At 53.6% G+C, this 57,671-nt stretch carries 46 protein-coding genes, 1 tRNA gene and 1 pseudogene (1 of these 48 running past the window's edge); 21 read left to right on the forward strand and 27 right to left on the reverse strand.

Features of this window, described 5'->3' with window-relative positions:
• Nucleotides 1–229: 229 nt before the first annotated feature.
• The 3 genes from AVO44_RS18640 to AVO44_RS18650 all read right to left on the reverse strand — a co-directional run bounded on the left by AVO44_RS18640 (nt 230) and on the right by AVO44_RS18650 (nt 6,056).
• Nucleotides 230–2,362 (reverse strand): adenylate/guanylate cyclase domain-containing protein, encoded by a 2,133-nt coding sequence (locus AVO44_RS18640; RefSeq protein ID WP_082677571.1) that lies wholly within the window; start codon nt 2,360–2,362, stop codon nt 230–232.
• Between the two features lie 103 nt (nt 2,363–2,465).
• Nucleotides 2,466–2,939 carry a phosphate-starvation-inducible PsiE family protein gene (locus AVO44_RS18645; RefSeq protein WP_068340474.1) on the reverse strand — a complete coding sequence of 158 codons (474 nt, stop codon included), beginning with the start codon at nt 2,937–2,939 and terminating at the stop codon, nt 2,466–2,468.
• A gap of 435 nt (nt 2,940–3,374) precedes the next feature.
• Entirely contained in the window at nt 3,375–6,056 is a 2,682-nt protein-coding gene (locus AVO44_RS18650) for a cation-translocating P-type ATPase (RefSeq protein WP_233422030.1), read from the reverse strand.
• Nucleotides 6,057–6,299: 243 nt separating this feature from the next.
• Here AVO44_RS18650 and AVO44_RS18655 point away from each other — a divergent pair, with 243 nt between their 5' ends.
• From AVO44_RS18655 to arcC, 5 genes are read left to right on the forward strand one after another with little or no spacing between them, the layout of a single operon-like run.
• Nucleotides 6,300–7,787 (forward strand): YfcC family protein, encoded by a 1,488-nt coding sequence (locus tag AVO44_RS18655; protein WP_068340635.1) that lies wholly within the window; start codon nt 6,300–6,302, stop codon nt 7,785–7,787.
• A 9-nt stretch (nt 7,788–7,796) separates the two neighbouring features.
• Nucleotides 7,797–9,176 carry an amino acid permease gene (locus tag AVO44_RS18660; RefSeq protein ID WP_082677572.1) on the forward strand — a complete coding sequence of 460 codons (1,380 nt, stop codon included), beginning with the start codon at nt 7,797–7,799 and terminating at the stop codon, nt 9,174–9,176.
• Nucleotides 9,173–10,396 carry an arginine deiminase gene (locus AVO44_RS18665; protein ID WP_068340479.1) on the forward strand — a complete coding sequence of 408 codons (1,224 nt, stop codon included), beginning with the start codon at nt 9,173–9,175 and terminating at the stop codon, nt 10,394–10,396. The genes AVO44_RS18660 and AVO44_RS18665 overlap by 4 nt, the downstream gene beginning before the upstream one ends.
• Nucleotides 10,397–10,451: 55 nt before the next feature.
• Nucleotides 10,452–11,450 carry an ornithine carbamoyltransferase gene (gene argF / locus AVO44_RS18670; RefSeq protein WP_068340483.1) on the forward strand — a complete coding sequence of 333 codons (999 nt, stop codon included), beginning with the start codon at nt 10,452–10,454 and terminating at the stop codon, nt 11,448–11,450.
• Between the two features lie 3 nt (nt 11,451–11,453).
• Complete coding sequence (arcC, locus tag AVO44_RS18675; RefSeq protein WP_068340487.1) at nt 11,454–12,392, forward strand: carbamate kinase; 939 nt, start codon at nt 11,454–11,456, stop codon at nt 12,390–12,392.
• Between the two features lie 355 nt (nt 12,393–12,747).
• On the opposite strand, the gene AVO44_RS18680 is transcribed toward arcC, so the two are convergent.
• Nucleotides 12,748–14,220 (reverse strand): BamA/TamA family outer membrane protein, encoded by a 1,473-nt coding sequence (locus AVO44_RS18680; protein ID WP_157770042.1) that lies wholly within the window; start codon nt 14,218–14,220, stop codon nt 12,748–12,750.
• Nucleotides 14,221–14,365: 145 nt separating this feature from the next.
• On the opposite strand from AVO44_RS18680, the gene AVO44_RS18685 reads away from it, so the two are divergent.
• Nucleotides 14,366–14,803, forward strand: a complete 438-nt coding sequence (locus tag AVO44_RS18685) for an ion channel (protein WP_068340492.1) — start codon at nt 14,366–14,368, stop codon at nt 14,801–14,803.
• A 438-nt stretch (nt 14,804–15,241) separates the two neighbouring features.
• Here AVO44_RS18685 and gltS read toward each other — a convergent pair whose 3' ends face one another.
• A complete protein-coding gene (gene gltS / locus AVO44_RS18690) occupies nt 15,242–16,477 on the reverse strand; it encodes a sodium/glutamate symporter (RefSeq protein ID WP_068340494.1) in 1,236 nt (411 codons plus the stop codon).
• A gap of 184 nt (nt 16,478–16,661) precedes the next feature.
• Between gltS and AVO44_RS21160 the strand changes: the two genes are divergently transcribed.
• Complete coding sequence (locus AVO44_RS21160) at nt 16,662–17,006, forward strand: hypothetical protein (protein WP_157770043.1); 345 nt, start codon at nt 16,662–16,664, stop codon at nt 17,004–17,006.
• Between the two features lie 225 nt (nt 17,007–17,231).
• On the forward strand, nt 17,232–19,016 hold the full coding sequence (locus AVO44_RS18700; RefSeq protein WP_068340497.1) for a Na/Pi cotransporter family protein: 1,785 nt from the start codon (nt 17,232–17,234) through the stop codon (nt 19,014–19,016).
• Between the two features lie 107 nt (nt 19,017–19,123).
• Here AVO44_RS18700 and ppk2 read toward each other — a convergent pair whose 3' ends face one another.
• The 4 genes from ppk2 to AVO44_RS18720 all read right to left on the reverse strand — a co-directional run bounded on the left by ppk2 (nt 19,124) and on the right by AVO44_RS18720 (nt 23,135).
• Nucleotides 19,124–20,020 carry a polyphosphate kinase 2 gene (gene ppk2, locus AVO44_RS20815; protein ID WP_205626560.1) on the reverse strand — a complete coding sequence of 299 codons (897 nt, stop codon included), beginning with the start codon at nt 20,018–20,020 and terminating at the stop codon, nt 19,124–19,126.
• A 56-nt stretch (nt 20,021–20,076) separates the two neighbouring features.
• A complete protein-coding gene (locus tag AVO44_RS21370; RefSeq protein WP_169794881.1) occupies nt 20,077–20,310 on the reverse strand; it encodes a hypothetical protein in 234 nt (77 codons plus the stop codon).
• A gap of 295 nt (nt 20,311–20,605) precedes the next feature.
• Nucleotides 20,606–21,664 carry a patatin-like phospholipase family protein gene (locus AVO44_RS18715; RefSeq protein ID WP_157770044.1) on the reverse strand — a complete coding sequence of 353 codons (1,059 nt, stop codon included), beginning with the start codon at nt 21,662–21,664 and terminating at the stop codon, nt 20,606–20,608.
• A 253-nt stretch (nt 21,665–21,917) separates the two neighbouring features.
• Nucleotides 21,918–23,135 carry an MFS transporter gene (locus AVO44_RS18720; RefSeq protein ID WP_068340505.1) on the reverse strand — a complete coding sequence of 406 codons (1,218 nt, stop codon included), beginning with the start codon at nt 23,133–23,135 and terminating at the stop codon, nt 21,918–21,920.
• A gap of 444 nt (nt 23,136–23,579) precedes the next feature.
• Between AVO44_RS18720 and AVO44_RS18725 the strand changes: the two genes are divergently transcribed.
• Entirely contained in the window at nt 23,580–24,839 is a 1,260-nt protein-coding gene (locus AVO44_RS18725; protein ID WP_082677573.1) for an efflux RND transporter periplasmic adaptor subunit, read from the forward strand.
• Between the two features lie 3 nt (nt 24,840–24,842).
• A complete protein-coding gene (locus AVO44_RS18730) occupies nt 24,843–27,887 on the forward strand; it encodes an efflux RND transporter permease subunit (protein ID WP_068340507.1) in 3,045 nt (1,014 codons plus the stop codon).
• A gap of 270 nt (nt 27,888–28,157) precedes the next feature.
• Here the strand turns inward: AVO44_RS18730 and AVO44_RS21165 are convergent, their stop codons facing one another.
• Nucleotides 28,158–28,535 (reverse strand): hypothetical protein, encoded by a 378-nt coding sequence (locus AVO44_RS21165; RefSeq protein ID WP_068340508.1) that lies wholly within the window; start codon nt 28,533–28,535, stop codon nt 28,158–28,160.
• 137 nt (nt 28,536–28,672) lie between these two features.
• The gene (locus AVO44_RS18740) at nt 28,673–29,143 is read right to left on the reverse strand and encodes a hypothetical protein (RefSeq protein ID WP_068340509.1); all 471 of its coding nucleotides are present in this window, start codon (nt 29,141–29,143) and stop codon (nt 28,673–28,675) included.
• Nucleotides 29,144–29,499: 356 nt separating this feature from the next.
• Between AVO44_RS18740 and AVO44_RS18745 the strand changes: the two genes are divergently transcribed.
• On the forward strand, nt 29,500–29,943 hold the full coding sequence (locus AVO44_RS18745; protein WP_169794882.1) for a hypothetical protein: 444 nt from the start codon (nt 29,500–29,502) through the stop codon (nt 29,941–29,943).
• Between the two features lie 101 nt (nt 29,944–30,044).
• Here the strand turns inward: AVO44_RS18745 and AVO44_RS21740 are convergent, their stop codons facing one another.
• The 4 genes from AVO44_RS21740 to AVO44_RS18760 all read right to left on the reverse strand — a co-directional run bounded on the left by AVO44_RS21740 (nt 30,045) and on the right by AVO44_RS18760 (nt 32,192).
• Nucleotides 30,045–30,458 (reverse strand): HGGxSTG domain-containing protein, encoded by a 414-nt coding sequence (locus AVO44_RS21740; protein WP_338057459.1) that lies wholly within the window; start codon nt 30,456–30,458, stop codon nt 30,045–30,047.
• Nucleotides 30,459–30,528: 70 nt separating this feature from the next.
• Nucleotides 30,529–31,137 carry a hypothetical protein gene (locus AVO44_RS18750; protein WP_068340516.1) on the reverse strand — a complete coding sequence of 203 codons (609 nt, stop codon included), beginning with the start codon at nt 31,135–31,137 and terminating at the stop codon, nt 30,529–30,531.
• Nucleotides 31,134–31,868: a DUF1376 domain-containing protein gene (locus AVO44_RS18755; protein ID WP_068340517.1), complete on the reverse strand. Its 735-nt coding sequence runs from the start codon at nt 31,866–31,868 to the stop codon at nt 31,134–31,136. The genes AVO44_RS18750 and AVO44_RS18755 overlap by 4 nt, the downstream gene beginning before the upstream one ends.
• Before the next feature lie 117 nt (nt 31,869–31,985).
• Nucleotides 31,986–32,192, reverse strand: a complete 207-nt coding sequence (locus AVO44_RS18760) for a helix-turn-helix transcriptional regulator (protein WP_068340518.1) — start codon at nt 32,190–32,192, stop codon at nt 31,986–31,988.
• Nucleotides 32,193–32,724: 532 nt separating this feature from the next.
• On the opposite strand from AVO44_RS18760, the pseudogene AVO44_RS20820 reads away from it, so the two are divergent.
• Nucleotides 32,725–32,925, forward strand: a pseudogene (locus AVO44_RS20820) (transposase); the annotation flags it as partial.
• A gap of 87 nt (nt 32,926–33,012) precedes the next feature.
• Here AVO44_RS20820 and AVO44_RS18765 read toward each other — a convergent pair.
• Nucleotides 33,013–33,990 (reverse strand): helix-turn-helix domain-containing protein, encoded by a 978-nt coding sequence (locus AVO44_RS18765; RefSeq protein ID WP_068340519.1) that lies wholly within the window; start codon nt 33,988–33,990, stop codon nt 33,013–33,015.
• 250 nt (nt 33,991–34,240) lie between these two features.
• Between AVO44_RS18765 and AVO44_RS18770 the strand changes: the two genes are divergently transcribed.
• The 6 genes from AVO44_RS18770 (at nt 34,241) to AVO44_RS18795 (ending at nt 42,259) form a co-directional block, all read left to right on the forward strand.
• Nucleotides 34,241–35,647 carry a metal-dependent hydrolase family protein gene (locus AVO44_RS18770; protein WP_082677575.1) on the forward strand — a complete coding sequence of 469 codons (1,407 nt, stop codon included), beginning with the start codon at nt 34,241–34,243 and terminating at the stop codon, nt 35,645–35,647.
• A gap of 262 nt (nt 35,648–35,909) precedes the next feature.
• Nucleotides 35,910–37,202 carry a metal-dependent hydrolase family protein gene (locus tag AVO44_RS18775; protein ID WP_068340520.1) on the forward strand — a complete coding sequence of 431 codons (1,293 nt, stop codon included), beginning with the start codon at nt 35,910–35,912 and terminating at the stop codon, nt 37,200–37,202.
• 62 nt (nt 37,203–37,264) lie between these two features.
• Nucleotides 37,265–37,945 carry a DUF3299 domain-containing protein gene (locus AVO44_RS18780; protein WP_068340525.1) on the forward strand — a complete coding sequence of 227 codons (681 nt, stop codon included), beginning with the start codon at nt 37,265–37,267 and terminating at the stop codon, nt 37,943–37,945.
• A 125-nt stretch (nt 37,946–38,070) separates the two neighbouring features.
• A complete protein-coding gene (locus AVO44_RS18785) occupies nt 38,071–39,384 on the forward strand; it encodes an amidohydrolase family protein (protein ID WP_205626561.1) in 1,314 nt (437 codons plus the stop codon).
• Nucleotides 39,381–40,583, forward strand: coding sequence for a carbohydrate porin (locus tag AVO44_RS18790; RefSeq protein ID WP_082677578.1), 1,203 nt, complete (start codon nt 39,381–39,383; stop codon nt 40,581–40,583). Before AVO44_RS18785 ends, AVO44_RS18790 begins: the two co-directional genes overlap by 4 nt.
• 170 nt (nt 40,584–40,753) lie before the next feature.
• Nucleotides 40,754–42,259: a HoxN/HupN/NixA family nickel/cobalt transporter gene (locus AVO44_RS18795; protein WP_233422031.1), complete on the forward strand. Its 1,506-nt coding sequence runs from the start codon at nt 40,754–40,756 to the stop codon at nt 42,257–42,259.
• A gap of 384 nt (nt 42,260–42,643) precedes the next feature.
• Here AVO44_RS18795 and AVO44_RS18800 read toward each other — a convergent pair whose 3' ends face one another.
• From AVO44_RS18800 to AVO44_RS18830, 7 genes are all read right to left on the reverse strand, one after another.
• Nucleotides 42,644–43,837: a tyrosine-type recombinase/integrase gene (locus tag AVO44_RS18800; RefSeq protein WP_082677580.1), complete on the reverse strand. Its 1,194-nt coding sequence runs from the start codon at nt 43,835–43,837 to the stop codon at nt 42,644–42,646.
• A gap of 454 nt (nt 43,838–44,291) precedes the next feature.
• Nucleotides 44,292–44,368, reverse strand: a tRNA-Met gene (locus tag AVO44_RS18805).
• Between the two features lie 82 nt (nt 44,369–44,450).
• Nucleotides 44,451–45,425 (reverse strand): alpha/beta fold hydrolase, encoded by a 975-nt coding sequence (locus AVO44_RS18810; protein WP_068340535.1) that lies wholly within the window; start codon nt 45,423–45,425, stop codon nt 44,451–44,453.
• Nucleotide 45,426: 1 nt separating this feature from the next.
• Nucleotides 45,427–46,899 carry a flavin-containing monooxygenase gene (locus AVO44_RS18815; RefSeq protein WP_068340537.1) on the reverse strand — a complete coding sequence of 491 codons (1,473 nt, stop codon included), beginning with the start codon at nt 46,897–46,899 and terminating at the stop codon, nt 45,427–45,429.
• Between the two features lie 238 nt (nt 46,900–47,137).
• Nucleotides 47,138–47,377: a hypothetical protein gene (locus AVO44_RS18820; protein ID WP_068340639.1), complete on the reverse strand. Its 240-nt coding sequence runs from the start codon at nt 47,375–47,377 to the stop codon at nt 47,138–47,140.
• Between the two features lie 27 nt (nt 47,378–47,404).
• Nucleotides 47,405–48,565, reverse strand: coding sequence for an aromatic ring-hydroxylating oxygenase subunit alpha (locus tag AVO44_RS18825; protein WP_068340539.1), 1,161 nt, complete (start codon nt 48,563–48,565; stop codon nt 47,405–47,407).
• 99 nt (nt 48,566–48,664) lie between these two features.
• On the reverse strand, nt 48,665–49,570 hold the full coding sequence (locus AVO44_RS18830; protein ID WP_068340541.1) for a LysR substrate-binding domain-containing protein: 906 nt from the start codon (nt 49,568–49,570) through the stop codon (nt 48,665–48,667).
• 213 nt (nt 49,571–49,783) lie between these two features.
• Here AVO44_RS18830 and AVO44_RS18835 point away from each other — a divergent pair, with 213 nt between their 5' ends.
• Entirely contained in the window at nt 49,784–51,331 is a 1,548-nt protein-coding gene (locus AVO44_RS18835; RefSeq protein WP_068340543.1) for a trimethylamine methyltransferase family protein, read from the forward strand.
• An 86-nt stretch (nt 51,332–51,417) separates the two neighbouring features.
• Here AVO44_RS18835 and AVO44_RS18840 read toward each other — a convergent pair whose 3' ends face one another.
• The 4 genes from AVO44_RS18840 to AVO44_RS18855 are packed head-to-tail and all read right to left on the reverse strand — an operon-like array spanning nt 51,418 to nt 55,890.
• On the reverse strand, nt 51,418–52,758 hold the full coding sequence (locus tag AVO44_RS18840) for an NAD(P)/FAD-dependent oxidoreductase (protein ID WP_068340545.1): 1,341 nt from the start codon (nt 52,756–52,758) through the stop codon (nt 51,418–51,420).
• Entirely contained in the window at nt 52,755–54,251 is a 1,497-nt protein-coding gene (locus AVO44_RS18845; protein ID WP_068340547.1) for an aldehyde dehydrogenase, read from the reverse strand. Before AVO44_RS18845 ends, AVO44_RS18840 begins: the two co-directional genes overlap by 4 nt.
• A 3-nt stretch (nt 54,252–54,254) precedes the next feature.
• Nucleotides 54,255–55,172, reverse strand: coding sequence for a dihydrodipicolinate synthase family protein (locus AVO44_RS18850; protein ID WP_068340548.1), 918 nt, complete (start codon nt 55,170–55,172; stop codon nt 54,255–54,257).
• Nucleotides 55,173–55,179: 7 nt separating this feature from the next.
• Complete coding sequence (locus AVO44_RS18855; RefSeq protein WP_068340550.1) at nt 55,180–55,890, reverse strand: GntR family transcriptional regulator; 711 nt, start codon at nt 55,888–55,890, stop codon at nt 55,180–55,182.
• A gap of 132 nt (nt 55,891–56,022) precedes the next feature.
• Here AVO44_RS18855 and AVO44_RS18860 point away from each other — a divergent pair, with 132 nt between their 5' ends.
• Together AVO44_RS18860 and AVO44_RS18865 are read left to right on the forward strand one after the other, a co-directional pair.
• Entirely contained in the window at nt 56,023–56,973 is a 951-nt protein-coding gene (locus tag AVO44_RS18860; protein ID WP_068340643.1) for a GlxA family transcriptional regulator, read from the forward strand.
• Between the two features lie 408 nt (nt 56,974–57,381).
• Nucleotides 57,382–57,671, forward strand: the 5' portion of a protein-coding gene (locus AVO44_RS18865; protein WP_068340553.1) for a hypothetical protein. It continues 217 nt past the right edge of the window; the window shows 290 of its 507 coding nt (coding positions 1–290); its start codon is at nt 57,382–57,384; its stop codon lies off the right edge, out of view.

Consider the following 57,671-nt stretch of genomic DNA (forward strand, 5'->3'; position numbering starts at 1 on the left):
AGGGCGCCAATGTCGCCCATAAACCGAGGCTGGCCGACGTAGACGGCAGAAAACCTTCAGCAAGGAGAAATTACGCGAGTTTCCACACACCCTCGGCTCATAGCCGACAAACGCCGCTATCTGAAGCAATACCCGTTTTTTGGTTGGCCTGAATTGACCGGCCCATTTTGATTGTAAGCGCATTATTGGCCTGAAACCCATCGGGATGATCGTTTGCTGCGCTTCTCATTCATTTCTTCTCGAAACGGTAAACGCCATCCCAAGTGGCCGGTGGTTTAAACGCGAAACGGCTGCAACGTTCGATAAAGACATCTACAAGAAGCTTGTTAGTTGCGATTTCTCGATGCGTCTGGAGGGCTTCCAATGCATCAGACCATTTTCCAGACTGATACAAATCATAGCATACACGCCATTCTTCGAGCTCGCGTTTCTTGGCTACGCTTGCCAGAAAGCCACTCTCATCATCTTTTTCCGCGATTAGTTCAAAGATACGACTAGGAAAACTAGTTCCGGCAGGCACAACATGGTCAACTTCGCGCAGCAAAAACATGCTCTCGACATGAACAGCGACATCTGACGACACGAGAATCCTTGTACCGTAAACTTTGTTCAACCCTTCCAGTCTGGAAGCAAAATTTACGGCAGCACCCAGTGCTGTGTATTGCAATCTCGAAAGAGACCCAACGTTACCGACCACTACGCGACCGGTGTGTAGGCCGAAACGTGTGTGCAACGGACGTAATGGTAACGCTTCCTCATCAGAATTGAGTTTCGCCTCAGCCTGCAAACAAGCCAAAGCTGCTCTGCAAGCATGAACAGGGTGATCAGTATCATCGAGCGGAGCATTCCACAGAGCCATAATGGCATCGCCGATGTACTTATCCACGGTACCCTGATTGCCGGATATCTCTTTTTCCATTGCTTCGAAATACTCGGACAAAGCAGGCATCAGAACTTCGGGTTCAAGCCCCTCGGTTTGGCGCGTAAAGCCTTTGAGGTCGGCGAACATAAGGGTCACGTCGCGCGACTCTCCCCCAACGCTAATTCTCTCTGCTTTCGAAAGGATAGAGCGCACCAGCTCCTTCGGTACGAACGCACCGAAACTCGACAATCCAGCTTTCATACTTGCAATGGCTGCTCCGAGTTCGGCGACTTCCTGAATATTTGACTTCAGATTCAAGTTTTCACTCAATTCGAAGTTACTGACTTTTCTGGCTTCCTTTGCCACGCGCACGAGATTTTTGCTCAACAGACGGGCGACAACAAAGGTAAATGAGACAGCCAGAACCAAAGCAAGTACGCCGATTTGCATGGCGCGAGTCGTGTTTCTTTTTATTTCTCCTATAAACTCATCTTCCGGCACTATGAGCCCGAGCGTGGGTTGGGCACCGAAGACTTCAGGGATAGGCATCACAGATGCGATATAGTTTCTTGCATCGGATGCTGGAGCTATGCGGAGAAAGCCCTGCTGACTGGTTCGCCATTTATCAATGACACTTTCAATAATTTGGCTACGACCTTCAATTAGCTCGTTCGTATTTGTACTCACGAAGCGCGGCTCTCCACCTTCGGATCGCGTGCTGGTGTAGGAAAGCAGGCGACCTTCGCGATCTAGCATGAAAACCAAACCATGATCGCCGATCCTTATATCATCTAGGATTTGCGAAAGTGCCGATATTGTTATGTCGAGCGCAACGACGCCAAGCAATTTACCTTCGTCGTCGACTACGGCTTTTGAGAACGTTGCACCCAGACGTCCTGTGCTCTCAAACTGATAAAGCGGCGAAACGTAAACGCCGCTTTGCTCTAACGCCCCGCGATACCAAGGGCGTGTTCGAGGATCGTAGACAGTAGTGCCACTAAGAAATGGCGTCGCCAACGAACTGCCATTCGACCAAAAGTAAGTTTCGACACGGTCGCCAGATTGTTCTGAAATTATCCGTTGGACGCGATTCACTCCTTCCGGCACTGGCAAGGCGCTCTGTCCAAAAGTTTTCCAGTGTTTTGGAAGGTTTATATTTTGGAAAAAGTCGCCGGATTTTTCCTCTCCAAAATACAAGCCATAGTAGTGCTCATTACCTTGCATCTGCGAATAGAGCACGTCCAAACCTGCACTTGAGCCAGCATACTCCTTAAACTTAGAAAGAAAGACCGACGCAGAAGATACGACACTTCCCGCTCCGCGTATTACGGTTAGCATCTCATCTACTGACTGATTTCTTGCCTCGGCCATCCGCTCTTTCGCGGTACGAATGGCGAGTTCTTTGTTGCCAAAATAAAGAATGGCAACAAGCATTGTTGTTACGGCTAACGTGAGAAACGTGAATAACGTCGCAACACCGATATGGAGACGTACTTTCATACCCTTAATTAGTCAAAATGTAGCAATAGAAGTCCAGTCGCGCGTTGCCTCACAAATAAGTATCTTGAGTGCATTGTTCCCTGAGGACAGAAAAATATTGGCACTATTGTTCTTCCTTGGCTTCTTCAGCGCTCTTGGTTCGCCCAAACCGAACGCTAAAGGACGGCATATCGTGAACCAGCCAATAGGCGAGTGAACAAGCAATCACTAGAAGTGCAAGGCCGACCAGATCCAGTCCGCTGGTTTTTTCCGTATCGAGTATAATGACCTTTCGTGCGACGGCCATGAGCGCCGTCGCAACCACTATCTTCACATGGATTACGTCGTCGCGGAGATAGATTGTGATGTTTACGAATATTTCGATAGCGATTAGCACCGCCATGAAGGCGCCAAAAGTAGCCAATATTTCAGAGATTGTCAGTATGAATACAGGCTGATTGATTAGTTTCTGATAGAGGGTCCAGGCCACATCCAAGACGCCAAGTAGAATAACCAGAACCATCATTACGGCCAAAATACGGACGGCAAATCGAATTACGACCTGAAGTTTTTCTACAAATGGATCCTTGTGTTCCATTTATCACTTCCCCTTCCTTGCTACGTCAGGACGCCAAATGGGCATTCTCTGCGCCACCATCGCTTGCTATCCAACGGAAATGTCCTGTACCATCAGCGTTTCGCTTCGGCTGAGCTTACCTCGACGATTTTTGGCATCACTCTAACGCCAGATGTCTTTTGTCCTACAGGACTGGCTCGCTAGCTCCGTTAAAAAAAAATTCCGAAATCCACATGGCCAACCACAAAAGAAACTACGATCTGCGTATGCCGCTACTTGCCGATCGGCAGAAGCCGATGACTATTCTTGAGTTCGCTTCAAAACGCGCCGCAAACTACTCCTAGAGGCCAAAAAGGTTAGATTACTCCGTCGATAAACTTGGCAAGATCCTCCTTTCCACACAAAACAAGTGACCACCATTTTAGGGTTAACACTTTGAAACTACACTCTTTACACTCAAACGAATTTAAGATTAAACATCTCCTTCAGGCCGGAAAGCACGAGTGTTGGAAGCGCCGCGACAAAGAACGTTCCCAACAGATGTGAAAGAGGCAACGGAACCGTGCCCAGAACGAAATGGCCCGGAGCAGAATAAATTGCCAACAACGATAAAACGATTGAAATGCCGACTGCGCCTAGCAGCACGGTGTTACCAAGCGGCGACTTTCGGTAAAGCGTCGTTGTAGTTCGCGCGTCAAAGACATGCCAGATTTGCGCAAATATGAGGGTCATGAATGCAGCTGTTTGCGCGTGCTCCAGAGAGGCGCCGCGTTCGAGAAACTCCTGAAACACATAGTAGGTCAGAAAACCCAATGCGCTCCCCCTAATCAGAATCCGCTCTTTCATTCCGCCACCAAACATGTCCTCGTCGCGCGGGCGTGGCGGGCGTCTCATTAGATCCGGCTCGCTTTTTTCAAATCCCAGCGCCAGTGCTGGTAAGCCATCTGAAACTAGGTTCACCCACAGGATCATAAGCGGTGTGATCGGAAGGAGGGGGTCTGCGCCCATTAGCAGGAAAGCGAAAAGTATAGTGGTAACTTCCGCAACGTTGGCGGTCAGAGCTTGCCGGACGAATTTCAGTAGGTTGTCAAAGATTCTCCGGCCCTCACGAACAGCCGTGACAATAGTCGTGAAGTTATCATCCAGAAGGATCAACGCGGCGCTGTCCTTGGCAACCTGTGTCCCGGTTATCCCCATGGCGACACCTATGTCAGCAGCGCGAAGCGCAGGCGCATCGTTGACGCCATCTCCTGTCATCGCGGCCACTTCACCGTTGGTCTGAAGTGCCTTGACGATGCGAAGTTTGTGCTCGGGCGTCACGCGCGCAAACACAGCTGCGTTCTTCACAGCGCTATTTAGATCTTCGTCTTTCATTTGGTCGAGCTCGGCACCCGTGAATACGGCTTGCTGTGAACCCGAAATTACACCGATTCGCTCGGCTATCGCCTTGGCGGTGACTGCGTGATCCCCAGTAATCATAACAGTACGAATTCCGGCACTGGTGGCTTCTGCTACGGCATGCGGGACTTCTTGTCGGGGGGGATCCATAATACCATGTATACCAGCGAGCACGATTTCCTGTTCGGGGTTGTCGTGATCCAGTTCGTCTGGGGAAACTTCGCGATACGCCACTGCCAAAGTTCTAAGAGCGCGCTCGCCAAAACTGTCAATGACATCTTCTACATCAGCTCGTAGTTCAGGCGTTATATGGCGCTCCTCCTCGCCGATGCGGACCTTAACTGCTCGCGACAAAATTACGTCAGGAGCTCCTTTTGCAACCAAAACAGTTCGCCCGTCGGGGAGCTGTGCGAAGACAGACATCATTTTTCGTGTTGAATCGAATGGGAAGGATTGAAGAGCCTCGCTCCGACGAGCACTCAATTCTTCGACATCAATTCCAGCCTTTGCCGCAGCGACCAGAAGCGCACCTTCAGTCGGGTTACCTTGCACCGAGGTCTCAGCACCTTCACCAATCAGCCGGGCATCATTGCAAAAAGCAGAGATCATCAGCACAGGCCACAACGCTGTCCCCTCTTCGACCTTTGTGGCTTGGTTTTTCGAGTCCAGAAATTCCCCTGACGTGTCAAAGCCCGCGCCACTTACCTCCCAGGTTTCGCCCCTAGCCCAAATGCGCATTACTTGCATTTGGTTTTGTGTAAGAGTTCCAGTCTTGTCAGAACAGATAACAGACGTGGCGCCTAACGTTTCCACTGAAGACAGTTTTCGAGCCAGAGCGTTATTCGAAGCCATGTTCTGAGATCCGAGCGTCAAAAGTATTGTGACGACAGTTGGTAGGCCTTCTGGAATGGCTGCTACTGACAGGGAAATGGCTGTATTCAGCATTTCAGCGAGGTCCATGCCGTTTATTACGCCGATGCCAATGACGATAGCTACAACGATAAGGGCCGCGATAATGAGTACCTTCGAAAGTGCTTCGATTTTTAGCTGCAGCGGTGTCTTTGGTTCCTTAGCTGCTGACATCAGATCCGCGATATGGCCAACCTCGGTTCTCATGCCAGTTCCAACCACGACGCCTTCGCCGGTTCCACCTGTGACAAGGGTACTCATGAAGCCCATGTTGAGGCGATCGGCAAGAACGACCTCGTGATCGTTGATCCTGCGATCATGTTTGTCCACAGGTTCGGACTCTCCGGTTAGTGCAGCTTCATCGACCTGCATTCTGTTGGCTTGGAGAAAGCGAATGTCAGCGGCAAGGATATCACCTGTTTTAACTATCAATATGTCGCCGGGGACGAGATCAGAAGCAGCGATTTGTACCTGGTCACCATCCCTTCTTACCAAAGCCTGAGGGGCTGACATCTCGCGAAGTGCGGCGAGTGATTGTTCTGCCTTGAACTCTTGCCAAAACGAGATGAAGGCATTGAAGATCGCGATCACGAAGATCGCCACGGCGTCAATCCAATGTCCGGTGAAAGCCGAAATAACCGCACCCACCATAAGGATTATTAGGAGCGGACTCTTAAATTGAACGAGCAGCATTTTCCACGCCGGTTCAGCCTCGGTTTCGGATAGACGGTTCAGTCCGTATCGGGAGAGGCGTTCCTTTGCGGTTTTCGAGCTCAAACCGTGTTTAGGATCTACAGCTAGTGTCTCGGTTAATGCAGTTTTCTCGATCACCCAAGGTGCTGTCGGAAGTGTGTCTCGGTCATCCGTGGCATGGTTAGCATGCTGCATAGAAGCCCCTTTCGTTACAACGTGGGTGCAAATCTTCGCGCAAACATAGCGCGAATCACCGCTAGTCTACTTCCTGCCCTCAATTTTTCACTTTCCGTTGAGCCATTTTGGTTCGCCAAAAATTGAAACGAATCTAGATACATGCTCGTTTTTTTCACGTTGCTCCACCTCCAACGCGAGTATCAAATGTCCAAATTCAAGTTTCCTACTGCATTTACAATCCTGTTTGCTCTGATCGCTATTGTAGCGGTGCTAACTTGGGTCATTCCTGCAGGCGAATACGAACGTCAAATGAACGAAGCTTTAGGCAGTGAAGCTCCTGTTCCGGGCACCTATCACGAAGTCGAGTCTAACCCCCAAGGACTAACTTCGGTCATTCTCGCACCAATTGCAGGGATGTATGACCCTGGGCTTCTCGGAAGCTCTTCAAGTGCAGCAATAGACGTCGCGCTCTTCGTTTTGGTTATTGGCGGCTTTCTGATGGTCTTGACCAAAACTGGTGCCATCGACGCCGGCATTGGGTGGTTGCTACACAGGCTTGAAGGCCGCGAGATTTTAATGATCCCGATTCTGATGATCGCATTTGCATTTGGCGGCACCAGCTACGGCATGGCTGAGGAAACACTGGCGTTTTATGCTCTCATAATTCCGGTTTTCATACGCGCGGGATATGATTCAGTCACCGGTGTTGCCGTGATCATGCTAGGAGCTGGTATCGGCACTCTTGGCTCAACATTCAACGCGTTTGCGACAGTCGTCGCTTCGCAAGGCGCTGGTATTCCATTTACGACTGGCATCGTTCTAAGGTTTATTATCCTCATACTCTGCTTGGCAGCTGGCATCGCTTTTGTCATGAGATACGCAAAGCGAGTAAAGGTCGATCCTTCTGCATCTGTGGTTGCGGATCAAGCCGAGGAAAACAGAAGGCATTTTCTTAAGGGGTCGGCCGGCGATGATGCTTTGCCAGAGTTGACTCGAACCCGTTCTATTATCCTGCTCTTGTTCGGCATTACGTTTGCAATAATGATCTATGGTGTTGTGGTTTTGGGGTGGTGGATGGCCGAGATGTCTGGCCTGTTCCTTGTGATGTCCATCATCGTTTGGTGGGTCGGAAAAATGGACGAAGGGTCCCGTATGGACGAGGCGACCTTTGTGGAAACCTTCGTCGATGGTGCCCGCGATCTGCTGGGGGTTGCGCTGATCATCGGTGTCGCGCGCGGCGTGGTCGTGATCATGGACGCGGGCAAAATCACCGATACCATCCTTGCCGGAGCTGAGGGCTTTGTCTCGGGGCTGAGCGAGTTTGCCTTTATCAACGCTATGTTTGGCATTCAGATTTTGATGTCATTCCTGGTGCCGTCCTCATCTGGGCTGGCCACGCTTTCGATGCCGATCATGGCGCCACTGGCAGACTTTGCGGGCGTCGGCCGTGACCTTGTGGTGACTGCCTATCAATCAGCCAACGGATGGGTGAACCTTTTCAATCCGACATTTGCCGTCGTCATGGGAGGGCTAGCCATTGGCCGCGTGTCATATGACAGGTGGCTACGTTTTGTTTTCCCGCTGCTCGTAATTCTGGCCGTGATCATCTGCGCCGCACTTACCGTTGGGGCCATTACTGATCCGGGGATCGACGGGTCCACAACCGAGACTTCAGACACGACATCGAACTGAGCCGTCGCAATGACCGATCGCTCCGCTCCAGAAACGACTTCGGCATCGGGCGCTCTTGGGCTGACGGCCTGTATCGCTTTGGTCGTTGGGAACATGATCGGGTCCGGAGTTTTCCTGCTTCCAGCTTCTCTCGCGCCATTTGGACCAATTGCGATAGGCGGGTGGATTTTGACCTCGGCAGGGGCACTGGTTCTGGCAATCATCTTTGGTCGATTGTCGCGTGTCGTCTCCAAACCGGGCGGTCCCTACGCATATTCTCAGGAAGCCTTTGGCGACTTTGCGGGCTTCATCATCGCTTGGGGATATTGGATCGCGCTTTGGACTGGCAATGCCGCCGTCGCTGTGGCTCTTGTGGGATACCTTGGATTCTTGTTTCCGGTCCTCGTCGAAGTCCCGATGTACGGACTCGCCACGGCCCTGGTTGCGATCTGGTCACTGACTTTGATCAACATTCGTGGCGTCGAGGAGGCCGGGCTGGTTCAGATTGTAACAACCGTGCTCAAGCTTGTACCACTTATCCTGATTGGCACGCTGGGCATCTTTTGGATCAATCCCGAGAATTACATGCCGGTAAACCAGAGCGGGACAACTGCGGTTTCCGCGATATCGGCGGCGGCAGCATTAACTCTTTGGGCTTATCTGGGGCTAGAGTCGGCCACCGTACCGTCCGGCGATGTGATTGAGTCCGAAAAAACCATTCCACGTGCCACTGTCATCGGCGTCATCATTGCGGCATGTGTGTACATATCGGTTACGGCCGTTTCGATGGGCGTTCTTCCAGCGGATACCCTTGGCGTCTCGGCAGCCCCGCTGGCTGCAGTCGGCGAGGTGATGTTCGGAACCTTTGGCGGCGTCCTTGTTGCGGTGGGCGCGGTGATTTCGACGTTTGGTACCCTTAATGGCTTTACGCTTCTCAGCGGACAGGTTCCATATGGTGCCGCATTGGATCGCGTCTTCCCTGCAGCCTTGGGCCAAAAATCCAAGTTTGGAACGCCTGCTAATGCGTTAATCCTGTCGAACGCGCTAGCCTCGGTTCTGATCATCATGAACTATGCGCAAGGGCTGGTCGCCGCATTCAACTTTGTCATTTTGCTCGCCGTTGTCGCCAGCCTGTTGCCCTATGCCATCTGCTCTGTGGCCGAGATTTTGATCCGTCTGAAAGGCGGGCAGGTCTTGCATGGCCCGGAACTGGCGAAGGTCGCCGTGCTGGGCGCGCTTGGGTTCATTTATTCGGTCTGGGCCTTCATCGGCTCAGGCGCTGAAACTGTTTTGGTTGGCTCCGTCCTGTTGCTTATGGGCGTGCCCATCCACGTCTGGGTCCGCTGGAGCCAGGCCAATGAAATTGAAGACATTCAGAAAAAGGATAGTTCGAAAGGAGAGTTGCAATGAAGCTCGGCGTTCATTCCGAGATCGGAAAGCTCAACAAGGTGATTGTCTCGCGCCCTTCACTGGCGCATGACCGACTGACACCGCGAAATTGCGAAGAGCTTTTGTTCGATGACGTGATCTGGGTCGAACAAGCTCGCAAAGACCACGCCGAGTTCTGCTCGCTCATGCGCGAACGCGGGGTCGAGGTTTACGACATTCAGGATCTTTTGGCTGAAGTGCTTACTGATAGTAGCGCTAGATCTTTCATGCTTGATCGATTGATCATTCCAAAAATTGTTGGCCTTGGCGTGTCTGTTGAGATGAGGGCTTGGTTGGACGAGATGAAAGCTGCGGATCTCGCGCGCCACATGCTTGGGGGTATCATATTCGCGGAATTACCCAAGGGAACCATTGACCCAAAATTCGACGATTTGATCACCCAGAGTGAGTTCGTATTGCCCGCTGTGCCTAACGCCCTTTTCCAGCGCGATCCTTCGTGTTGGATATTCAACGGTGTGACAACGAACCCGATGTTTTGGCCTGCTCGCAAACCTGAGACCTTAATGATGCGTGCGGTGTATAAATTCCATCCGATGTTTAAGGAAGCCGAGTTTGATATCTGGTGGGGCGACAGCGATGAGGATTTTGCCAATGCCTCAGTCGAAGGCGGTGACGTGCAGCCTGTAGGTAAAGGAACCGTGTTTATCGGAATGGGTGAACGAACGACGAGTCATGCTGTTACCCTTCTCGCGCAGGCACTATTCGAGAAAGGCGGGGCAGAGAGAGTAGTCGCCTGCGCGATGCCAAAAAGCCGCGCGGCCATGCATCTGGATACCGTCTTCACTTGTCTTGACCACGACAAAGTGACTGCATTCACGGAAGTCGCGGATCAGATCACGTGCATTTCACTACGCCCAGACGACAAGAAACTGTTCGATGCAAGGGTCGAAGAAGGACACCTGTTCGACGTTTACAAAGAAGCACTGGGGCTGAACTCGCTGGAGGTCATCTCGACAGGTGGTAACGAGTTCCAGGCCGAGCGCGAGCAATGGGATGACGGCAACAACGTAGTGGCCCTCTCGCCCGGTGTTGTCGTTGGCTATGCACGTAACACGTTTACGAACGGCAAGATGCGCGCAGCCGGTGTCGAGGTGATCGAAATCTCGGGTCAGGAACTGGGGCGTGGTCGCGGTGGTGGCCACTGTATGACCTGCCCGATCGATCGCGACCCCGCCTATTGAATTTACCATGGGTGCAGCCCCCTGTGCCCACTGATTTTAGTTAGGGAGAGACAAAATGGCATTCAATCTCAAGGGTAGAAGCTATCTGAAAATCGCCGATTTCAGCCAGCGTGAAATGCTGTATCTGCTGGATCTAGCCCGCGACCTGAAACGCGCAAAGTATGCCCGCGCGGAAAAGCCGTCGTTAACCGGCAAGAACATCTGCCTTATCTTCGAAAAAACTTCGACACGCACTCGCTGCGCCTTTGAAGTGGCCGCCTACGATCAGGGCGCGAATATCACCTATCTCGATCCGTCGGGCTCGCAGATCGGGCATAAGGAGTCGATGAAAGACACGGCTCGCGTATTGGGCCGCATGTTCGACGGGATCGAATTTCGCGGAGCGGGTCAGGATATGGTTGAGACGTTGTCAGACTATGCTGGCGTGCCGGTCTACAATGGCCTAACGGACGATTGGCATCCAACACAGATGCTCGCGGATATGCAAACCATGATCGAGCATGCCGACAAGCCCCGCAAGGATATCGTTTACGCCTATTCAGGTGATTGCCGATCGAACATGGGCAATTCGCTTCTGATGCTGGGCGCGATCATGGGCTGCGATGTTCGAATGGTCTCACCAAAAGAAACTCAGCCCCATGACGACGTGCGGGAGTTGGCTATGGAGAGGGCCGAAAAGACGGGCGCACGTGTGACCATCACGGACGATACGTCTGCTGTCGAAGGCGCGGACTTCATTCATACCGATGTCTGGGTGTCGATGGGTGAGCCGAAAGAGGTCTGGGCCGAGCGCATCAAATTGCTGAGCCCCTATCAGGTCAACATGGACCTAATGAAGAAAACCGGTAATCCAAGCGTGAAATTCATGCACTGCCTGCCAGCATTCCACAATCTGGAGACCAAGGTAGGTCAGGACATTCACGAACAGTTCGGCATCTCGGAAATGGAAGTGACCGAGCAGGTTTTCGAAAGCGATATGAACATAGCCTTTGAGCAAGCTGAAAATCGGATGCATACAATCAAGGCGATCCTTGTCGCCACACTTGGAGCCTGACCCATGGGACGCGTTGTTGTAGCACTCGGCGGCAACGCGCTTCTCAAACGGGGTGAGGAAATGACGGCGGACAATCAACGCAAGAACGCGAAGATTGCCGCCAAAGCTCTTGCCCCGCTGTGCGAAGCGCATGAAACCGTCATCACCCATGGCAATGGTCCGCAGGTCGGAATGCTCGCCCTGCAAGAGATCATGTATACTGATGTCGAGGAGTACCCATTGGACGTTTTGGCCGGCGAGACGATGGGCATGATCGGTTACATGATCGAGCAGGAACTGGGCAATATCCTGCCATTCAAGCACCATATTGCCACCCTGTTGACCATGATCGAGGTAGACCCAAGCGACCCAGCCTTCGAAAATCCGACCAAATTCATCGGACAGGTCTATTCCGAAGTGAACGCCAAGAAGGAAGCAGCCGAAAAAGGCTGGACCGTAAAGCCGGACGGAGACTACTGGCGTCGTGTGGTGCCTTCACCAAAACCGAAACGCATCTTTCAAATCGAACCGATCCGTTGGATTTTGGAAAAGGGCGCGACCGTGATCGCTGCTGGCGGAGGTGGCATCCCAACGATGTATGAGGCAGGAACTGAACGGAAACTCGTCGGGGTCGAAGCCGTCATCGACAAAGACTTTGCCTCTTGTCTTCTGGCGCAGAACCTTGGCGCAGACTTCTTTGTCATCGCTACGGATGCAGAGGCCGTGTTTCTGAACTGGGGAACACCTGATCAGAAAGGCATTCGGGCGATCACACCAGACGCTCTAGACGAGTACAGTTTTCCTGCGGGGTCAATGGGTCCGAAGGTGCAAGCTGCGCAAGACTTTGCGCGATCATCGGGCGGTCGCGCGATCATCTGCGCCCTAGCCGATGTTCCCGCGGCTGTTCGCGGTGAAAAAGGAACTACGGTTTCTGAAAGCGTGGGAGAGACCAGGTTCCATTGATACAATGGGCACGACAAGAATGTTCTGCTCGAAGCCTTCTTTGTTGTCAACATTTCTCTCTGAGCTGACGCACCCAAGTGATTCCTAACAATCAACTTGGACCAGTCAGATGAGGCTGCTCAAAGTTTGTAACTGGCTTGAATGACGCTGGATTTAAGCGATTTAAAAGGCATTCCTAACAGCAGGATGGATTGTCTGACGTGGGCGCTAGCGGTGTCAGTGTATTGAACACTCGCACTCAAGCTATTGATGTGACACATACCACTACCTTCCCAATTAGCACTTCGAGTATTGTCTTCCAAGACTTCCAGAGCGTAGAAAGAGTTACTTCGGACTGAAGGAAACTGCGTTCGTTTCAAAACTGAAATGGTTGTCCAATCATCATCTGCAGCCTAATACCTTCGCCAGAAAATGCGGTATCTGCTCTGACTACAAAGCCTTGAACCCATGCGCGGAACCCAATACCAGCGCTCCATTTCATGTCAGAATGCAGTTCGCCAAGATCGTAACTGCCTGCGACGCGGCCCATCTCACCAAATGGAACAACCTGCACCCACTCAACACCCAGCAATTCTTGGGCGGCGGGCCATTGGTCGAATGGATTCCAATACGGGGTCATGCGAAGTTCCGCAGAATAGTAGATGGCAGAACGATCATTGAATCTCTCCTCCGGAAAGCCGCGCATACGAAACAAACCTCCAAGCGTGGCTCCAGTGTAAGGAGGTGGACGATTGGAGATAACTCCTCCATTTTCACTCCAAGACGGAGTATCTGCAGTCCAGAAATCGAATGCGAGCACTCGACTGCGGAACCACGCGGACTCCCCAAATTCATGATATGCATCAAATTCAGCCTGCATGACAGTCCAGGAATCTGTACTGTCAAACCAACCGAAATCCCTTGAATATTGCAGCTTGAGGCCAACGCCTTTCGTGGGGTTCACCGGAAAGTCACGGTTATCCCAGAAGTAGACGAAATCCAGACCATTTGTGCGCAACTCTCCGTCAAAGTCATCTCCGTCGCTCACCAACGCTCTGTGAAACGGCCTTATCTCAAAAAAGCTTCGCCCACTTTCAAATGGGTTCAGAGACGATCCACCTGTCGCGCCGGAAACCAGGAAGCCATCGCGTATACTGTAGTCAGGAACAACTTGATTGCGACCGTGACCTATCGGCAAAAGATACTTGAACCGGACTCGCGAAAACACGTCCGAACCGCTACCTGTGACAAAGTTGTCTTTGTTCGAGTCATTCGTTCCTGCTCGCTTCCCTGCGAAATCCGGATTGCCGTCTACATATGTGTCTGCGTCGTTGTAATAACCGAGAGAAAATATGGGATCGATAAAGAGGCGATTCCATCGAGGGACCCGTAGGTCTTCTGCGGCAAGGAAACCTGTGGCTGAGCCAGTGTCACCAGCAATGATAGTGCCAAGTATCCTGGCCTGAGGTTGCGGGTATCCTACCCGTCCTTCTACCCAGCCTGCGCTGAGACCAAATGTTTCATTGTAAAAGGCAAAGGGAAGGCTGAGCCTGAGGCCAGAATAGTCCTCAACTTCCTCAGCCAATACCGAAGGCGTTACAGCGCAGAACATGAGTAACAAGGCGCAAAGTCGCACGGCAACCGCGTTCGATCTGCAAGCGTGAAGCTTTGGCACCTCGGAAATCAAGTTCGAAGCACTCCCTTTCAATTCAGCTTTAAGAATATAAAAGGTCGAAGGTTTTTGATAATGATTATAAGCGCTACCGGAAAAAGAATGTTTCGGTGTGACGATTTGAAAACTGGCGAAGGCTCCTTCGCGATATGCATAAAGCTGGTTCTGGAGAAACAAGCCGCACTCAGTATTGTGGGGTTACCATCCTATCGTAGGGTTACCGTCTTCAAGCTTTGAAATCGTCTGCCGAGCGCGGACCACTGTGCGAGGCAACTCGTGCCTTGGTGGCACCGGTGCAAGACGCGGAAAAGGAGAAAGTCTCGTGATTAGTCAATTGTTGCTGGGCTCAGTTATCACGCTGCTCTCCATTATGACAGGCGCAATAATGTGGGGCGTTCTTAATGAGGTACTTGAAAAAATGGAGCCGTGGCTTCGACATTCGAACAACCGATTTATGTCATTTGTAGTGGTTTTGATCATGGTCGTGGTTTGCATAATGAGCGTTACGACATTTGGCGTTTGGTTGTGGGCCCTAGTTTTTTTGCAGATGTCAGTATTCAGCACGCTGGAAGAGGCGGTGTACTACTCACTGGTAGCGTATACGACCTTGGGTATTGGCGATGTAGTCGTCCCACAGCACCAGAGATTGCTCGGCGGGATGACTGGAGCAAACGGTTTTTTCATGTTTGGTTTGATGACAGCAATGCTCACTGATATTTTTCGCCACGTGGGAAGGATGCAGCGCGGCTTGGAAGACTAGTAAATTGCTGTTGCGGGCCAGCGGGAGTTTTCCTAACTCGATAAACTCTGCTGTTAAATCTGTTGGAACGACCTTCAATTGGGCTCGACCACCCCATCTTTGAGCATAACACGCCCGACTAACCCCGCTAAGTAAAACGTCCGCGTCAGCATGAAGTGCCCAAATGATGATAACAGCTTTCCAGTTGAACTAATTTCGGACACGACCTACACCGCAGATTGAGAAGCAAATGGATACACGTCTGTATCCCAGGACAAAAAGCAACGCAAAAAATCCGCCCAATCAGACAAGCGTCGTTGTAACGCCGTAGCCGTATCGAGATAATTTTTTGGTGGCGTGTCGCAAGACGATACGATTTTTACCTAACGACGTCCTTCTCCGCTATCGCTTTGGCTGCAGCGGTCAAATTCTGGCTATGAAACTCGATTAAGCCTGACTTTAAGGTAAGTTCGAGACGAACAATTGGATAATAAACGCATTGGCAATATCGACAAAGAAAGCTGAAACCAGCGGAAGCACAATGAAGGCAAGCGGAGACGGGCCATACTTATGCGTCACGGCAGTCATGTTTGCGATGGCCGTAGGTGTAGCTCCAAGAGCGAAACCCGCGAAACCCGCCGACATCACGCCAGCGAAGTAGTTTCGCCCCATCGTTCGATAGACAACGAAAATGATGAAAGCAGCAGCAGCAGCAGTTTGAAGCGTCATTGTGACGGCTAAAACACCAGCGGAACCCGCCAAAGTCCACAGTTGCATACTCATTAGAGACATTGAAAGAAACACTGCTAACGAGAAGTCTTGTAATAGTTTCAGAGAGGCAGTCCCCGTTGGAGTCTTGATCTTCGGAAAAACTCTGGGCGTCAGGTTTGCCAGTAAAATGCCAGAAAGAAGGCATGGCACAAAGAGCGGCAAATTTGCTCCGGTTAATTCCAGCGATTCATCTGCAATGAAGCCAATCACAATTGCTAAATGTGTCCAAAGAATAGCTCTCATCATTCCAGGATTCGTCGGGCCACCGATCGGATCGGTAGAAGCTGTCACCTCATTAGCGTTTTCATCGGAACTGGAAATCGGCGTTTTCTCTTTCGCGCTTGGTTCAAGCCGGTCACGCGCAACCAAGTAGCTGGCGATTGGTCCTCCAATTAGACTTGCCATGATTAATCCGATCGTCGCAGCAGCGATGCCGAGCTCTGCTGCACCCGCTACGGCATATTGCTCTTCAACAACTGGGCCCCACGCTATGGCTGTACCGTGACCACCGATGAGAGATGTTGTCCCCATCATCACACCAGCCTGAGATGGCAACCCAAACAGTGAAGCTCCGAGAACGCCTATTCCATTCTGGATAAACATATACCCAATGGTCAAAACTAGCATGAGGCCCAAAAGTGGGCCGCCTTTAACTAGGTCCGAGAACTTCGCATTAAGACCAATTGTGGTGAAGAAGTAGATCAGCAAAGAGTCGCGCGACGCCAGATCATAAACTACTTCTCGCCCGGTCACAGTCACCACGCCTAGTGTCACTAGTGCTGCCAGTAAACCACCGGAAACCGGTTCGGGGATTGAGTACTTGCGTAAAAGCTCAAACTGCTCTGTGAGCCTTGATCCGAGAAAGTACACAACGATGCCAAGAGTCACAGCAATAAAACTATCCACCACGATCGGTTCTGCCATGAACAGACTCCTAACTTCGCCTCACCACTATTCGGCCTTGAACAAGCTGCACAGGTGCAACCAGAAATTTTGGCCCGATGGTAGAGCATGATCGAACAAGGGTGCAAGACAACGATCCTGCTGCTAGACTTGGCCGATACTTACAACGAAAAGCCAATTCACAAAAAATAGAAGGGCCATCAACGTGAAACACTTGATCAAAAGCGCTGTCAGCATCGCCCTTTGCAGTATAACTGGTGTTCCAGCTGCAGCAGGCGAAAAGACACATTCTTACTTATTCTTAGGCGAAGAGACGATCCTAACAGGCACCGAAAATTGTGTTTACGAAATAATGAAACAAGGTGTCGAGGTAGATGAAAACGAAAGTAGGGTATTCTATGAATTAGCGCAGGGAATTATCTTAATTTATGCGCAAAAATACGTCCGCTATCGAACCACTGGAAAAGTACCGGAATCATACAGCGAAGAAGAAGCCGAAATATTGCAATCAGGTGAGATAGACGAATTTTTCGAACACTGCTTTGAGTGAAAAAACGACGATCAGTTTAAATTTTGTGATAAAGTTTGCTGTCTTGGCAGGTACGAGACCCTTTGGACGCGAAGCGGTATGCGAGCCGGCAATCCGTAAACTCTGCTAGACAGTAACAATCCGCGTCCTCCCAATTTCAGGCTATAATTGAATGAGTCTAGCTGCATGAAGTCGATCTTGGCGATCCTTGTCTATGCGGTTCGGCGAAAAGCAGGAGGTTGATCCATGTCGAAACCGATAGTTCGTTTGCTGCCGTACTTTTTTGTTGGCTTTGCTTTTCTGAGTTTCAACGCAGCTTACGCGCAGCCCACAGAAACAGCAGAGCAGCAAGTAGATTGGCTGCAATTAGGGATGGGACTGTTTGGCGGTTTGGCGCTCTTTTTGGCTGGATTGGACCTATTGTCTGAGGGCCTAAAGAAAGCTGCAGGAAACACTCTACGAGATGTTCTTCAAAAGCTTACTGTGAACCGTTTTATGGGCGCGGCGACTGGCGCATTTGTTACAGGTGTTCTGAACTCTTCTTCTGTTACGACAGTGCTGGTCGTGGGGTTTGTTACAGCCGGAGTCATGACACTTGCGCAATCCGTCGGCGTGATCATGGGAGCAAATATTGGCAGCACTGTCACGGCGCAGCTGCTGGCATTCAACCTCTCTACGTATTCCCTGATTGCAGTGGCTCTAGGTTTTTTTATGACTTTTGGTAGTAAGAATGAACGCTCAAAATACATGGGTATGATGATAATGGGCCTCGGTTTGGTGTTCTACGGAATGGGCCTGATGAGCGATGGGATGGAACCTTTACGCAGTTACGAACCCTTCTTGGAAATTCTCGCCAGCATGGAACAACCGCTTTTTGGCATTTTGGCGGGAGCGCTATTCACTGGTTTGGTTCAGTCCTCTGCCGCCACTGTCGGTATTGCCATAGCGATGGCAAGCGAAGGTTTGCTGTCTCTACAGGCAGGGATAGTTTTGGCCTTGGGGGCAAATATCGGGACCTGTGTCACAGCATTGCTTGCGGCACTTGGCAAGCCGGTCGAGGCGGTTCGTGCATCTGTTGTACATGTCTTGTTCAATATTGCCGGTGTTCTAATTTGGATACCTTTCCTGAGCATTCTCGCGGACATAGCGGTAAATGTTTCGCCCGCCGCCGCGGAAGGTCTGGTTGGAAAAGACAAACTTGCTGCGGAGGTTCCTAGGCAGATCGCAAATGCTAACACCATGTTCAATGTCCTCAACACTATGATATTTATCGGTTTCACGACGGCCTTCGCGCGCCTCGCGGAAAGGCTGGTCCCAGATCGGCCTGAGCCAAAAGATAAAATAATCCAGCCCGATTTCCTTGATGATGGGGCTCTAGAAGCTCCCACGATTGCCCTTGAAAACGCGAGAAGAGAGATTGAAAGGGCCGGACACATCGCCTTGGAAATGATGGACGCACTAGGAAAGGGAGCTGAACACCACGACAGAGAGGCGTTGGATGCGGTCGCAAGACGAGACGATGAAGTGGATATTCTAAGTTCAGAAATCATGAAATACCTTGGTCGCATTAGGCAAAGCTCGCTCACTGAAAGCGAAAGCGAAACGCATCAGAAACTTGTCTCTGCAATTATAAATATTGAGAGTGCAGCAGACATTGTTGAATCGGACATGGTTGAGCTGCTCAAAATCTTCATCGATGGCGATTATGCCGAAAGTAGTGAAACAACCCGAGATATGGTGCAGGGTCTTTGGACTTGTGCGAGAGAAAGTCTTGAACTCGCGGTCCAAGCTGTAGGGAACAGCGACCAGCGCTCTGCTCAAGAAGTACTCTTGCTCAAAGATGATATTAGAACTCTTTCCGACCAGCTATTCGAAAGGCACGCCAAGCGACTGGACATTGACGAACCTCGATACTTGGAGCGTGTGCGACTTCTGATGACTTTTATTGAGCAGTTGCGCCACATGTACACACTGACAAAACGGGTCGCGAAGACACAGCTACCAGTCGAAATCGCCACAGAGGCGGCTTAAACTTTTCCCACGTTCAATAGCAAGCCGACCACCTTTTTGAAGTCCAGCCTTGGAGCAGCCCTTGAATCCAATGGTGTTTGAAAGGACGTATTCCGACCGTCAGCCAGCTAGTATTTTTGCGGAACAGTATGTGTGAACGAAATGGACTTTGGAGCACCTTTCCTGCGTTTGCGACGATTTGGCAGTTCAGGAAGAATAAAGGGCTCTTCGTCATACGGAATCGACTGAAGTAAGTGGGAGATGCAATTCAGTCTTGCTAGGCGTTTGTTGTCTGCGGGGACGCGGAACCAAGGTGCATGTTCACTGTCTGTCGCCGAAATCATTCTCTCATATGCTTCGGTGTAGTCCCACCAACGCGCCCAGGACTCCAAGTCCATCGGGCTTAGTTTCCAATGTTTTCTAGGATCGATCATGCGATCCTTGAAACGCTCCTGCTGAACTTCTCTACTGACATCAAAAAAATATTTCAAAAGTATGATACCTTCTCTGACAAGGTATCGCTCAAAACCAGGCGCGTCGGTCAAAAAGTTCTCATATTCTTTGTCGGTACAGAAACCCATGACCCGTTCCACTCCCGCACGATTGTACCAACTTCGGTCGAAAAGGACGATCTCGCCTCCTGCAGGAAGATGTTCAAAATACCTCTGGACATAGACTTGGGACTTTTGTCGGTCGCTTGGTGCAGGAAGCGCAACGACCCGAAAGACTCGTGGGCTTACACGCTCGGTAATACGTTTGATGACGCCGCCTTTTCCTGCGGCGTCGCGCCCTTCGAACACTACAACAACTCTCGCCTTGGTTCGTTGCACCCAACCTTGGAGGTGACAAAGCTCCACCTGTAGTCTCTTTAAATCCGTCTCATAGGATTTCTTGGAGATTTTCTTCTTTTTTGCCACGTCCTTTACCCCCCCCCATTCAACAACTGTAGGCAATTGAGTTAGAGTTATTGCGAGTTCGTTTGATGCAGTCCTTGCAACCACATAAGCGATTAAGTCTACGAACAACTGACAACCCACTCGTTCAAGCTTTAAGGCACTGCCAGATCAAACCAACCAACACTCTACGCGTCTAGAATTTCCGGCGCCTCTATTACAGGCCACCAGACATGCGTAGCGAGCCATTCGTAGTCGATCCCGCCCGCACCATTCACACCATTTGACTGCTTGTGTGCGGAAATTAGTTCTTGGCTGAAACGGTGCCCCCCTCGAACGAACTTTGTCAGTTCGCGATGCACAGTCCAGTTCAAAGCCAAACCCATTTCTGTGATTTGAAACCCATCGTCTACATGTTTCACGTTCGGGTTAGCTAGAAGGTTCAGCTGTCGTCTCACGCTTGTCTGAGGCAAATTAGTATATTTAGCTAAACCGCGAGTTGTCCACGGCTGAGGATGGATAACAAGTGCTTGATGCACCCTCTGCATAGGGGGCGGATACTTAAAATGATCAAACGTGACTTGCCAGCGGCGCCAAAGTCGTAACCGATTGCGCTCAGTTTCACTCATCGACATAGTCGCATACACTAATGATATTAATTTAGCTGACAAGCCAGCTGAAGCAAAGTTCCCATTAGCGGTAACAATTAATAGTGGCTTACCGAGGCGGACGATCGCTCCAAAGTGTCCCTGACTTATAACGCTGATAACCGTAGTCAAACAGCGCTCGCATGTACTCTGGATCGAACGGCTCAGCTAGAGGATAGTCGAAATCCGTTCTGATCCAAGTTGCTTGGTATTCGCCGCCACTCTGCAGACTCAGTTTGTACGCAATCGTAAGATCATCTACGCCTTGTGCCTTGATCAGTGTGGAAAGCGAGCGTGCAGATACTTGGAGGACCCCCGGTTCAATAACTTTAAGTTCTGGCTCAACTTTGCCGTTTCGGATCGCATACAGCTTTCCACCACGAGCATATTTCCTTGGGATGTCCCATCCAGGCACGTAGGCGGTTTGAGAATAGACGCCACCATCAACGTGAAGTTCATCCCGAACACCATCCTTAGTATCGACGTCGATTAAAACCGGAGGAAAAACACCCGGAATTGCCGCTGATGCGAGCAAGACATCACCAAATGTCTTTTTTGCATTTGGTGAATTACTGTTCGCGATGGCGCCCATATCCCAAAGCACCGGCCTTTGTGCATCTAAACTCACCGTCTGAACTAACAACCGCCGTCCGCGACGATGCTCTTTGGCAATCTGCGATAAAAAATTGTCGGTTATGTAAGTTTCGATAAGTTGTTTTAACGGGTCAGAGTTTTTGACAGAGGAACCACTTAGGATGCCAGTTATAAATCTGCCTCTGAATATCCGCGACGGTGGTAGCCCACCGTACAGCTCTTTGAGCTCATCATCATAGTCGGAACCCAGAAAGGCGAATGGTGCGGCCAACGCGCCTGTAGAAACCCCTGTAACGACCAAAAATTCTGGGCGTGTGCCGGCGTCGCTCCATGCGGAAAGAATACCGGCAGCGAAGGCTCCGTCCTCGCCACCGCCCGATAGTGTTAGTGTGTAGTCCGCAGAAAGCCTTGACGCGCGCCTTTGACGATGAATCTCTTCAAGAAGTTCACTGATATTGGCAGGAGCTACATCGGCCCAATAACGAGCACCTTCAATGCCCGGAACTTGTGGGCTCTCTAGATCCAATTCGCTCACTGGGTTCCTAGAAATGCTTGAGCAACCCACTTGGAAAAGTAGTAGCAGGAAAACACAAAGCTTCCTCCAATTCATGCATACCTTCTCCACAAAAAATAGCTCCGTTGGGTTAAGCTAAGGAATAAGCCACCAAATCTCGTTTTGGCCAAGCTTTTCTTTAGTCTTTTTGGGGATAGAGCACGCTATTGGCCGCCCCATTTCCCTTGCGCACTCTGATTTAACTTCATTTTTTGGAAACGTGCTGATCAGCGCTCTAACGTTTCTCGGTGGGGACCATTTCTGTACTGGTTGGTAAGACTTCAGTGTGAGAAGTCTGCTCAGCACGTGACACGGGCTCAACTGACCAAATCCTTTGCCCCAAATACAATGCAAAACAAAGCATGACCGAGAAATTCACCCAGTAAAGCGCGATGTCACCGAAAAAGGTGGTAGCCAAGTTGGCGATCAAGGGGCCGCTTATTGAGCCTAGAGTCCAAACCAATAGCATAGTTACCGCTGCCGAAGAGACGTAGACAGGAACCGTTCTGTCCAACGCGTGCGCCACAAGCAAAGAATACAGTGTGAGCAAACTACCACCAAGTAGCATCAGAATAATGCAAAGGATTACGAAGCCGGTTGAGTTGTAGTCGAATGAATTGACGCTATGGTCGTAGTCCACGTCGACCAGAACCGCCATAAGAAGAAAAACTACTGTTGCGGTGACCGTAGCTATCAAGATTACTATCCGACGGTCCATCTTGTCGGATAGCCATCCAAGCGGAAACTGAAAAAGGACACGCCCGAGGTAAATGAGGGCTACCATAAGGGCCACATCGATTATTTCGACCCCTAGCTGAGCAGCATTGTAGGGGACCACGCTCAACAAAGTTGTAGACACCATACCCATAGCGAATACGCCCAAGACCGCGGCTGGGGCGTCTTTGAATAATCCGCGTATTCGAATGGGTACAGAGGTTTCATTGTTGGGAGGAGTTGAGCGGGTAGTCGAGATAACCACAATCGAAACGCAGTAAAACAAAGCGACGTAAACGAATGCCTCTCGAATATCACCAGGCACTACAAAAACTAAAAACTGACTGAACACGGCGACTACGCCGACGATTATCGCATAGACCGCGAGAACTCTTCCGCGGGTTTTGTCCTCCGCAGTTTCATTGAGCCATGTGTCACCAATCGAAAAGAGCCCTGCGGTCGCCAATCCAGTAAGGAAGCGCAAAAAGATAAGAAATGGAGTGCTGGTGGAAACTGAAAAAAGTATAGCCGCCGCTATCGTGATAGCTGCGCCAGAAGCAAATGCACGGATGTGACCAATATCAGCAATCGATCTGGCGACAACAAAACACCCGACTAAAAATCCTGCAGAGTACGCGGACGCCGCAAATGAAGCGGCTTCTTGAGACGCCCCAATTTCAGAAAACGCGAGTGGAACCAAAGTACCAGATCCAGCAGTGGCCAGCTGAACAGCAGCCATTGCAATGAATAGTGATTGAAGATTTAAAACTTGGTTTCTGATTGCCAATGCACCCTAGCTCCAAGTTGCACCGAGGCCCGGTAAGTTTTTCTTACTTCTCGCTTCTACTCAGGTAGACGCGCGGTATCTCCCAGCAAACAACGACACGCGTTAAAGTTATTGACACTGAGTGCTACTGAAATCGAAAATCGCTGGACATTATAGTCGAACTTCAGGCTTTCGCGAATACAGTATTTGGTCGATTTTTAGCTTACACTTTATAATAAAACAAAAAAATCTGCTCATTTCCCTGAAACTTCACTGAGCCATTTTGGCTCGAAAGAATTTGTGCAAAACTACTGGTGCGGGCAGAGTTGGTTCAAACGATCTCTTTTCCCACGAAGCTCCTTGTGCCGTTGCGAGCGTCCAACAGGCGAGCAGCTTCGAAAAAGTAGGTGAACAAATATGCATCTGAACTTCCTAGGTACATTGGCGGCTATCGTATGTAGTGCTTTTCCCAGCGTTGCAGCAGCACAAGATACCCCTGCAACTGCAAGGCCCGCTAAAGTCTTCACTGTTGTTAAAGCCTCATCTGACTTTGAAAGAATTTATCCTGCTATTGTCTACCCTTCGAGGGAAGTTGAACTCTCTTTTCGGGTCAGTGGGCGGATAACAGAGCTGCCGATTAGGGCCTCCAGCAATGTAGTGCGCGAAGGCGTCGTTGCCCAACTAGACACCCGAGACTTTGAAGTTGAAGTAGCTAGGCTTAATAGCCAACTCGAAGAGGCAGAGGCGAATTTAATTGTGCTGAGGTCAGGTGCACGCCCTGAAGAAATTACGGCTCTAGAAGCCTCGGTTCAGGCAGCTCAAGCTCAACGAGATCAAGCACGAGAAGAATACGTCCGCTCAGCTCAGCTTTTGGAAAGGGGGGTAATTCCTACTGCGCAGTACCAACAACGTGAAGCTGCCTTTCGTCTGGCAGAAGCCGAGCTGGTGTCACGAGAAGAGCAACTTACAATTGGTCGTAGCGGTGGGCGGCCAGAAGAAATAGTTGCTGCAGAAGCGGCGATCCGTGGCCTTAAAACACAAATTCAATCGGCAAAAAACGATCTTTCCGATGCTACGCTTCGAGCGCCGTTCGATGGAACGATTGCCAAGCGCAACGTGGACAATTTCCGCAATGTTCAAGCCGGTGAAACCATCGCCTTAATCCAAGATCTATCGACTGTAGATGTAAGTTATGACTTGCCCGGCGCTGACATAATCGCAATGTCGTCAATTGGCTTCGACAATGTTGTTAGTTTGGTTACGTTCGACTCGTTGCCAGGCGTAGAAATGAACGCAGACCTTGTCGAGTTTACTACGCAAGCAGACGCAGCAACACAAACCTATCGAGGTCGTCTATCAGTAACCCCGCCTGAAGACTTGGTTGTACTGCCAGGGATGGTAGCGCGCGTGATTATTAGGGCGGACGGACAAAACGACACACATGTTGTGGTTCCACTTTCAGCTTTAGCGGCAAGCCCCGACGGTTCCCCTTATGTCTGGCTATTGGATGGATCCAACAACACCGTCAAGCGTCGACCAGTTGAGTTGGGAGAAGCATCTGAAGACTTCGTGTTCGTAAAAACTGGCCTTGAAGAAGGGCAAATGGTTGTAACTGCAGGATTGAGCGAACTGCAGGAAGACATGGTAGTTCGCCCGATTTCAAAAGTTGGTGAGTAGCAAATGGATCTCGCAAGGTTTGCAATTGAGAAGCGTCTAATTTCGGCGTTGGTGACTATTCTCATCTTGGTGGCTGGCTATTTTGCATACTTAACTCTTCCTCGTTTCGAAGATCCTGAGTTCATAATAAGGCAAGCTCAGGTCATAACACCTTATCCGGGTGCCACTGCAGAAGAAGTTGCCGAAGAAGTCACTGAGGTTATTGAGAATGCTCTACAAGAGCTCTCTGGGGTAAAAGAGGTAAAGTCAGTTTCATCACCCGGCCTCAGCACTGTGACGGTCGAATTTACAATCTCCACGACACCTGATTTTCCGTCACTTCATGCAAGATTTGCCCAATTGCGCGCAAAGATACGTGACGCTCAAACAAGTCTGCCGCCGAACGCGCTGCAATCTCAGGTCTACGATGATTTTGGCGACGTGTATGCCTTATACTTTGCGATCGTAGGCGATGGGTATTCAATAGCCGAGCTTCACGAGTACGCCAAGGAGCTCCAAAGGGAGTTGGTTGCCGTAAGCGGTGTTTCCAAGGTGGTCTTAAGTGGTGAACAGAATGAGGCAATCTTTGTAGAGTATGCACCAGCAAGGTTAATAGAACTTGGAATATCACCGCAGCAAATTGGGCAAGTTCTGGAGGGACAAAACCTCGTAGCGCCCGCGGGTTCCATAAAGTCCAACTCGCGACGAATAGATATACGGCCGGCGGCGGCAGTCGCCTCAATTGACGCTATCAAAGACCTAGTCGTTTCTGTGCCGAGTAGTGGTGCATCATTTCGACTTTCAGATATCGCAACCGTGTCGCGCGGTTACGTTGAACCCGCAAGCCCCCTACTTTTTCGGGACGGTCAGCCTGCAATTGGAATTGGAATATCGAATAGCCTGGGCGGAAACGTTGTGAACATGGGCGAAGCCGTTAAGCAACGGATAAACGAGCTGGAGAACCTAAGGCCAATCGGAATCCAGATTTTGCCAATCTCTGATCAGTCTGCTTCGGTAAAAGAATCGATCAACGATTTCGTCATGAACGTGGTTCTGGCGCTCATCATCGTTGTAGGCATATTGCTTATTTTTATGGGGTTAAGATCCGGAATACTCATGGGGGGTATTCTGTTGGTCACAGTCGCAGGCACGCTTGCCGGCATGCAGCTCTTAGGGCTCGACATGCAAAGGATTTCACTAGGCGCGCTGATAATTGCGCTCGGTATGCTGGTTGATAACGCTATTGTCGTTGTCGAAGGTACGTTGGTCCGCGTTCAACGCGGTGAAGCCACCAGTGACGCTGCTATCTCTGTCGTCAATCAAACCAAATGGCCACTACTCGGAGGAACAGTTGTAGGACTCTTGGCGTTTTCCCCAATTGGTTTTTCACCGGACAACACTGGAGAATACGCTGGGAGCCTCTTCTGGACGATTTCGATCTCGTTGCTTTTTTCGTGGTTGGTAGCGATATGGCTCACGCCCTATTTTTGCACTCTGCTGCTGAAGCCAACCTCGGAAAAACCGCCTGCAGAGAATGCTATTCTCCGTGCCTATCGTTCACTCCTCGCGTATGCGATCCGATTCCGGTACCTTACTGTGGGGCTTGTTGTTGTGCTCTTTCTCTCTGCGATCGCAGGGTTTGCGCTAGTACCACCGGGCTTCTTTCCCAACAGCACCAGGGCGCAATTTGTAGTGGATTACTTTTTGCCAGAGGGAACCGACATTGAACAAACCAGTCAGGACATGCGAGAGATTGAAGCGCATCTCTTAACTCTACCAGGTGTCACCTCTACAAATCTGTCTGTGGGCAGCGGGCATTTACGCTTCATGTTGGTATACGACAGTGAAGACCAGAACCCCGCCTATGGTCAAATTTTGGTGGACGTAGAGGATTATCGGCAGATCGATGCACTACAGCCGGAAATTCAGTCTTGGATTGACCAAAGCTACGCTGACTCATATGCAAAAGTCTGGAAGTTTGCACTGGGCCCTGGAGGTGGATCGAAAATCGAAGCCGAGTTTTCGGGTCCCGATCCCGTTGTGCTTCGCGAACTCGCCGAACAGGCAAAATTGATCTTCGCTGAAAACGGAGCCATCGCGATAAAAGACGACTGGCGCGAACAAAAGCAGGTCATTCGACCAGTTATCGACACAGAAAACGCCCGCAGGTTGGGCCTCACCCAAGCTGAAATTTCCAGGGCAGTTTACTGGCATCAAGTAGGGGCGCCAATCGGGATTTATCGCGAAGGCGACAACCTGTTGGACGTAGTTATGCGCCCATTCGAAGCAGACCGAAGCAATATTAGTGATCTAAGAAACATCCAAGTTTATAGCGAGATCGCTGGAGGATATATTCCAATATCCCAAGTAGTAGACCGATTTGACCTAGTTTTCGAAGCTGGAAATCTAAGGCGCATCGATCGTCGGCTCGCAATCACGGCACAAGCCGACAACGCGCCGCAAGTACTTTCGGGCGATCTTTTTGCTCAAGTCCGGACACTCGTTGAAGCAATAGATTTGCCAAGTGGATATTCTCTCGAATGGAGAGGCGAATATGGTGACTCTCAAAGCGCAAACGACGGCCTTGCTTCGACTATGCCAATTGGTTTTGGCGCGATGATCGTCGTAGTATTTTTCTTGTTCAATGCAGTCCGGCAGCCATTAATCATTTGGTTGACAGTACCGCTGGCTCTGATTGGGGTGGTCTGGGGCCTCGCTGCAACCAGAACGCCACTCGAATTTATGGCAATATTGGGTGTTTTGTCTCTAACAGGGATGCTAATCAAAAACGCTATCGTCCTTATTGACGAAACCGATACTCAGATTGCCAGTGGAAAACCTCGATGGCAGGCCGTTGTTGACTCAGCTGTTCTACGCGTCCGCCCAGTGTCATTGGGAGTACTTACTACTGTACTTGGAGTAATGCCTTTGCTGTGGGATCCGTTTTTCGAGTCGCTCGCAGTGGTGATCATCTGCGGTTTGAGTTTTGCAACCATTCTTACGCTGATAGTGGTGCCGACTCTGTACTCAATTTTCTTTAGAATAAATGAGGACGAAACAGCGGCTTAATCACTAACCTGCGAATCCCCACCTCTGCAAAACATCTCGCGCTTTCGGCATGTTCCAGGCTTTTAGTACGTCCTTTAGCATGTACCAACTGATTTGGATCCAACCTTCTATTCGCACGACCTTACCAGACTTGCAGAGAACCCCGTCTCAAAGTGCGGAACCTAAATTTTTTACGCAATCCCAAGGCATTCATGGTGTCCTACAGAGATTCTGTTGGAACATTGCGAACGGTAAGTTTGCCTGACCATACCTCAGCTTGTTTGGCGTTTGCTAAAAGGCTTTTTTGAGCAGTTCTCGAAGATTTCCAAATTCCGCTTTCTGCTGTGGTTTCAATTGATCGCTGCAACACAGGCTTGGAATTTCTCTGCTGGCGTTTGGTATTGCAAGGTCTTTCGAGGTCGCTCGTTGAGCTGGCGAGCCATTGATGTTGGAGTTTCCGTTACTCGGTTTTAGCTGCAATTCCACACCGTCAATACTGGGCGGTTCGGGGGGCTGGAACCAGACCAATGTTTCGGCCACGGTGCGGTGGATGGCCAGAAGCTTTCCGGTCAAGGTGCGAAAACCGATGATATAGTCGGTCGGTGTTTTAGCTGGCTCAATGTAGCGAGCATAGAGAACGCTCTCGGCGTCCTTTGGGGCGAGTGTCATTCTGCGGTTTCCAGGTTGTTTGAAGTCGGCTGCCGCGCCGCGTAGAGGAACGATTCGACGGGGTAGGTGTGAAGTGCGTGGGCGGTGGCCACGAGGGTTGCCATCTGGTATGAAAACGGGGCCTTTCCGGTATCATCTTAGATATGAAAAGGAATAATTGCCCGGGTCTTGCTCATGCCTTTCCATGCCTCGTGGCGCCGGAGCAGAACTTCCGGCGAGGGAAATTTATCAAGAACAATTTGCGTTTCCATGACCGCTGGTAATCTGGTCTTGTTGCGGAACACGAACCCATCACCGTTGGACGAAAAGGCAAAAGGGACCCGCAGCATCTTTGCATATATAAGTGCCTGCTGCATGCCCTCTCCAATCGCGTGCTTGTTGCCTTTCACCTCCACGACGGTGATCGGGATGTTCGGCTTAAGGTAGAGTACATAGTAAGCCCTCTTCTGTTTGCCGCGTGCGACCAGCCTGCCTCGTACAATCGTGGGTCCATCAGTCAGCGCCTTCTCTTTAGAGATGTGTGTCTGGAGGTCCCAACCCGCTTTCTGGATGGCAGGCGCAATAAGCTTGCTGCAATTGTCTCGCTCCGTAGGTACTCGCTTGTCCACTAGATTCCCTCGTAGCGTAAGTCGCTATTGTTCCACACACCTTATTGGTTACCCATACAACCCCAAGTCGCAACCAGTTTTGCAAACTAATGGAAAGCCTCATAAGCGATTTTTAACTATCACTTATGACTCTGATCATCGTGATCGTGCATATTCTGAATTTTGTATAGACATATCGAAGAGCATGCGATCGTGGCTTTGCTGTTCCTTGCAACTTTGCCGTTGAACGACCACGAAAAATCGTCACTAGTTTGTGAGGAGCGAAAGAGGCTTGAAATCTATTCAGTCACGGGCACCGATTCCAGCTATTGCATTTTGGGGATGGAAGGCAACCAATGATAACGACCCACACACTAATGGCTGATTTTGGCTGTTTCGGCTGGCGCCACCGCGGCCCGGAGAACGAAGTGAACCCACCTTTGGGTGGTGGCACATGGGACGGGTACTGCTGGAGCGACGAAGACGCCGTCATAGATGAACAACTAAGGCTGGAACTGCGCGCGTGGCACGCTCGTTTTGAGATTGGAAATTCTGGATGCGAAGAAAACTCCTACAAGTTCGATTGGGAGAGCTTTCATAGCGAAGGTCTTGCTCTCTGCCGTAAGCTCAAGACCGCTTTCGGATCAACTGTTCGTATACGATACAAAAAACCCGTGGAGGACCCGACCTGCCGTGGCAGGAATCCAGTGCAGATCGAAGCTGATGGGCGTGTGGTAGACGTGCCGTGGGATCATAATCTGGAAAGACAAAGATTGGCTGGATTCGTGGAAGATGTACGAAGGCGCTTAGAAAATGGTTGATGTGATAAGCGTCTATCCTTTGACTACTTCTAAACTGCAGTGGTTCAGATGCGACCTGACAGACGCTGCAAGAAAACGGCCAACTTTCAGATTGCATCGATCTATTTCTTCTGCGCACGCGATGAGGGGCCCTGTTTAGCCTTTTTCTTTGGCCCTGTGCTAAGACCGCCATGCAATCGGCAGCGTCGCTTACCTGGCACTACTCGAGCCTGACATTGGCCGCCGGTCCGGGTTTTTGCTCCGCACGTCGGGCGTTCTGACTTGGGCAACGGTTCGCCGTTCTCATTCAACCCGAGCTCTGTCATCCGTTTGCAGTTTAAACCAGAACATCCCGAGCAATCCCTCTGGTAGTTTCTGTGTTTGTGAGCTTCCGCAGGGCAAGGCCGCCAACGCGCCCGAAGTACCTGCCAATCGATGGGGTCACGGTGAAAGAGCGAACGCATCTTTACTTCAAGTTTCGTTGGTCTTCCCATCAGTAAACACCAACATTTGTTAGCATAGTCGGCAAACCCCATGATGAGCGCGAGGCGACGGTTTTACCGCCCATCGCCTTGCTTTCCTCGGTGGCAGGTTCTTCCACTAAGTTCATTTTGCAACATCCCAATCGTATCGAACTGGCTGCAGTGAATTGGTGGCGTGGAGAGGGGGCTTATCTTCCTCGTGCGCTGCCTTCTCAGCGGCTTCCTGGTGTTCGATCATTTCGGCCTCCATCTGGTTCGCCTTTTGCTCGCCATAGATTTTTTTGACGTTCAAGTACCAAGCCAAACGATACTTGCGGAGCGTGTCCGGCTTCATCAGTCCGCGGGACTGCATTTCAACGCAAAGTCTGCCAAACAGGCACCCTTCGGGAATGCCTTCCCCAGAATCCATGCGGTTGGCGTAAATCTTCAGTGTGTCAATCTCGTCACCCTGAGCGGGGCGTTTAATCGTGGTTCCCTGCACCTCGTGAGCCGCAGCCTTCAATTCGAATGCAGTGGGCCAAACGCGAGTTTTTGCATCTTCGTCCAACTGCTGTTGATACTTCGACCACCAACCCTCGTAGCCGTTCCGGGGTGCATACTTATCAATAGTGAACGCCAAAGAGTTCATTTCTTCGCGCTGGGCCCTTTCATTTCCAACGAGTTGCCGAGGCATAGAGCGCCGTTCAAGCAGGCCCTTTAGCTTGGTTTTCAGGAAGTGCTCTCGGTGGTTCATTGATGGCCTCCAAAGCAGATACCGTCCATGATGGCATCAAGGTCGGGTTGGTGTGAGGGTTGCGGCTTAAGAGCGGCGCTGATCCAAGACACCGGCTCTGACACCCCCAAGCGGCTTGCGTCCCGCAGCGCATTGAACGTGGCCGTATCGCCGGATTGCTTGCGCCACATACCAATCAGACTGCGCGCTTTTTGGGCAGGAGTTCCATATTTGCCAAGGAAGGCAACACCCCTGTCGAAAACTTCTTTCGTGAAATCGACTGCATCGGCAGATGCCGATACGCAAGTATCGGAACTAATTGGGTTGTTGGGTAGTTGGGTAGGTTGCTCCGTGGGGATATCCACGGTTGGCGCCGTTTCATTACTTTTCAGAGACTTATCTGGTTTATCGCCCTTTTTACGGTTTGACTGTCGCGCAACCTGTTGTTCGACATAAGCGGCTTCCTTTCGTAACCTCTGAGAAATCAGCATGCCGCCATCGACTTCAAGAAAATCCCTGATGACCGATCCAATGCGCGATCTCCAGAGGCGTGGAGACACCCTGGAGACCGCGGCAAGGCGGCGGTCATCATCAGGAAAATCACATGTTTCGCGCACCCACATCGCCATGAGAATAAGCATGTAGGCACCAACTTCGTCGGCAGCGAGGTGCGGCGTATCACGCTGAAATGCGTCTACCCAAAGTGGGCAGGGACGTTTTGCGCGAGCGCGTTTGGCGTTGAAATCACTCATCTCGAGCAACCTCCCGCAGCTTTCCAACTTCCCGAGGGCTCTTAGCGCCACAAGTGATTTTAGCTTTTTTCGATTCATCGAAGTGACCGGCCACGATGAAGCCTCCGTAGCGAGCGACTAGCATATTTCGCCATCTCGCAGAGCGCGGAGGTGGAGATCGATTTCCTCTTCGATCCACAACAAACGGCCACCAAGCTTAAAGGGTTTTGGAAGCCTCTCAGCAGCCAGGTCGGCATATATGGATGAACGAGAGCGGTTCCCGAGCTTCTTGCGAAGCTCGTTCAGGGTCAGGTACTTTACGTGAGTCGAAACAATTGCGCTCATAGGGCCAGTCGTCCTTTCTTACTCAGGACGAAAGCCAGAATGATCGCAAACGGCCGCTCGTCCCACAAATGGGCCCCTTTCGGGGAGTGACGAACTGCACGTCTTGCGCAGTATTGATTCGCAAACTAACGGACAAATGCGGACAGCACAATATATTGTTGATTGTTCGCCGATACATACTGCATGTACGGCGTGATAACTTCGATCTAATACGCCTACAAACTCCGTGGGTTGCCGAAGGAGGGCACCCCGCGCGGTTTGGGGAACAGGTGCTGGATGCGTTTCAGGTGCTGTAGGTCGAGCCAGAACAAGTGCGACATAGACAATCCTCCTGCCGCCCTTGAATCACGACGGCTTTGCAGATGGAATCGGCCAATGCTATGGCCGCTCAGAGCGGCGAACCGGTCATCCGACGAAAAACCTCAGATGACGGCAGTGAGCCCGAAGCAGCCGATTTCGGCTTCAGCGGCCAGGTCTGCACTCGGTCGAACAGCTGTCATTGGACGGCCACACCACGCCCGTTCGGTGATGGGTGCGCGCCTGCATCCTTGGCCGGAAGCAGCGGAAGAAACCGGTAAAGTACGACAAGCGTCGCTAAAAACGGCGCAACCGGTTCGAGATCATGTTCGGAAGGTTGAAGGATTGGCGGCGTGTGGCAACCCGCTACGGCAGGTGCCCCAAGGTCTTCCTATCAGCCATCGCCCTCGCAGCACTCGTCATCTACTGGCTATGAGTCCTGACCCTAAGGTGAAGCCTTAACTCAAACAAGCGGAGCCTTAGTCTGGTACATATGCTTAAGCGTATTATCCACAAATGCTGATCATGCTTGTGAGCGAGACGAAGAGACCTTCCTGAAAGTGGTTGGTGTCGCGCCCGTTATCTTAAGAAAAGCGCGAGTGAAGTGTGCTTGGTTCGAGTATCCCAAAGAGCGTGAAATATCAGCAATCGGTAACGCAGTATCGTCCAGCAATTCCATAGCGGCACTGATGCGTGCCCGAGACAAAATATGCGAAAAGCTTTCTCCCTCTTTCTGAAGGGACCGCTGGAGGTGCCGCTCACTACAATTCAACAGGCGCGAAACAAACGCCAATGACAGACGAGGGTCGGACAAGTAGGTTTTCACCAACGCGGTGGCGGCCTGTGTCGCCGGCGCATGTCTCGCAGGAGTTTCTGAGGAAAGCGCATAGCGCGCGGCGGTAGCAACCTCGCTGTTCTGGATCAGCAGTTCCGTTTCTGCTTGCTCAAATCTCAGTCTGCATTCGTCCGAATGGATTATGGCTTCGAGATCGGCATGATGGCGTGACTGCAAATTCAGTAACGTCGGCCGCCACGCGGGGCCGAGAATACTTCTGACCGTCTCCAGCATGAGTTTGAGTACGTAGAGCTCAACCTGCCGAACCTGTTCACGACTACCAACAATCGCTCTGCGACTGAAAACGACCCCGTTCCAGACCGGTCGGACAACGAAATCGGCACTGCTGCATTCGTGTGTCGCAAGATTACAAAATGTGACCATCCGCTCAAACAGCGTCTTTTTGCTGAAGAGCAAATCCATCGCTCCATGCTCATGAAGATTTGCGACACGCCCGGCGTCGAAGCCCAGATCAAACTTGCCAGTCGCGGTTGCCAAGCTCTCGGCGAGTCTCCAAAGCTGGTGCTCAGAGATCATCTCTTCTTGCTTCGCGAGCATGCGTTCGTTGATCTCGACTTCGGCGAGAAACTTCATCGGATCAAGTCCAGCTGCCTCGCAGGCAATCGCGAAGTTTGTTGCGTACCTGATTTTTACGATACCCTGCAAAAAGCCGCCTCCAACGGTTTCACGGTCTTGTTGTAGTACTCTTTTACCATTTTACGACTCCCGATTTACCATTTGCGCATGCAGGGGCGGATACCAGTTTTTACGCTGTGTGTTGGCAGTAGACTGATACACACTGCCACAATGCCTCATGCTTGCTTGAGTTCTCAGACCGGTAGCGTCGAAAATCAAAGCAGGACTGCCATTTGCGGCCACCGTTGAGAGTGCATCATAGCCGAGAAAGGAAGCTTGCATGACAATAATCAAATCCATACGCGCAACAGCGGTTATGACAGCCATGGCGCTTGCTTCACCTACATTCGCGCAGGAAAACGCGCCCCGGCAGGTGCTGTTCAGCAATGTAAACATCTTCGACGGGGTCAGCGAGACGTTGATCGAAAACGGTTCGGTGCTGGTCGAAGGCAACCTGATTAAGACCGTCTCGGCTGACGCGATCGACGCGCCTGATGCATTTCCGGTTGATGGTGAGGGGCGCACTCTGATGCCAGGCATGATCGACATGCACTCGCACTTGTGCTTGCGTGACGGTATTCCCTGGGCAAGGACAGATTATGACCAGATGCTGGCGGGCGGGTATACGGCCCTTGTGCTCATCGATTACCTCGACCAAGGCTTCACAACGACGCGCGACACCGGGTGCAATGTTCTGGGGATTACCAAAGGTGTAAACAACGGTATTATTCCTGGCCCGCGCATTTTTCCCAGTGGCGGCGTGATAAGCCAGACCGGCGGCCATGGCGACATCGGCTTTTTCAATGACATGCCGGGAACGGTGGACGACCTCGAAAAACACGGCTGGTCCTACATCGCGGACGGCGTGACCGAGGCCCGACGCGCCGCGCGGCATAACTTCCGCGGCGGAGCAACGCAGATCAAAGTCATGGCCGGCGGCGGCGTTGCCAGCGAGTTCGACCCGATCCACATGACGCAGATGTCGGTGGAAGAAATGGAGGCCGTAGTCGAGGTTGCGCGCGACTATGGCAGCTACGTGACAGTGCACGCCTATCATGACCGGTCTGTGAACCGCGCCATCGACGCGGGTGTTCGGGTGATCGAACACAACTTTCTTGTTTCCGAAGACACAATCATCCGTATGAAAGAGGAAGGTGTTGCACTGTCGGCTCAGGCGGTCGTGGCGCTGGAAGTCTTCGATCCTGCAGCCGTCGAGCAGATCACGTTCTTCTCGCCCGACCAGAAAGCGAAGGCCGTTCAGGTCAACTCGGGAGCGACCCAGATGTTTGAATGGGCGCTCAAGCACGATCTTCTGATTGTCACCGGCGGTGACATGTTTGGCCCCGACCATGGCCGGCAAGCGGAGAACCTGATCTGGTTCAACAAGAGTGCGAACGACAACTACCTGACCCTCAAGACCGCAACGTCGAACGCAGCCGAAGTGCTGAGTTGGAGCGGTGAGATGAACAAGTACAAGGATGGTCCGCTGGGTGTGATCGAAGAAGGCGCTTATGCCGACATCATCCTTGTGAATGGAAATCCGCTTGAGGACCTAGATGCCGTGCTGCGCCAGAATGTCGATTTCGTCATGAAGGACGGACTTGTCTACAAGAACTGGCTACCGAGTGAGAATGCCCCAGCATTCTCGCCAGCCCGTATGGATCGCGAGGCGTATGTGTCACGGTGAAAGTGATGTCAGGAGTTCAGCCGAAGTGCCGCAGACTAACGTCATCATTGTAAGCGACGGATCTATCTTCGAGGGCACCTCTCGATCATGCCAAAACGGAGCGGCTTTCCATCTGGCCGCGCCGATTTTGAAGAGCCAATTAAACCGAATTGGGAAGCTTATGAAAACGATACTTTCCTCTGTAGCAGCTATTTTCGCACTGTCTTTAACGGCGACGGCACAGGAGACGGAAGCGCCACGGCTCCTCTTCACAAATTGCCACGTGTTTGACGGTGTGGCAGACAGTCTTGCGGAAGGTCGCAACATCCTGGTCGAGGGCAATCTCATCTCGGCGGTCGGCGATGCCGATCTGACGTCTGAGGGCGCGGAGGTGATCGACTGCGATGGTCGCACGCTGATGCCCGGCCTAATCGACGCGCATTCGCACATCTATATGAACATGCCCGGCGGGGTCGGTGGTATGGAGTCCGGGACGTGGGATCAGATCGGTGCCCGCGCAGCTTCGCAGGCCACGGAGTATCTCTACAACGGATTCACGTCGATCCGTGAACTGGGCGGTGGTGGCTCTGGGGTCAAGAAAACTGTCGATGAAGGGCTGATCGAAGGACCGCGCATCTACCCGGGCGGGGCCTTCATCTCTCAAACGTCCGGACATGCGGATCTGCGCTATGGCTCACAGCGTAACCCAAACCTGCCGCCCTATCCCGATGACAACAACGCACAGCGACTTGGGGTCACGATTGTCGCCGACGGGCCGGATGCAGTTCTTGCGGCAACGCGCCAGAACCTCAGTCAAGGTGCGAGCCAGATCAAGCTGATGGCGGGCGGCGGTGTGGCGTCGATCCTCGATCCGTTGCACACGCTCCAATTCCTGCCGGAAGAGATCGAGATGGCGGTACGCGCGGCGGCGGATTGGGACACCTATGTCGCCGTCCACGTGTTTTCCGATGAAGGCATCCGCCGCTCGGTTGATGCCGGCGTGCGCAGCATCGAACATGGGTTCTTCGCGAGCCGAGAAACGCTGCAGCTCATGAAGGATCGCGACGTTTTCCTTGTTGCGCAGATGACAGGCATCTCGCCCTATTTGGAGTTAAACCCGGGCCTGCAGTCGCCGGAGAACCAGGCCAAGCTGGCTTTGGCGACCGATCTCTCGAAGGACTTTGTGCAAAACGTGAAGGCGATTCAGCCCAAGATGGCGTTTCAGTCCGACATCGTGTTTGCAACCGGAGAGCAGTTCCGAGCGCAGATGGATTACGAGAAGTGGTTCCACGCGGATCTTTTTGGAAACCACGCGATGCTGGTCGCCGCGACGTCGGGTGCGGGAGAGTTGCTGGCCTATTCAGGCTTGGCAAACCCCTATCTGGAAGGGCCGCTCGGCGTAATCGAGGAAGGGGCCTACGCCGATATTCTGATCGTCGAAGGCAACCCGTTGGAGGATATCAGCGTCATCGGTGGCAATGAAAAATGGTATGATGCCGAGCCACGCGCACGCGATATCCCGACCCTGCGGGTGATCATGAAGGACGGCGTGATCTACAAGAACACGCTCGAATGAGCGTAGGAGGGGTGGCTTTACCTCGTGTCACCTCTCCAATTTTACCAAAGGAATCCAATGCAATGCGTATCCTTCTTGCAATCGTGGCGCTGACAATCATGGCGACCAAGCCTGCTGCTGCCGTTGAATCCGACTATCTCGATTGGGCAAGCCTTGTCGATGTGTCGGCCCAAGATTTCAAGGATCCGTTCCGCGATCTTGACCCAGACACGCTGGGAGATCTCGTAAGGTATGCCCGGTTACAAGCGCGGCTGGAAGCGGCAGATATGGACGACGCCACGAGCGACGAATTGTACACGCGCATCGCCGAAACCCGCGAGACGCTGGAAAATGCCGGTATCGATATCGAATGGCTACTTTCACAGCGTTGGGAGGTCGCCGAACGCCGCCGCACCGCCGCGCTTGCTGTGAATCCGGACCTTGATGGTAAAGAGGTGGAAATTGGCGGATTTGTTGTTCCCGCCCCGCCAATGGAGGATGGTACACCCACCGCCTATTTGGTGCCCGAGCGTGGCATGTGCGCGCATATTCCACCACCACCTCCCAACCAACTCCTGCGGATCGTTGCTTCCGAGTTGCCCGAGTTCCAGCGCATCCACGAACCGGTGATCGTGCGGGGACGCCTCACGGCCGTTGAGACCAACCGTGAGGTTTTCGTGGTTGATGGCCCGGTTCCGATGTGGAGCGCGTGGACCATCGACAACGCGTCCCTCGAAATCTTCAAACCCAAGGCCGATGAGTGACAGGGGGCCATCGCCACTTCTTTTTGCGAATTTGACGCTTTGTTACTTGAAAGCGCGAGAGCCCAAATTTGCAGACCTGCATTTGCAACACTTAGAAGAAAGGAATTGCCGTGCATCTCCTCAAATTGACATCCGTTACGTGTGCAGCGCTTTTGACAACCGCCGCGGTCGCGCAAGAAGAGGCCCCTGCACGCACTCTCTTCACCAACGTGAATATCTACGACGGCGTGACCCCCAAGTTGGTCATGGATGCGCACGTCTTGGTGGAAGGCAACCTGATCGCCGAAGTCTCGACTGATCCGATCGACGCAGCTGGGGCGACGGTGATTGACGGAGGGGGGCGCACGCTAACCCCTGGATTGAGTGATATGCACGTTCATTTGCAACTCGTAACGGCAGCACCGTCGCTTGAGTTCATGCGGGCGCAGGAGGTGCATCTTCGCATGGTTCCGATCGCCGAAGACATGCTCATGCGCGGCTTCACCACGGTGCGGGACGCCTGCGGCAACACCCACGGGCTGCGGGAAACTATCAACGATGGCACGCTCATCGGGCCACGTATCATCTCGTCCGGGGCCTGCATCGGCGGATGGTCGAGCCACGCCGATTTCATGGCTGACACCTCCGTCAAAGGGCAGACCAACGTCGAGGCCATCGGCTTTTCCTCAATTGCGGATGGGCCTGACGAAATTCGCGAAGCGATCCGTCGTGAGATGCGGCAGGGTGCGAGCTTCATCAAGTTGATGATCGGTGGTGGCATTGCATCCACCTACGATCCACTTGACGTGACGACTATGTCGCTCGAGGAGATCGAAGCTGCTGTAGACGAGACGGAACGCTGGGGCACTTACGCGACCGCGCATATCAATACCGATGCGTCTGTCGGTCTCGCGCTGGATGCCGGGATGCGCACGTTTGAGCATCTGCTGCTAACCAGTCCGGAGATGATGGCCCGCGTGAAGGAAGAAGTCGAGATCTACAGTATCCAGACGGCTGTGGTCGATGGCCTGGGGTCGAACCCGGTCTTCGTGACGCCTGCCGCTGTCGCTAAGGCGCAGTTTGTCGAAGCAAACGCAAGCAAGGCCTTTGAAGCGGCAAAAGCCCTGGACATACCGATGTCGTTCGGCGTGGACAGCTATGGATCTCTGGAGGCGTTTCGGTTCAACAGTCAGGCCATCACCGTGCGCAAGAATCTGTTCTCCAACGATGTGATCCTCGAGATGATGTTTCAGAACAATCGGAAGCTTATGGAGATGTCCGGGGCGCGTCTGCCTTACCGGGATGGCCCACTCGCCATCATTGAGCCAGGCGCCTATGCGGATATCCTGCTCGTCGACGGAGATCCGACTGAAGATGTGGCTGTCTTCTCCGACTGGGAGAACAATATCGATCTGGTGATGAAAGACGGCGTGATCTACAGGGCTGAGCTGGCAGAATGAAACTTGCTCGCACTCTTTGTCGGGCGATTTTTCTCGTCGTGTTGTCGCCTCTCGCCCAGCCGGCGGTTGCGCAAGAAGGAGGCCTGTCCGGCCCATCCTCGACCGCGGCGGATCTCACGCCCGGAGATGGCTTGACGAACCCGCAATTTCGCTCGGATTTCCCACGCAATGCGCTTCCCGGCTTTTACGCATGGAAGGACGGGCTTGCCGAGCGGGGCGTGAAACTAGGCTTTGACTATCTCGCGCTAGGTCAGTGGTCCGACAGCGACCTTGGATCGGGAAACGCCTCCAGTGGCATCGCGCGCTTCTTCGGAACGCTCGCTGCAGGTGGCGGGCATTCATTCACGTTCAAGATCGAGAACCGGCAGGCCTATGGCAGTGTGGCCCCGCAATTTTTTGGGTTTGACGGCGGTGCAGTTTCGATCACAGGAACAGCATTCAACGACAGCGGAACGATCCTTACCAACCTTTTCTGGACCTACCGGAATCCTGACGGCCGGTTCACGCTTCAGGCCGGGCAGATCGACGTCACCGACTTCCTCGATGTCTACGGGCTGGTCAGCCCCTATACTGCGTTCCAGAACCTCGCCTTCAACACCAATCCCACGATCAACGCGCCGAATCCCGGCCTCGGCATCGCTGCCGGGGTCGCGCTCGGCTCCAATTTCTACGCTGTCGCCAGCATCGCCGATGCCAATGCCGACCCGTCCGAGCCGGATACGCGAGTTTTCTCCGATGGCGAGACCTTCAAGAGCCTAGAGATCGGATACACGAGCGGCCAGGACCGCATCTATTTCGACAATATCCACCTCACCGTCTGGCAATCCGATGCCAGCGAGGAACTCGACCGCGCTGAAGATTACGGGGCCGCGCTGTCTGCGTCGTGGTTCATTGACAATACCTGGATGCCGTTCATTCGATATGGTGTGTCCGAAGGGACAGCTGCGCTCTACGAACGGTCTCTTTCAACAGGCATCGGCTGGTATGGACGCAATACTGACGTCGCGGGTCTTGGCTTGAACTGGGCAGAGGCCAAGGGCTTTGACGACACGCAGTTCACGGCCGAGGCCTTCTACCGGTTCTCGATTTCGCCCGGCCTGCAGATCACGCCTTCTGTCCAGTACATCTCCGATCCTCTCCTCGATACAAGCCAGGACGACATTCTTCTCGTCGGCTTGCGCGCGCGGGTTCTTTTCTGATGACGCGGAGAGGTCACGACCATGCAAGGCACGCCCGACAATCTCCAGTCACGAGAAGCGACCGTCGCTTCGCACATGGCAGAGCGCGCGGGGTCTTTCGGCGCTTCTCCAGGCTGCTGGCGCTGCCAGCCGGCCTCGGGCGCGTAAGCAGGTTGAAAGGGGATCACAAGGTGCTCAATAGAATTCGCATCCAAGGGTTTTCTGTTCAAGTACTCGCCTTGCTGCTTTGCACCATCGCGTTTTCGAACAGTTCCGAGGCGCAGTCGCCCGAGACGATCACATGGGATGCTCTGGTTCCGGGAGTGCTGGCGGAAGACGCCAGTGGCTCCCCTGACGGCGGACCGGCCTCGGATGAGCCGGTGCGCGATGGCCAAACAGTGCTTCCGCATTCCAACGCTTTTGACCCTCTGTCCGCAGGAGACGTCGTCGTAGAGGAATGGGAAGAGAGTGCATTTCGAGTTGCACAACGGCTTCTGAGCACGTCGGTCACAATCGATGGCTACGTGTTGCCTCTTGCCAGTGAGCAAGGCCGCGTTATCGAGTTCCTCCTCGTGCCGTGGGTCGGAGCCTGCATTCACACCCCCGCACCTCCGCCGAACCAGATCATCCATGTGTCTTATCCGAATGGCCTGAGCCTCGATCAGGACTTTGACGCCGTTCGTCTGACCGGGACATTGGTCTCCGAACCGGCCGATCACCGCCTCTATCTGGTCGATGGACAGCGGGATATTCCGGTCTCCTACGCCTTGGTCGACGCTGCCGAGGCCGGTCCGCCGGGAAAGGTGGTCGCCTCGTCCGTGGATGACATCCCGTTGGCGGCACGCACTCAGATCTGGATCGGTACCCTCTTTACCGAAAGCATGACTGCATTCGGCAGGGATGGCTCATGGAGCGCGCTCGGCTTCGCCCTGGTGATCTCGTTCGCATATGGGGCATTGCACACGCTCGGCCCCGGCCATGGCAAGGCGGTTGTGGTGTCGTTTTTCGTGGGCAGCGGGGGCAGCCTCTCCCGCGGCCTGTCGATGGGTACACGTATCGCGGTCTTTCATGTTCTGTCGGCAATCCTGGTCGTGCTCCTGCTCGACTTCGCGGTTCGTAAGGCAACAGGGGCCGCACCCTCGGATTATCGTGCTATACGGCTGGGAAGCTATGCACTGATCATCCTGATCGGCGCGGTCATGCTGTGGCAAGCGCTGGCAGCGATCCGCATACGAAAAGGCGCCGCTGCATCTGGGGCGCATGACCACAGCCACGACCGTCACGGCCACAGCGGGTGTGCCGCCTGTAGCGCAGCATCCGCCCAGAAGGGCAGTGGCTGGGTCGCGGCGGCGGTCGGTGTTGTGCCCTGCACCGGGGCCTTGCTCGTGATGCTCTTCGGGCTGGCAAACGACCTCGTGCTGCCTGCGATTGCGATGGTTGTAGCCATCTCGGCAGGCATGGCAATGGCTATGTCGGCCATTGGCATCACCGCCCTCTGGGGTCGCGCCTGGGCCGAGCGCCGCCTAGGAACCAACGATGCCCGACGCGCCCGCGTGGAATCCGGCGCACGCCTCGCCGGAGCGAGCTGCGTTCTGCTGATCGGCCTGTTGCTGTTCTGGACCACATACACGCAGGAACAGACGTTGGCCGTTCCAGAAATCACACTTGCCGAACGCTCAGAATTTCCTTCAGACTGACGGCAGATTTCCATGACTTCCAACCCTGAGCTCAAACATAATACTAGAAAACAGTGGCTTAGTTCGTTGAGCACGTTCGACCCCGGTCCTATCCCCTCCATCAATTGGCTGCTATCCTGTAGTGAGCCGTCAACGGACGAACGTAGCTAGATGACTGTTTCGTCCGCACTGTGGTCCTTGCCCCATTTTCAGCCAAGGTCCGCTGTCTGTAGAAGCGGTCGCTCGTTTATAGGTCCTGACCCTAATAGCGGTACCCTGCTCAAATCGTCAATAAGCGCTAACCTAAGTTATTGGATCACGACGTATTTTTCTGGGTGGGTGACCTACTACGGTAGATGCTGTGAGTGATTGAAGCCCGCGCGCAAATTTTAAATACAGACTCTGCTATTGCTCGGCGGCCGATTTCACGATTTTCCTGCCGCCGCTTGATAAAAAGTCAGCCCAGCGTTCAGTTAGTGCATGCCGTTGCTCGAGAAAATCTGTTCGCCGATAGGCTCGAACCACGCCAGAGTCGGTTGTGTGTCCCAGCATTGCTTCTGCAACTTCGTGCGGTGCGTCGGTCGCTTCAGCCAGCCAGTCGCGAAGGCTACTTCGGAAGCCGTGCGGGCGGGCGTCCAGTTTGCGACGTTCCATCATCCGCGAGAGTGTCATATCAGAGATCACGCCCTGCCGATTATTCGGAAAAAGGAAACCATTTCTGGAATGCGGTAGGGCAAGGTCGATAACGCGACGCGATTCCTGCGAAAGCGGCACTCGAAAATCGCTGGTGGCTCCTTTGCGCCCTTTCATGAACTCTCCCGGAATAGTCCAAACATTTCCTGAAATCTGATCGGTCTTGATAAAGCGCAGAGGTTTAGAGCGAACGCCTGTTAGGATGAGCAACCTCATTGCCAAATTCGAGAGAGACGGTTCCTCCAAGGTTTCGTAGAAATTGGGAACTTCGCTCCACGGCATTGCAGGGATATGTTTCGGCTGATGACGGGACTTGCCCAATAGTGCCTTGGCTTTATCCGTCGCCTGAAGATCAACGTCCAACCCGAGCGCCGCCGCATGGCGAAAAACAATGCTTAGCCGGTTCATCGCCTTTCGCGCTGTATCGGCCTTTGTGTGCCAGATTGGAGCCAGCGTGTCGCGAATGTCGCGCTGGTCAATATCTGTTATCGGTACCTTCCCGAGCTTGGGCAGCACATGCCCATTTAGCGGTGAGAGCCAACGACCAGCTTTTCCATCACCTTTGAGTTCTGCCTTTCTCGCTTCGAATGCTTCTGCAGTCAGAACCGCAAGTGAAACACCTTCTCGCCGCGCCGCACGTGCCTCTGCTTCACGCTCTTTTACTGGATCGCGGCCTTCCGCAGCGACAGAGCGCCATCGCTGCGCAGCACTACGGGCATTCGCAAGAGAAAGAGTTGGGTAACCGCCAAGGCCCATTTCGCGTCTTCGACCGTGCACGGTTACGCGCAGCACCCACTGCGCTCCGCCGTCTTCTCGTTTGACGAGCCAAAGTCCAGCTCCGTCACAGTGTTTGCCCGTTGGCGCAGTTTTAGCAAATGAAGCTGACAGTCTGTTTGTTGCCCGCATTTTTATCCACCCTAATATCCACCTTACCCTATTGGATGGTTCTAAACGCGGCAAGACAAGTTCGGACAGTTTATTCATCTAAATCAACGTAATAGATTGGGAATCTGCACAGGAACGAACAATCTCATACAGGTTGCATGTGCCGCCCCCGGCACCATTTGCTCACTGAGGCATATCACGCCAGGAAAATGGATTTCTTTTGATCTAGATTTGTTTAATAGGCATTCGGTGTAGGGCGCTTTTGACGCGTGAGAACGCTAGACCGTTAGACGCCGTATTGCTCAAATCGGTGCAGTACTCATAAAACGACCAGCGCTGATAAATATGCGGAAAATCGAACCAAATTGTCCGAAAGCTACCGCGGTGCTTTGGGGGTAGGGTAAGGGTTCCCAACTATAACCCGAACCGAGAAAGATTACTGCGGCAAGGTGGTCAAATTTTTGAATGAAGTGAATGGTAGCGGAGGAGGGACTTGAACCCCCGACACGCGGATTATGATTCCGCTGCTCTAACCAACTGAGCTACTCCGCCATGAGTGAGAGGCGATTTAAGCGAGGGGCTTGATAGGGTCAAGAGGAAAACACGGTCGATGTCGGATTCTTTTCGACCGTGGTCACGTGTTTTCAGATGGCGATGATTGTTCGGTTTGATTGGCGTCTGCAATCCGGCGGATAAAGGCGGCACAGGCGTCGGGCCTTGTGATCAGGATCATGTGGCCAGCTCCATCGATCTGTTCGTGGGTCAGGCCGAACCGGGTCATTGTTTCACCATGTGTGTCCGGTGAAAGGATCGCGTCCTGCGCACCGTAGAGAATACCTCCGGGCACGGATAGCTCACCATATCCGTCTGCTTGTGCTGCGATACTGTCATCAACACCGACAACATCTTGCGAGCCGGTGATAAAGGCCGACGGCCGCAGACCAAGCGCGCCACCTGCGCGATCCAAAAAATCCTCGGGCGCAGGTTCAGGGTCGAAAACGGTGCTTAGGGCATGATGCGCGGTTTTGGCAGCAAGCGGCACGGCCAGTGTGTTACCGATCAGTTTTCTGAGCCACTCGGAACGCATCTCCATCGGTTTGAACACCTGAGGGGTGGCAGAAAGCTTGTGTGTCAGGGGTGCCAGAAGGGCCAGCGCCTTGGTCTTTTCCGGGTGATCCAACGCCATGGCCAAAGACACTGCACCACCAAGGGAATGGCCCACCAGAACCGCGTCGCTGACGCCTTTGATATCCAGAAACTCCTGTATCATACGCGCCTGTTCAGGCAGACAGCCCAGATCGGCCCTGTCGCGGGTCGAATAGCCACAGCCCGGCCGGTCGAGTGCTATGACGTGATAGTCACCTGCTAGCATATCCACCAGCGCGTAGGTGAAATGTTGCAGCTGCCCGGCTAACCCGTGGATCATCACGATGGTCTGTTTAGACGGATGGCCGCGTTCCACGTAATGGATGCTGCCGCCCTCTACCGGTGTGATGTCGCCAAGCTGCGGTACGCGCGTATACCCTTGGGCGGTCAGCTTTCGGGTCCATAGGTTCATGCCAACCAAGAACGCAACGATCAGCAGGACGATAATCAGCAAAGTGGTCATCTCAGCGGTCTCCGCCTTGGGAAGGGACAGGGTGATAGTGCTCCAGCCCGGCCTGGGCCATACGCTTTTCATACTCGGATACGGTGCCTGGCCAAAGCGTTGTGTTGCGGCCTTGGGCATCCTGATACCAGGATGTGCACCCACCCGCTTGCCAAACGCTGTCCGCGTGGCGGTCCTGCATCTCTTGGGTGAAGGCGGCTTGTTTGGTGGGGTCGGGTGTGATGACCTGCAAACCATCGCGCTGCATCTGATCCAACACACGACCAATGTGTCGAACCTGTGCTTCGATCATCAGCACGACCGAGTTATGACCCAGCCCGGTATGCGGCCCCAACAACATGAAAAAGTTCGGAAACCCCGCGATGGCAGTGCCCAGGTTGGCTTGCATCCCGTCAACCCATGCATCCCGCAGGGTCAGGCCATCGGTTCCGGTGATGTTCAATCGCTCGACCACGTCGGTTACGTGAAAGCCAGTACCCCAGATCAAAACATCCGCCCGCGTTCGGCTATCGTCAGACGCGATGATCTGATTGCCTTCGATCGAAGCTACTCCGTACGGGATTACCGTCACGTTGTCCCGCGCAAGGGCAGGGTACCAATCATTGGAACTGAGGATACGTTTGCAGCCGATCCGGTAATCAGGGGTAAGGCGTTCGCGTTCGTCGGGGTCGGTAATCGCACTCTCCAGACCCTTGCGCCACATTTTCATGGCGAAGTTCACCATTCGCTCTTCGCCGCGGAACACGCGGTGACGGTATTCAAAGATCATGTAGATCAGCTTGCGTCGAAGGCGGGGCAGGGCAGGGATACGCCGATAAAGAGATCGCACCCAAGGCGCAATCGGGCCATCCGGGCGCGGCAGAACATATGGCGCAGAGCGTTGGAATATAGTGACATGCGCCGCCGTTTTCGCGATTTCCGGTACGAACTGCACAGCAGAAGCACCAGTGCCGACGACAGCGATCCGCTTGCCCGATAAGTCCGTTTCGTGATCCCATTCGGCTGAGTGGAATTTGGGGCCGTGGAAGCTGTCGGCGCCGGGGATCGCCGGTATGCTTGGAAAGTGTAACGCGCCAATGGCTGAAACGAGAAACCGCGCTGTCCAGCGTTGACCGTCCTCGGTTTCCACCTGCCAGCGGTCGCCGTCCCATCGGGCAGACTTGAGCTGATGGTGAAAATGGCAGAGGTCGTAAAGCCCCTCGTCCCGGCAGACCTTTTGCAGATAGGCCTGAATTTCCGACCCGCCGGCATAAGCGCGGCTCCAGTCAGGGTTCAGGTGGGTGGCCATCGAATACAGATGAGATGGGATATCGCAGGCCACGCCGGGATAGGTATTTTCGCGCCACGTGCCGCCGATATCTCCCGCCTTTTCGAGTATGGCAATTTCGCCGATGCCGCGTTTGCGGGCCTCGATTGCCATCGTGAGGCCTGAAAACCCGGCGCCGACGATCAGCATCTCCGTTTTATGTTTCATGCGCGCGCACCTCCCAAAGTGACGCCAAGTGCCGCCTCAGACTATAAAGCCGAACGGGCGCGAGAACAGCGTCTCATAGGGTCAAGCGCGGTTTGGCACCTGCGTCACGGAAAAGATCACCACGGACCTTGTTCAGTAGCAACATTAGCTTATCGCGTTATGTCCTACGCTTTGTGTCAGTCTCAGGGAGTGCGCAATACCCGTCTGCCTTAAAGGCGGGATTGCCGCGAAGACGCATTCAAAACTCCAAATGATGCGCCCGGCCATAGGCAACAAGCCGGGCGTTCAGCGCCTCAGCCTCGGGGGCGCCGGACTCCAACGCGAAAACAAAGGCATGTGTCAGATAGAAACATGCCGCGTCGATATCTTGCGCTGCTTCGCACTCATCCGCTGCCAGAGTATAATATCGGATCAATGCCGCATGATCTTTGCGATCATGGGCCTCAATCAACAGGCGATCCAGTTCGTTTGTGTCCATCAGGTCTTTCATCGGGAAAGGCCAGCCTTAGCCCTTTTCCGCGCGGCCGTTTTCGATCTGGGTCGCAACCCAGTGATGAAAGTTATGCGTCGGCCCGTCCATCGCCGGAGAGAAGCGTCCGCCATCGAATAGCACCCCGTGGCGGCCTTTCTGCATGCCTTCGACGACAAAAACATCCTCTTCGAACACCGTTTTCCAAAGTTGCGCGTTCGAGGCACGAAGCCCGTCATGCTCGGGCGTGTCCGCGATACTTTTGGCGTAGTAGAGCTCGATATGTTCAACGGTTTTTTCCTGGTCCACGGGCTCGAGCACGATGGCAAAGCTGTGGTCGCGCTGCACGCCCAGCAGGACGTTGGGGTAAAGCGCCACATATTCCGCGCCTTCGTTCCACTTGTCGCTCAGCCCTTCAAAGTCAGGAAAGGTCGCGCCGTCCTGATTGGTCAGTTGACGATAGACCAGCGTTCCCTGACCGGAGTAATGCCCGCGCGCCTCAATGTTATAGTGATCCTCAAGCCGGGAATAGCTGTTCAGGCCGGGATGCACCCAGGGCAAGTGGTAGCTTTCGCAGTAATTCTCGACCGCCAGTTTCCAGTTGGTTTTAACCTCCAGCTTGAATGAGGATGTCTCACCACCGTGATGCACCGGTTGTTCGAATTCTTTCCAGCGCTCAAGCAGGGCGCCATGGGCGTCTTCGAACGCGGGTGCAGTGCCGTCCACGTTGACAAAGATCACGTCGCGCCAGACATGAGAGCGAACGCGTACAAGGCCGAGATCATCGCGGTTCACATCCGGATGCTTGTTCTGACCGGGGCCGCCGACATGCGGTGTGGCGCGAAGCTCACCTTTCAGGCTGTAGCACCAGCTGTGATAGGGGCAGCGGATTGCGCCGCCGATTTTGCGGGGTGTATCCACAAGGATCATGCCGCGGTGGCGGCAGGTGTTCTGAAAGACGCCGATTTCTCCATCCCGGTCCCGCACGATCAGCAGGGGCATGCCAAGAAAATCGACCGGTTTGGCGTCGCCTTCCTCGGGCACATCCTTACCAAAGCCGATCCCGGACCAGTTGGCAAAAAGGACGGATTGCCTTTCTTCGGCGAAGATTGCCGGGTCAGTGTAATGCTCATTCGGAAGACCGTTCGCGACGGTCACATCGGCCAGAACGGATGACAACGCGCTGTGCTTGTTCATCGGGCTCTCCTGATCGGTTGCTGGATGCAGTCTTTTCCTACTGACGGATCGGATGGTGTTCGATCAATATCAGAAATCCTCATCGACGGATGAGTTGAGCTAAACCGAGCCATCGTTGACCTCTTGAAGGATCCAGTTTTTCAGGGCGCGGGCGTTATCTGAAAGGTCTTCATCCGGGCGGCCAACCAAGTAGAATTGGTTGGGCGCGGTCAGCTGATGCGGCGCGATCGGCACCAGCTTGCCGGATTGTAGCATTGGCTGAATCAGCCGTTGCCACCCCAACGCAAGACCGGCCCCCTTGCGGGCAAGTTGCAGGGCGACAGAATAGCTGTTCACTCGGGGTCCGGTCGCAATCGTACCTTCATGGCCCAGTTGGCGAAACCAGTCGGGCCATGTGGTCCAGGTGCGGTCTTCCGAATCCAGATGGATCAGCCGTTCCGCCGCCAGCGCGGCAAGGCTGGCCCCTGCCAGTCGCTTTGCGATCTCGGGGCTGGCGACCGGGATCAGGTGATCGCGAAACAGGGGCGTGTGCGATAGGTTGGGATCGGAATCACGCCCGTATCGAATAAAAAAGTCCATGTCCTGCCGATCGCGAAACGGGCGGTCCTGTGACAGCTGATCCACGTTTACATCCGGCATCTCGCGCCAGAACCGGATCACGGCCGGGGACAGCCACAGCGCTGCCACCGCCGTAGTCGACCCGACGATCACCTTGCCCCCCGATTTTCTGTTGCGGATTGTGGCCAACACTATTGAGATACGCCCGAATGAGGATGACAGCGCCTCGTACAGGGCCTGTCCATCTTCGGTCAGATCGACACCGCGGTGCTTGCGTTGAAAAAGCGTGGTGTCCAGATCGCCCTCAAGCGCCTTGATCTGATGACTGACCGCGCCGGGCGTGACCGAAAGCTCATCGGCGGCGTTCTTGAAGCTCAGGTGCCGGGCGGCGGCTTCGAACGCGGCCAGCGTCGTCAATGGCGGCAGATTATAGTGGCGCCTGGACATGGTGGCCTAGACTCGCTGTCAAATTTCGGTTGAGTTGTCTTCACCTGATTATCAGAGGTTTTGCGGGCAAAAGCCAGAAGCCCGTGCGTGAAAGGTGCATTTTTCATCCTTGGTTCTGCCTGCGTGTCGCTTTCTGCAAGCAGAGATCGCAATCCGTCAGGTGAAACGGACGTGAATGCGCCATTCTCGGCACAAGGATTGGAGAATTGCCCCATGAACATCCGAACCCCAAGCCGCGCGGGTGGACGCGCCGCCCGCAGGGCCATGAGAACTGCGCCGAACTTCAACATGCTGCCAGGCCTGACCAGAGGTATCCCCCTGTGTGAGGTGATGGACGGCGCGCAAGTGGAACGCATCGACGCTGCGTCAATGTACATACTCGAAAACGTAGGCGTTCAGTTCCGCGATCCTATCGCGCTGCAAGACTGGAAAAGAGTGGGCGCAAAAGTTGTAGGCGAGCTTGTCTACCTTGATCGTGATCTTGTGCGAGACTTGATTGCCACGATCCCGTCCGATTTCACCTATCACGCCCGCGATCCAAACAAGAACGTCCGGCTGGGCGGTAAGCATTCGATCTTTGTGCCAATGACCGGCGCGCCCTTCCTGCGCGATCTGGACGATGTACGCCGGAACCCGACGCTGGACGATCTGGCGATGTTCCACAAGCTCAGCCACATGATGCCCGCGCTGCATTCCAGTGCCCATCACATCGTGGAACCCTATGACCACCCGATCAGCCAGCGGCACCTGCGTATTACTTACTCTTCCATGAAACACTCGGACAAAACGTTCATGGGCATGACAACGAGCCCCAAGAACGCCGAAGACGTGATGGATATGTGCGCCATCTTGTTCGGAGAGCAGTTTCTTGAGGATCATCCTGTCACTACGGGGAACTGCAACGGGAACTCTCCGCTGGTCTGGGATGAAACCATGCTAGGCGCGATGCGTGCCTTCTGTCGCCGAAATCAGCCGGTGCTGTGCTCGCCCTTTGTGCTGGGCGGGGCCAATACACCGGCTTCCGTTCCAGCCACCGTGGCGCAGCTGAATGCCGAGGCGCTGAGCGCACTGGCCTATACGCAAGTGATCCGCAAGGGCGCACCGGCGATCTATGGTCACTATCTTTCGACCGTGTCGATGAAATCAGGCGCGCCGATGGCCGGGACTCCTGAAATCAGCTTAATGAACTTTATGATCGGCCAGATGGCACGGTATTATGACGTGCCGTGGCGTACCTCGAACACGCTGGGTGGGGCCAAGACCTTTGACGCGCAGGCTGGATACGAATCTGCCACGACGTTGCAGGCAGTGATCCATGCCGGGGCCAATTATATCTGGCACAGCGCCGGTTGGAACGAGGCCGGGATGCATTGCTCAGTTGCCAAGTTCGTTGTCGACGCCGAGCAATGCGCCATGGCTTACCGCATGGCTGAGGGGCCAAAATGGCATGACTTCGACCAAGCCATTGCGGCGGTATCCGATGTTGGTCCGGGCGGACACTACTTAGGTCATCCGCATACGCAGGATAATTTTCAGGAAGCATTTTTCATGCCTGAGCTGTTCGACAACAACTCGATCGAACAATGGACGGCTGAGGGTGAGGTTGAGATCACCGAACGCGCCTTGAGCCGCGCCAAGACCCTGTTGGCCGAGTATGAAGAGCCGAGGCTGGACGAAGCCAAGAATGAGGCGCTGCTTGACTATATCGCCCGACGAGAGCGGGAAATTCCGGCCGCAGATGAGTTGAACCAGAGCTACTGAGCGCTTTTACCACCGCGGAGGTTGCCAAGAACGCATTGGTCAAATCAATCTGTCCAAGGTGCCAACATAGCCGTTCGAATCTAGAGTTATTCTTTGCCCGAGCGCCACTCTTTCCAAGCCAGATAGGCGTTTGCGCCCAGCGACGCAAAAGGCTCGGGTGGAAGCCGAGGTGGTACTGGTTGCGCCAAAAAGTGATCGGCAATCTGTGACCCGCCCTGCGTCAACAGTTCGGCAATTCCGATACCCTGCAGAGTGCCGCGCGCGATGCCCAGCCCATTCTGGCAGCAAGCGGCGTACAGGCCGGTATCCAATTCCCCAAACGCGGCAGAGCCATTGCGGCTGAGGCACAGCATACCTGCCCATCGATGCTGGGTCTGCACGTCCGGCAGATGCGGGAAGCGTTCGCGAAACTTGCGGTCATGCACCAAACCCGCTTTGCGCAGGCGCGTTTGGCTGGTCTCGATAGAGGGGTGAAAGCTTGAACATGTTCGGATCAGGATGCGGTCCCCATAGCTGCCAGAGATCCGTCGTACCGATGTGCCCATAGGATCGGCAGGCGTCACCGCCCATCGGGTCTGGCCGCCCAGCGTCTTGATCTGCTTTGGTTTCAGCGGCTCGGTGATTGAAGCGTACAGGCAGATGTGGATCAGCCGGTGCTGGTAAAACCCAAAACTTTCAATATGGCCGTTATTGGCCAGAATGATGCGTCCGGTCGCTATCCTTGCTTTGGGTGTCTCAACGATCCAGCCACCGGCCTGTTTCTCAAATCCGGTGACGGGTGAGTTTTCATAGATGCCCGCAACCTCTGCCAGCCGCGCAGACAGTGCCCGGACATACGCAGCGGGCTGCATCATCACAGTACCCGGCGCATACAGCCCCGAAGTATAGTGCGGGCTGCCGGTGATTTCATGCATCTGTTGCTGGTCGTAAAGTGAAAAAGGCTCGCCGAGCCGCTCAAGATGTTTGGCGAAATCGCGGTTGTGTTGGTCGCCTGCCTTGGTTGCGGCTGCATTAAACTTGCCGCAGGGGTCGAACATCTCTTGCGGCAGCTCGCAGTCGGCCGCAACGCCTGAGGCAAACGCAATAGCCTGTCGGTTCAGCGCAATCGCGGCGCGGTCCGCATCCAGCCCCGTTCCCGCGTAATTGTCCGATGACAGATCATGAGGCAGGTCAATCATGAAGCCCGAATTGCGCCCTGCCGATCCTTCGGCGAACCGTCCGGCCTCTAACAATGTAATTTTTAGACTTGCATCCAATTGCGCCAACCGTCTGGCGGCAGACAGACCGGCAAACCCGCCACCGATAATCGTGACATCAGCGGAGTGATCCTCGGTCAGTTCAGGCAAAGCGATCTGCGGCGGCAGGATTACATTCCATCCCGCCGGGCCAGTCTGCCGAGGCAGACGTCTGGCCTTGTGTTGTCTCAATCGACGGCCTCATCGGCGTCATCGGCCAGATCAATCCAGATGGTCTTCAGTTGCGTGTATTGGTCATGGGCGTGAACGGAATTATCCCGCCCGCCAAAGCCTGACTGTTTATAGCCGCCGAAGGGCGTGGTGATGTCCCCTTCGCCAAAGCTGTTCACCGTCACGGTGCCCGCCCGGATCGACCGCGCGCCCCGAATGGCGCGTTTGACATTGGCAGTGAAGATCGACGCACATAGGCCATATTCGGTGTCGTTGGCCATCTTAATGGCTTCGTCAAAGCTCGAGACCTCGATCACTGACAGCACAGGTCCGAATATCTCGTCCCGCGCCAAGGTGGCATCGTTGCCTGAGACTTCGACCACAGTGGCCTCGACAAAGCCGTTCTCTGCCCTGCCGCCAAAAACCACGTTCTCGGCTTGATCCAGATAACCGCAGACCTTGTTGAAATGCCCCTCGCTGACCAGCGCGCCCATACGCGTAGCTGGATCAAGGGGGTCGCCGGTGTTCCATTGTTTTGCGTGATGCGCGATACGTTTCAGCAGCGCGCTTTTCACATCCTTGTGCACAATCAAACGGGATGAGGCTGAGCAGTTCTCGCCCATGTTCCAGAATGCACCGTTAACCACATGCGCCGCCACGCGATCCATGTTTTCGGCGTCATCCATGACAATGGCGGGGTTCTTGCCACCCATTTCCAGCACCACTTCCTTCGCGTTGCTTTCGGCAGAATAGGTCAGGAAACGCTTGCCGGTGATTGTCGAGCCGGTGAAGGACACCATGTCGATATCCATATGCCGCCCGATGGGTTCCCCCACTTCGACCCCGCCGCCGGGAACGATGTTTAATACTCCGCGCGGCAACCCGGCCTCCATCGCCAGCTCGGCCAGTCGCAGCGCCGTCAGCGTGGTTTCAGCCGCGGGCTTCACGATCACTGAACAGCCAGCGGCCAGCGCGGGCCCGATCTTCCACGCCAGCATCAATAAGGGGAAGTTCCAAGGCAGCACCAGACCGACAACACCAATCGGCTCGCGCACGACCATGGCGATGTGATCGTCGCTGGCAGGCGACACCTGATCGTAGATCTTGTCGATCGCCTCGGCATGCCATTTTAGGCAGTGGATCGCCTCGGGCACATCCACGGTTTCACAGTCATAGATGGTCTTGCCACTGTCGATGCTCTCAATCACTGCCAGTTCGCGCGCGTTGCGGGTCATCAGTTTGCATAGCCGGATCAATACGTCTTTACGGTCTGAGGGATGCATCTTGCTCCAGCGGCCGTCCTCAAAAGCTTCACGCGCCTTTTCGACAGCAAAATCCACATCGGTCGCGTCGCAGGCCGCGATATCAGCCAGCTTGGCACCTGTCGCAGGGTTTACCGTTTCAAACGTCTCACCTGAGATCGCCGGGCGGAACGCCCCGTCTATAAAAGCCCCTGTCGGCAAGGTCAGGCCCGCGGCGATGGATTTGTATTCGTCCCGTGTGAGCAATTCCATACCTTACTCCTCCGCCACAATGTCAGCGATTGTCTTCTTCAGCACGCGGGTCACCTGCTCCAGCGCGCGCTTGTCATCCTTGTTCAGACCTTTCAGCGGAGGTCGCATTGCCCCCGCGTCGATCCCGTTCATGGTGACGCCATGCTTGATGGTCTGAATGAACTTGCCACCCTGTTCCAGCACCCTCATCAGCGGCATCATAGCGCTCATGATCCGCCGACCCTTGGCGAAATCGCCTTCGACAACGCAAGCATGATACAGCGCCACGTGTTCGGCAGGCAGGAAGTTCGACCCGCCACAAACCCAGAACGGCGCGCCCCAGGCAAAGAACTCGAGCGCCTGGTCATCCATGCCGCAGCCCAGCTGGATATGTGGATAATCCCGCGCCAGCAGATGCACCCGGTTGATATCCCCCGAACTTTCCTTGATGCCGCAGAAGTTCCGGCTGCGGCCCACGCGGTCCAGAAATTCCGTGCCCATCATCGTGCCGGTACGGTGCGGATAATTGTACAGCATAACCGGCAGGTTGGCAGCCTTATCGATCGCCAGCGCGTTCAGGGCATTTTCCCGGTCGGTTGGTACTGAATAAGGTGGGCTGGCCAGCAAAATCGCATCCGCTCCAATTTCGCGCGCGCCAGAGGCCAGCGTCATCGAGTCCTGCGTCAGCATAGCTCCGGTGCCCACGACCAGCGGCAACCGGTGTTTCAGTTGCGTGAACGTAAACCGCGCGAGTTCCAGCCGTTCTGCAACGGTCTGAGCATAGTTCTCGCCGGTAGAGCCGCCCGAGATCAGGCCGTGCACGCCACTATCGACCAGGTATTCGATCACCTGCGCCAGAGCGTCCCAATTCACGCTGCCATCTGCGTGATAGGGTGTGACGACCGGGGTATATATCCCCTCAAATCTGAAAATCGGGTTCATGCGATCCTCATGCAGGTTTCAAATTAGGTGCGGCGCCCAACGGGACGTCCAGAGCAGCCGGCATCACGAACATTTCGATTTGGTCGCGCGACAGGTTCCAGTGATCCTCGGCCAGCTGCGCAGCAGCCGCCTCATCGCCCGCCTCGATGGCGGCGATGATGGCGTCGTGCTGGCGACTGGCTTCGGATAAGTTCTCGGGCATCTTCGCCGTTTGGGGCCGGTAAAAGGTCATCCCGATCCGCGCGTGATCAATCAGCAGGCGGTTGAATGAGGGCAATAGGTAGACATTGCCCGACATCTCGCCGGTCACGTCGTGGAACCTGTTGTTGGCCAGTGCACGATCCTCACCCGACCCCGAGCGTAATGCGTGTTTGAATACCTGTTGCGCATCTTTCAGGTCGTCGATCTGTGCACGCGTGGCGTTTTGCGCCGCCAGCCGCAGAATTGCGCCATAGATCATTGGCGCGGCCAGAAAGAAATCGCGCAGCGTTGTGTAGGACATCTCCGACACCCGCGCGCTGCGATTGGTGCGCAAGTCCAGATAGCCTTCGCCCGCCATTTGGCGGAACACTTCGCGTAATGGAGTTCGTGACAGACCAAAGGCATCCGAAAGATAGACCTCATCCAGATCTGCGCCGGGTTGCAGACGCAAGGTCAGGATCGACTCTCGCAGGTGATCCCGAAGCGCATCTTTGCGGGATTTTGCGTCATCTTTCATCCTCTATCCCTTTTCCACAAATTCGAGTCGCACTCATCGCGGTTTGTTGTATTCTAAAAAAATACAATTTGTATACAAAAAAGAATCGTGCAGCATAAGCTGTCGACTACGCCAAGCTGAATGGGACATTCCATGCGCAAACCGCGCCACATCACTTTCATCCTGATCGAGGAGTTCTCGCATCTCGCCTTTTCCTGCGCGGTTGAGCCGCTGCGGATCGCCAACCTCGTCAGCGGCAAGGATCTGTATGACTGGACTTTCCTGTCGGAACATGGCGAACAGGCTGTGTGTTCGAACGGGTCAGTCACCCTGGTTCATGGCGGATTGGGGGATGTACCCAAAACCGATCAGGTATTCGTGCTGTCTGGTATCCACATGCGCAGTCACGTCTCGCGCCCGTTGCTGGCTGCGCTGCGACGGGAGCGTGCACGGGGAACGCCCATTGGCGCATTGTGTTCCGGTGCCTGGATACTGGCAGAAGCCGGATTTCTGGACGGGATGCAGGCCGCGATCCATTGGGAATATCATGACGCTTTTATGGAGGCCTTCCCCGAGGTAAATTTGGTCCGCAGCGTTTTTGTGGCCGATGAAAAACACATCACGGCGTCGGGTGGCACCGCGACTGCGGATCTCATGCTGCACGTGATCGGGCAGGATCATGATGAGGAACTGGCCGTCGCGGTTGCCGACCAGATGGTCTACAATGCGGTGCGCAATGCCACTGCCAAGCAGCGGGTGTCGCTGCAATCGCGAAACGGTATGAGAAATGCCCACTTGGCCAAGGCGATTCACATCATGCGGGACTGTATAGCAACGCCCGTTTCGCCGTCGCAGATTGCCGAGGACCTTGGAATATCGACGCGGCAACTGGAACGGCTGTTCGGCAAATACCTCAACACCTCGCCCAAAAAATACTTCATGGAACTGCGCCTTGAGCGCGCCCAGAATCTGCTTTTGCAGACCGAGGCGTCGGTGACCGAAGTTGCCATGGCCTGCGGCTTTGAAAGCCCCGGCCATTTCTCGCGCGTTTACAGGTCCAGCTTTGGCGTCACGCCACATGGGCAGAAAAGCAAAATAGACTGATGAAAGGCGGCGGGGGAGCTGCTCTGTCCGTAGGCAAGTCTGGCTGGCCAGGCGCTCACCCCCCTCGTCCCGCTCGTACCCCCTCGTTAATTTGAAACTCGTAAACTGATCAGCAGGATTGATCCCTTGTAGTCAGTGAAAAAGGCACAACTATTACAACAACGTGTCAGATGTAAGAATCTTTGGGTCGAAAACGCATCGCGTGCCGCATTTCGAGTTGTGTAGCGCCGCCTCGCTCAAACGGATTTTGAGGTTTTTTGGCTGCTGATGTTTGCGTTAAACCGTCGTTTGTGTCAGTTTTATTTAGCCAACAAAGGAACGATTTCAGCAAAAAATGGCGTTAACTCGTAACCGAATTGTTATAAGAGTTTCCATGTCCTCATCAGAAGTTATGACTGGAGGACAAACATGAATTTGGAATCTCACGAAGCCGCAGTGCAGTATGCACCACGCGTGATTTCGATTGCCAAGCGCGAGCAGCAAATCTGTCGGGCATCCAAAGCTGCTGAGGCCGCGTTCCAACAGGTGTCTCAGGACGCGATGTGCAGTGAACCCGTACAGGGTGAGGTGCAGGACCGCGTGTTCACAATCTTCCGCTGGTATTTCCTTTCCGCCTTTTGCACCCGCTTGCTGACGGATGCAAAACACCGGCTTGAACATCAGACCTTGCAGGTTTCCGTTGATATCTTCAGTGCGGT

The sequence above is a fragment of the Ruegeria profundi genome, from assembly GCF_001507545.1.
Taxonomy (GTDB): Bacteria; Pseudomonadota; Alphaproteobacteria; order Rhodobacterales; family Rhodobacteraceae; genus Ruegeria; species Ruegeria profundi.

What these genes read in the sequence shown, in the direction of transcription:
- AVO44_RS18640 (WP_082677571.1), bottom strand. Translation starts at nt 2,362, where the DNA reads ATGAAAGTACGTCTCCATATCGGTGTTGCGACGTTATTCACGTTTCTC.
- AVO44_RS18645 (WP_068340474.1), bottom strand. Translation starts at nt 2,939, where the DNA reads ATGGAACACAAGGATCCATTTGTAGAAAAACTTCAGGTCGTAATTCGA.
- AVO44_RS18655 (WP_068340635.1), top strand. Translation starts at nt 6,300, where the DNA reads ATGTCCAAATTCAAGTTTCCTACTGCATTTACAATCCTGTTTGCTCTG.
- AVO44_RS18660 (WP_082677572.1), top strand. Translation starts at nt 7,797, where the DNA reads ATGACCGATCGCTCCGCTCCAGAAACGACTTCGGCATCGGGCGCTCTT.
- AVO44_RS18665 (WP_068340479.1), top strand. Translation starts at nt 9,173, where the DNA reads ATGAAGCTCGGCGTTCATTCCGAGATCGGAAAGCTCAACAAGGTGATT.
- argF (WP_068340483.1), top strand. Translation starts at nt 10,452, where the DNA reads ATGGCATTCAATCTCAAGGGTAGAAGCTATCTGAAAATCGCCGATTTC.
- arcC (WP_068340487.1), top strand. Translation starts at nt 11,454, where the DNA reads ATGGGACGCGTTGTTGTAGCACTCGGCGGCAACGCGCTTCTCAAACGG.
- gltS (WP_068340494.1), bottom strand. Translation starts at nt 16,477, where the DNA reads ATGGCAGAACCGATCGTGGTGGATAGTTTTATTGCTGTGACTCTTGGC.
- AVO44_RS18700 (WP_068340497.1), top strand. Translation starts at nt 17,232, where the DNA reads ATGTCGAAACCGATAGTTCGTTTGCTGCCGTACTTTTTTGTTGGCTTT.
- AVO44_RS18720 (WP_068340505.1), bottom strand. Translation starts at nt 23,135, where the DNA reads ATGGCTGCTGTTCAGCTGGCCACTGCTGGATCTGGTACTTTGGTTCCA.
- AVO44_RS18725 (WP_082677573.1), top strand. Translation starts at nt 23,580, where the DNA reads ATGCATCTGAACTTCCTAGGTACATTGGCGGCTATCGTATGTAGTGCT.
- AVO44_RS18730 (WP_068340507.1), top strand. Translation starts at nt 24,843, where the DNA reads ATGGATCTCGCAAGGTTTGCAATTGAGAAGCGTCTAATTTCGGCGTTG.
- AVO44_RS21165 (WP_068340508.1), bottom strand. Translation starts at nt 28,535, where the DNA reads ATGACACTCGCCCCAAAGGACGCCGAGAGCGTTCTCTATGCTCGCTAC.
- AVO44_RS18745 (WP_169794882.1), top strand. Translation starts at nt 29,500, where the DNA reads ATGGCTGATTTTGGCTGTTTCGGCTGGCGCCACCGCGGCCCGGAGAAC.
- AVO44_RS21740 (WP_338057459.1), bottom strand. Translation starts at nt 30,458, where the DNA reads ATGGGGTTTGCCGACTATGCTAACAAATGTTGGTGTTTACTGATGGGA.
- AVO44_RS18750 (WP_068340516.1), bottom strand. Translation starts at nt 31,137, where the DNA reads ATGAACCACCGAGAGCACTTCCTGAAAACCAAGCTAAAGGGCCTGCTT.
- AVO44_RS18755 (WP_068340517.1), bottom strand. Translation starts at nt 31,868, where the DNA reads ATGAGTGATTTCAACGCCAAACGCGCTCGCGCAAAACGTCCCTGCCCA.
- AVO44_RS18760 (WP_068340518.1), bottom strand. Translation starts at nt 32,192, where the DNA reads ATGAGCGCAATTGTTTCGACTCACGTAAAGTACCTGACCCTGAACGAG.
- AVO44_RS18770 (WP_082677575.1), top strand. Translation starts at nt 34,241, where the DNA reads ATGACAATAATCAAATCCATACGCGCAACAGCGGTTATGACAGCCATG.
- AVO44_RS18780 (WP_068340525.1), top strand. Translation starts at nt 37,265, where the DNA reads ATGCGTATCCTTCTTGCAATCGTGGCGCTGACAATCATGGCGACCAAG.
- AVO44_RS18790 (WP_082677578.1), top strand. Translation starts at nt 39,381, where the DNA reads ATGAAACTTGCTCGCACTCTTTGTCGGGCGATTTTTCTCGTCGTGTTG.
- AVO44_RS18800 (WP_082677580.1), bottom strand. Translation starts at nt 43,837, where the DNA reads ATGCGGGCAACAAACAGACTGTCAGCTTCATTTGCTAAAACTGCGCCA.
- AVO44_RS18810 (WP_068340535.1), bottom strand. Translation starts at nt 45,425, where the DNA reads ATGACCACTTTGCTGATTATCGTCCTGCTGATCGTTGCGTTCTTGGTT.
- AVO44_RS18815 (WP_068340537.1), bottom strand. Translation starts at nt 46,899, where the DNA reads ATGAAACATAAAACGGAGATGCTGATCGTCGGCGCCGGGTTTTCAGGC.
- AVO44_RS18820 (WP_068340639.1), bottom strand. Translation starts at nt 47,377, where the DNA reads ATGGACACAAACGAACTGGATCGCCTGTTGATTGAGGCCCATGATCGC.
- AVO44_RS18825 (WP_068340539.1), bottom strand. Translation starts at nt 48,565, where the DNA reads ATGAACAAGCACAGCGCGTTGTCATCCGTTCTGGCCGATGTGACCGTC.
- AVO44_RS18830 (WP_068340541.1), bottom strand. Translation starts at nt 49,570, where the DNA reads ATGTCCAGGCGCCACTATAATCTGCCGCCATTGACGACGCTGGCCGCG.
- AVO44_RS18835 (WP_068340543.1), top strand. Translation starts at nt 49,784, where the DNA reads ATGAACATCCGAACCCCAAGCCGCGCGGGTGGACGCGCCGCCCGCAGG.
- AVO44_RS18845 (WP_068340547.1), bottom strand. Translation starts at nt 54,251, where the DNA reads ATGGAATTGCTCACACGGGACGAATACAAATCCATCGCCGCGGGCCTG.
- AVO44_RS18850 (WP_068340548.1), bottom strand. Translation starts at nt 55,172, where the DNA reads ATGAACCCGATTTTCAGATTTGAGGGGATATATACCCCGGTCGTCACA.
- AVO44_RS18855 (WP_068340550.1), bottom strand. Translation starts at nt 55,890, where the DNA reads ATGAAAGATGACGCAAAATCCCGCAAAGATGCGCTTCGGGATCACCTG.
- AVO44_RS18860 (WP_068340643.1), top strand. Translation starts at nt 56,023, where the DNA reads ATGCGCAAACCGCGCCACATCACTTTCATCCTGATCGAGGAGTTCTCG.